Source organism: Actinomycetota bacterium, assembly GCA_018333515.1.
GTDB lineage: Bacteria > Actinomycetota > Aquicultoria > Aquicultorales > Aquicultoraceae > Aquicultor.
In genome coordinates this window covers 1-57,671 of record JAGXSZ010000012.1, presented here as the reverse complement: position 1 = coordinate 57,671, position 57,671 = coordinate 1, and the positions used below count along the sequence as shown (strand labels likewise).

Annotated in this window: 53 protein-coding genes and 1 pseudogene (1 of these 54 running past the window's edge); 37 read left to right on the top strand and 17 right to left on the bottom strand. The window is 55.7% G+C overall.

Features of this window, described 5'->3' with window-relative positions; genetic code table 11:
* A protein-coding gene (locus KGZ93_03130; protein ID MBS3908615.1) for an ATPase crosses the window boundary here: on the bottom strand, positions 1-544 show its 5' portion. It extends 233 nt beyond the left edge of the window; 544 of the gene's 777 nt are visible here — the first part of the coding sequence; the start codon lies at positions 542-544; its stop codon lies beyond the left edge, outside the window.
* A 322-nt stretch (positions 545-866) separates the two neighbouring features.
* Positions 867-1,049: a 4Fe-4S binding protein gene (locus KGZ93_03125; GenBank protein MBS3908614.1), complete on the bottom strand. Its 183-nt coding sequence runs from the start codon at positions 1,047-1,049 to the stop codon at positions 867-869.
* A gap of 268 nt (positions 1,050-1,317) precedes the next feature.
* Between KGZ93_03125 and dnaK the strand changes: the two genes are divergently transcribed.
* From dnaK to KGZ93_03055, 14 genes are all read left to right on the top strand, one after another.
* Positions 1,318-3,150, top strand: a complete 1,833-nt coding sequence (dnaK, locus tag KGZ93_03120) for a molecular chaperone DnaK (protein MBS3908613.1) — start codon at positions 1,318-1,320, stop codon at positions 3,148-3,150.
* A 43-nt stretch (positions 3,151-3,193) separates the two neighbouring features.
* Positions 3,194-3,772: a nucleotide exchange factor GrpE gene (gene grpE / locus KGZ93_03115; protein MBS3908612.1), complete on the top strand. Its 579-nt coding sequence runs from the start codon at positions 3,194-3,196 to the stop codon at positions 3,770-3,772.
* Between the two features lie 102 nt (positions 3,773-3,874).
* On the top strand, positions 3,875-4,993 hold the full coding sequence (gene dnaJ / locus KGZ93_03110) for a molecular chaperone DnaJ (GenBank protein ID MBS3908611.1): 1,119 nt from the start codon (positions 3,875-3,877) through the stop codon (positions 4,991-4,993).
* A 96-nt stretch (positions 4,994-5,089) separates the two neighbouring features.
* Complete coding sequence (locus tag KGZ93_03105) at positions 5,090-5,473, top strand: helix-turn-helix transcriptional regulator (protein ID MBS3908610.1); 384 nt, start codon at positions 5,090-5,092, stop codon at positions 5,471-5,473.
* A 24-nt stretch (positions 5,474-5,497) separates the two neighbouring features.
* Positions 5,498-8,089: an ATP-dependent chaperone ClpB gene (clpB, locus tag KGZ93_03100; protein ID MBS3908609.1), complete on the top strand. Its 2,592-nt coding sequence runs from the start codon at positions 5,498-5,500 to the stop codon at positions 8,087-8,089.
* 55 nt (positions 8,090-8,144) lie between these two features.
* The gene (locus KGZ93_03095) at positions 8,145-8,732 is read left to right on the top strand and encodes an RNA polymerase sigma factor (protein ID MBS3908608.1); all 588 of its coding nucleotides are present in this window, start codon (positions 8,145-8,147) and stop codon (positions 8,730-8,732) included.
* A gap of 58 nt (positions 8,733-8,790) precedes the next feature.
* On the top strand, positions 8,791-10,254 hold the full coding sequence (locus KGZ93_03090) for a hypothetical protein (GenBank protein ID MBS3908607.1): 1,464 nt from the start codon (positions 8,791-8,793) through the stop codon (positions 10,252-10,254).
* Between the two features lie 356 nt (positions 10,255-10,610).
* On the top strand, positions 10,611-11,567 hold the full coding sequence (locus KGZ93_03085) for a hypothetical protein (protein ID MBS3908606.1): 957 nt from the start codon (positions 10,611-10,613) through the stop codon (positions 11,565-11,567).
* Positions 11,568-12,683 (top strand): CoA protein activase, encoded by a 1,116-nt coding sequence (locus tag KGZ93_03080; GenBank protein MBS3908605.1) that lies wholly within the window; start codon positions 11,568-11,570, stop codon positions 12,681-12,683. It begins immediately after the preceding gene.
* Positions 12,684-12,778: 95 nt separating this feature from the next.
* Positions 12,779-13,795 carry a 2-hydroxyglutaryl-CoA dehydratase gene (locus tag KGZ93_03075; protein MBS3908604.1) on the top strand — a complete coding sequence of 339 codons (1,017 nt, stop codon included), beginning with the start codon at positions 12,779-12,781 and terminating at the stop codon, positions 13,793-13,795.
* A gap of 288 nt (positions 13,796-14,083) precedes the next feature.
* On the top strand, positions 14,084-14,923 hold the full coding sequence (locus KGZ93_03070) for a sulfide/dihydroorotate dehydrogenase-like FAD/NAD-binding protein (GenBank protein MBS3908603.1): 840 nt from the start codon (positions 14,084-14,086) through the stop codon (positions 14,921-14,923).
* A gap of 13 nt (positions 14,924-14,936) precedes the next feature.
* The gene (gltA, locus tag KGZ93_03065) at positions 14,937-16,376 is read left to right on the top strand and encodes an NADPH-dependent glutamate synthase (GenBank protein MBS3908602.1); all 1,440 of its coding nucleotides are present in this window, start codon (positions 14,937-14,939) and stop codon (positions 16,374-16,376) included.
* Positions 16,377-16,494: 118 nt separating this feature from the next.
* On the top strand, positions 16,495-16,788 hold the full coding sequence (locus tag KGZ93_03060; GenBank protein ID MBS3908601.1) for a YtxH domain-containing protein: 294 nt from the start codon (positions 16,495-16,497) through the stop codon (positions 16,786-16,788).
* A gap of 232 nt (positions 16,789-17,020) precedes the next feature.
* Complete coding sequence (locus KGZ93_03055; protein MBS3908600.1) at positions 17,021-17,221, top strand: helix-turn-helix transcriptional regulator; 201 nt, start codon at positions 17,021-17,023, stop codon at positions 17,219-17,221.
* 62 nt (positions 17,222-17,283) lie between these two features.
* On the opposite strand, the gene KGZ93_03050 is transcribed toward KGZ93_03055, so the two are convergent.
* The 4 genes from KGZ93_03050 to KGZ93_03035 all read right to left on the bottom strand — a co-directional run bounded on the left by KGZ93_03050 (position 17,284) and on the right by KGZ93_03035 (position 19,659).
* On the bottom strand, positions 17,284-17,646 hold the full coding sequence (locus KGZ93_03050; protein MBS3908599.1) for a hypothetical protein: 363 nt from the start codon (positions 17,644-17,646) through the stop codon (positions 17,284-17,286).
* Positions 17,643-17,906 carry a hypothetical protein gene (locus KGZ93_03045; GenBank protein ID MBS3908598.1) on the bottom strand — a complete coding sequence of 88 codons (264 nt, stop codon included), beginning with the start codon at positions 17,904-17,906 and terminating at the stop codon, positions 17,643-17,645. Before KGZ93_03045 ends, KGZ93_03050 begins: the two co-directional genes overlap by 4 nt.
* Positions 17,907-18,009: 103 nt before the next feature.
* Positions 18,010-19,371, bottom strand: coding sequence for a PFL family protein (locus KGZ93_03040; protein MBS3908597.1), 1,362 nt, complete (start codon positions 19,369-19,371; stop codon positions 18,010-18,012).
* A 12-nt stretch (positions 19,372-19,383) separates the two neighbouring features.
* Positions 19,384-19,659: an ACT domain-containing protein gene (locus KGZ93_03035; GenBank protein MBS3908596.1), complete on the bottom strand. Its 276-nt coding sequence runs from the start codon at positions 19,657-19,659 to the stop codon at positions 19,384-19,386.
* 222 nt (positions 19,660-19,881) lie between these two features.
* Here KGZ93_03035 and KGZ93_03030 point away from each other — a divergent pair, with 222 nt between their 5' ends.
* The 15 genes from KGZ93_03030 (at position 19,882) to KGZ93_02960 (ending at position 34,864) form a co-directional block, all read left to right on the top strand.
* Positions 19,882-20,115: a DUF951 domain-containing protein gene (locus KGZ93_03030; protein ID MBS3908595.1), complete on the top strand. Its 234-nt coding sequence runs from the start codon at positions 19,882-19,884 to the stop codon at positions 20,113-20,115.
* A gap of 567 nt (positions 20,116-20,682) precedes the next feature.
* Positions 20,683-22,281 carry a PQQ-binding-like beta-propeller repeat protein gene (locus KGZ93_03025; protein MBS3908594.1) on the top strand — a complete coding sequence of 533 codons (1,599 nt, stop codon included), beginning with the start codon at positions 20,683-20,685 and terminating at the stop codon, positions 22,279-22,281.
* A gap of 158 nt (positions 22,282-22,439) precedes the next feature.
* The gene (locus tag KGZ93_03020; GenBank protein ID MBS3908593.1) at positions 22,440-23,162 is read left to right on the top strand and encodes a hypothetical protein; all 723 of its coding nucleotides are present in this window, start codon (positions 22,440-22,442) and stop codon (positions 23,160-23,162) included.
* The gene (locus KGZ93_03015; GenBank protein MBS3908592.1) at positions 23,149-24,420 is read left to right on the top strand and encodes a hypothetical protein; all 1,272 of its coding nucleotides are present in this window, start codon (positions 23,149-23,151) and stop codon (positions 24,418-24,420) included. The genes KGZ93_03020 and KGZ93_03015 overlap by 14 nt, the downstream gene beginning before the upstream one ends.
* On the top strand, positions 24,407-25,066 hold the full coding sequence (locus tag KGZ93_03010) for a hypothetical protein (GenBank protein ID MBS3908591.1): 660 nt from the start codon (positions 24,407-24,409) through the stop codon (positions 25,064-25,066). Before KGZ93_03015 ends, KGZ93_03010 begins: the two co-directional genes overlap by 14 nt.
* A gap of 97 nt (positions 25,067-25,163) precedes the next feature.
* The gene (locus KGZ93_03005; protein ID MBS3908590.1) at positions 25,164-26,489 is read left to right on the top strand and encodes a M23 family metallopeptidase; all 1,326 of its coding nucleotides are present in this window, start codon (positions 25,164-25,166) and stop codon (positions 26,487-26,489) included.
* Positions 26,490-26,828: 339 nt separating this feature from the next.
* Complete coding sequence (locus KGZ93_03000; GenBank protein ID MBS3908589.1) at positions 26,829-27,116, top strand: 30S ribosomal protein S6; 288 nt, start codon at positions 26,829-26,831, stop codon at positions 27,114-27,116.
* An 8-nt stretch (positions 27,117-27,124) separates the two neighbouring features.
* Complete coding sequence (locus tag KGZ93_02995) at positions 27,125-27,544, top strand: single-stranded DNA-binding protein (protein MBS3908588.1); 420 nt, start codon at positions 27,125-27,127, stop codon at positions 27,542-27,544.
* Positions 27,545-27,559: 15 nt separating this feature from the next.
* Positions 27,560-27,790, top strand: a complete 231-nt coding sequence (gene rpsR, locus KGZ93_02990) for a 30S ribosomal protein S18 (protein ID MBS3908587.1) — start codon at positions 27,560-27,562, stop codon at positions 27,788-27,790.
* Positions 27,791-28,101: 311 nt separating this feature from the next.
* The gene (gene rplI, locus KGZ93_02985) at positions 28,102-28,557 is read left to right on the top strand and encodes a 50S ribosomal protein L9 (GenBank protein MBS3908586.1); all 456 of its coding nucleotides are present in this window, start codon (positions 28,102-28,104) and stop codon (positions 28,555-28,557) included.
* Positions 28,557-31,187, top strand: coding sequence for a replicative DNA helicase (locus KGZ93_02980; GenBank protein MBS3908585.1), 2,631 nt, complete (start codon positions 28,557-28,559; stop codon positions 31,185-31,187). The genes rplI and KGZ93_02980 overlap by 1 nt, the downstream gene beginning before the upstream one ends.
* A gap of 151 nt (positions 31,188-31,338) precedes the next feature.
* A complete protein-coding gene (locus KGZ93_02975; protein ID MBS3908584.1) occupies positions 31,339-31,527 on the top strand; it encodes a hypothetical protein in 189 nt (62 codons plus the stop codon).
* Positions 31,512-31,814 carry a type II toxin-antitoxin system RelE/ParE family toxin gene (locus KGZ93_02970; protein MBS3908583.1) on the top strand — a complete coding sequence of 101 codons (303 nt, stop codon included), beginning with the start codon at positions 31,512-31,514 and terminating at the stop codon, positions 31,812-31,814. Before KGZ93_02975 ends, KGZ93_02970 begins: the two co-directional genes overlap by 16 nt.
* A gap of 393 nt (positions 31,815-32,207) precedes the next feature.
* Positions 32,208-33,593: an NAD(P)/FAD-dependent oxidoreductase gene (locus KGZ93_02965; GenBank protein MBS3908582.1), complete on the top strand. Its 1,386-nt coding sequence runs from the start codon at positions 32,208-32,210 to the stop codon at positions 33,591-33,593.
* The gene (locus KGZ93_02960) at positions 33,593-34,864 is read left to right on the top strand and encodes an adenylosuccinate synthase (protein ID MBS3908581.1); all 1,272 of its coding nucleotides are present in this window, start codon (positions 33,593-33,595) and stop codon (positions 34,862-34,864) included. The genes KGZ93_02965 and KGZ93_02960 overlap by 1 nt, the downstream gene beginning before the upstream one ends.
* Positions 34,865-34,867: 3 nt before the next feature.
* Here the strand turns inward: KGZ93_02960 and KGZ93_02955 are convergent, their stop codons facing one another.
* From KGZ93_02955 to KGZ93_02930, 6 genes are all read right to left on the bottom strand, one after another.
* Complete coding sequence (locus KGZ93_02955) at positions 34,868-35,623, bottom strand: class E sortase (protein ID MBS3908580.1); 756 nt, start codon at positions 35,621-35,623, stop codon at positions 34,868-34,870.
* On the bottom strand, positions 35,599-35,748 hold the full coding sequence (locus tag KGZ93_02950; protein MBS3908579.1) for a hypothetical protein: 150 nt from the start codon (positions 35,746-35,748) through the stop codon (positions 35,599-35,601). Before KGZ93_02950 ends, KGZ93_02955 begins: the two co-directional genes overlap by 25 nt.
* Positions 35,749-35,750: 2 nt before the next feature.
* Positions 35,751-37,907, bottom strand: a complete 2,157-nt coding sequence (locus tag KGZ93_02945) for a DUF2079 domain-containing protein (GenBank protein ID MBS3908578.1) — start codon at positions 37,905-37,907, stop codon at positions 35,751-35,753.
* On the bottom strand, positions 37,908-39,947 hold the full coding sequence (locus KGZ93_02940) for a hypothetical protein (protein ID MBS3908577.1): 2,040 nt from the start codon (positions 39,945-39,947) through the stop codon (positions 37,908-37,910). It lies immediately after the preceding gene.
* A gap of 214 nt (positions 39,948-40,161) precedes the next feature.
* Positions 40,162-40,935 carry a glycosyltransferase family 2 protein gene (locus KGZ93_02935; GenBank protein ID MBS3908576.1) on the bottom strand — a complete coding sequence of 258 codons (774 nt, stop codon included), beginning with the start codon at positions 40,933-40,935 and terminating at the stop codon, positions 40,162-40,164.
* Positions 40,936-41,223: 288 nt separating this feature from the next.
* A complete protein-coding gene (locus KGZ93_02930; protein ID MBS3908575.1) occupies positions 41,224-41,784 on the bottom strand; it encodes a hypothetical protein in 561 nt (186 codons plus the stop codon).
* A 464-nt stretch (positions 41,785-42,248) separates the two neighbouring features.
* Between KGZ93_02930 and purD the strand changes: the two genes are divergently transcribed.
* From purD to purQ, 4 genes are all read left to right on the top strand, one after another.
* Positions 42,249-43,523, top strand: a complete 1,275-nt coding sequence (gene purD / locus KGZ93_02925; protein ID MBS3908574.1) for a phosphoribosylamine--glycine ligase — start codon at positions 42,249-42,251, stop codon at positions 43,521-43,523.
* 129 nt (positions 43,524-43,652) lie between these two features.
* Positions 43,653-44,954, top strand: a complete 1,302-nt coding sequence (locus tag KGZ93_02920) for an adenylosuccinate lyase (protein ID MBS3908573.1) — start codon at positions 43,653-43,655, stop codon at positions 44,952-44,954.
* A gap of 300 nt (positions 44,955-45,254) precedes the next feature.
* Positions 45,255-48,230 (top strand): phosphoribosylformylglycinamidine synthase subunit PurL, encoded by a 2,976-nt coding sequence (gene purL, locus KGZ93_02915; protein MBS3908572.1) that lies wholly within the window; start codon positions 45,255-45,257, stop codon positions 48,228-48,230.
* 5 nt (positions 48,231-48,235) lie between these two features.
* Entirely contained in the window at positions 48,236-49,030 is a 795-nt protein-coding gene (purQ, locus tag KGZ93_02910; GenBank protein ID MBS3908571.1) for a phosphoribosylformylglycinamidine synthase I, read from the top strand.
* Between the two features lie 164 nt (positions 49,031-49,194).
* On the opposite strand, the gene KGZ93_02905 is transcribed toward purQ, so the two are convergent.
* The 4 genes from KGZ93_02905 to KGZ93_02890 form a co-directional block, all read right to left on the bottom strand.
* A complete protein-coding gene (locus KGZ93_02905; GenBank protein ID MBS3908570.1) occupies positions 49,195-50,253 on the bottom strand; it encodes an ABC transporter ATP-binding protein in 1,059 nt (352 codons plus the stop codon).
* A 28-nt stretch (positions 50,254-50,281) separates the two neighbouring features.
* Positions 50,282-51,721 carry an iron ABC transporter permease gene (locus tag KGZ93_02900; GenBank protein ID MBS3908569.1) on the bottom strand — a complete coding sequence of 480 codons (1,440 nt, stop codon included), beginning with the start codon at positions 51,719-51,721 and terminating at the stop codon, positions 50,282-50,284.
* A gap of 228 nt (positions 51,722-51,949) precedes the next feature.
* Positions 51,950-53,359, bottom strand: a complete 1,410-nt coding sequence (locus KGZ93_02895) for an extracellular solute-binding protein (GenBank protein ID MBS3908568.1) — start codon at positions 53,357-53,359, stop codon at positions 51,950-51,952.
* Positions 53,360-54,152: 793 nt separating this feature from the next.
* On the bottom strand, positions 54,153-54,446 hold the full coding sequence (locus KGZ93_02890) for a DUF3179 domain-containing protein (GenBank protein ID MBS3908567.1): 294 nt from the start codon (positions 54,444-54,446) through the stop codon (positions 54,153-54,155).
* Positions 54,447-54,490: 44 nt separating this feature from the next.
* On the opposite strand from KGZ93_02890, the gene KGZ93_02885 reads away from it, so the two are divergent.
* From KGZ93_02885 to KGZ93_02875, 3 genes and pseudogenes are all read left to right on the top strand, one after another.
* On the top strand, positions 54,491-55,297 hold the full coding sequence (locus KGZ93_02885; GenBank protein MBS3908566.1) for a transcriptional regulator: 807 nt from the start codon (positions 54,491-54,493) through the stop codon (positions 55,295-55,297).
* A pseudogene (locus tag KGZ93_02880) lies at positions 55,294-55,909 on the top strand (nucleotidyl transferase AbiEii/AbiGii toxin family protein). Before KGZ93_02885 ends, KGZ93_02880 begins: the two are co-directional and overlap by 4 nt.
* Positions 55,910-56,112: 203 nt before the next feature.
* Positions 56,113-56,337: a phosphoribosylformylglycinamidine synthase subunit PurQ gene (locus KGZ93_02875; GenBank protein ID MBS3908565.1), complete on the top strand. Its 225-nt coding sequence runs from the start codon at positions 56,113-56,115 to the stop codon at positions 56,335-56,337.
* Between the two features lie 46 nt (positions 56,338-56,383).
* Here KGZ93_02875 and KGZ93_02870 read toward each other — a convergent pair whose 3' ends face one another.
* Positions 56,384-56,611: a helix-turn-helix transcriptional regulator gene (locus KGZ93_02870; protein MBS3908564.1), complete on the bottom strand. Its 228-nt coding sequence runs from the start codon at positions 56,609-56,611 to the stop codon at positions 56,384-56,386.
* A gap of 627 nt (positions 56,612-57,238) precedes the next feature.
* Here KGZ93_02870 and KGZ93_02865 point away from each other — a divergent pair.
* On the top strand, positions 57,239-57,671 hold a 433-nt coding region (locus KGZ93_02865), incomplete at its 3' end, for a hypothetical protein (GenBank protein ID MBS3908563.1).

Sequence of the window (57,671 nt, the reverse complement as noted above, 5' to 3'; positions counted from 1 at the left end):
TGTTGTCGACGACAAAACCTATGCTCGTCTCGAATGTGTTCTCGTGGCCGAAGAGGAGCGGGACTTCGCTCGTCAATACCGTCGTCAGCCCTAGTCGCTTTAGGCCGTTTATAAGGCTATTAAAGAGTTGCCTGAGTTCGATGGTATCGCGGCTTATCTGCTCCATCAGCGTGACCGAGTCGATGACTATGCGTTTAGCGCCGATTTCGGCGACCAATCTATCGACTAGGCCGTTTTCTTTCTCGAGTTCGCTTTTGAGAACCGCGGGTGACGTGAAGATTATTCTTAGCTTTCCGGCCGCCTCTTGCTCCTTCAAATCCCAGCCGAAATTCATGGCGTCGCGATAGATGATCTCCGGGAATTCCTCGAATGTTATAAATATACCCGCTTCGTCGAGCGCGGCCGCGCCCTGGTATATGAATTGCGTCGCAAAGGTCGTCTTCCCGGTACCCGGAGGGCCCGCAATGACGGTCGAGCTTCTCTCGTACAGCCCCCCATCGAGCAAATCATCCAACCCCGGAATACCGCTTAGTATTTTTTTCAATCAAAGCCCCCCATTCCTCTATCCGTGTTCGGCTTAAGCTTTGTGGCGCTGAAGCGTCATGTCGAGGGCGAAAAACGTCTCACGCAAAAGCGAAGCACAAACCGTCGCTTAATAATATTTTTACCAGATAAACGCGCCAAGAGCAAAACTTTGTTTTGTTCTTGGCGCGGCACCAGACCTTTTGTCGTCGATGTCGAGCGCGCTAACATAAAAGCGAAGACTCGACCGAGCGTGGGTAGCCGGTTTAGGGGGAGCCTATTTTCTTGTATACAAAAAAGACGCCAAACCCGCGTCCGGCGTTTTCAGGTCTTAGGATAATAGCTTAGTCCTCTATGGTGATGGCTTCCATCGCGCATTCTTCTTCGCAAGCCTTGCAGCCGTCGCAGCTATCCGCATCGGTAGCTTTTGCGATGTCGTCGACGAGTTCGAACACATCGTTCGGGCAGCTGTCTATGCAGGTTCCGCAGCCGGAGCACTCATCGACATCGATTAATGGTTTTGACATTATAATTCCTCCCTAATAAATAGGCCGTACGCTACACAATAAATCTTATACATGACTGCTAGCCGCTTGTAAAGTGATTTGACAAAGAGAATTTGGCGATTATTTACTGCGAACCGCCGAGTTGCGTCGCCGCAAGAATAAATCAAAAAATAATTAAAGGCCTCAAAGGTCAGCCGATAACTATAATAAGGTCGCCGTCATAAATCTTGACAATACCAGACTTAGATTTTATACTTATGACAAAAATATAGCGATAGGAGTGTTTTTTATGCCAAAAGCTTTAGGTATCGATCTTGGAACGACAAATTCATGTATGGCGATTCTCGAGGTTGGTGAGCCGAAGGTAATAGCCAACGCGGAAGGCGGGAGGGTCACGCCTTCGGTCATCGCGTTTTCCAAGACCGGCGAGGTGCTCACCGGCGAGGTTGCCAAACGCCAGGCGATTACAAATCCGGAGCGGACTATCGCATCGGTCAAGCGCCATATGGGCACCGACTGGAAGATAGATATCGACGGTAAGGATTATACGCCGCAGCAGATATCCGCCTTCATTTTGCGGAAATTCAAGAGGGACGCGGAGGCGTATCTCGGCGAGAAGATTACCCAGGCGGTCATCACGGTTCCCGCTTACTTCGAGGACGCGCAGCGCCAGGCGACGAAAGACGCCGGCAAGATAGCGGGTCTCGAGGTCTTACGTATTATCAACGAGCCGACGGCCGCCGCGCTCGCGTACGGTCTCGACAAAGAGCATGACCAGACGATTCTCATCTTCGACCTGGGTGGGGGTACCTTCGACGTCTCAATTCTCGACATCGGCGACGGTGTTTTCGAGGTGCGGGCGACCGCGGGCGACAACCATCTCGGCGGCGACGATTGGGACCAGAAGGTAATCGACTGGATGGCCGACGACTTCAAGTCGAAATACGGTATCGATTTACGCAACGACAAGATGGCGCTTCAGCGCCTCAAGGAGACGGCGGAGAAGGCGAAGATGGAGCTGTCCACGACGCTTTCGACCAACATAAATCTCCCGTTTATCACAGCCGACGCCGAAGGGCCGAAGCACCTCGAGATGTCGCTGACTCGCACTGAGTTCCAGCGGATGACGACCGACTATCTCGACCGGTGCCGTAAGCCGGTTCAGCAGGCGATGAAAGACGCCGGCGTAAGCGCCGACGACATCGATCACGTCATCCTCGTCGGCGGCTCCACCAGGATGCCGGCGGTACAGGAGATGGTAAAGGAGTATACCGGCAAAGACCCGCACATGGGCGTCAACCCGGACGAGGTAGTAGCGGCCGGCGCGGCCATCCAGGCCGGCGTGCTCATGGGAGAGGTAAAAGACATTCTTCTCCTCGACGTCACCCCGCTCTCGCTCGGAATCGAGACGCTCGGGGGCGTCTTCACGAAGCTTATCGAGAGAAACACGACGATTCCGACGCGAAAAAGCGAGATATTTACGACCGCCGCCGACGGACAGACGAGCGTTGAGATACACGTACTCCAGGGCGAGCGCGAGATGGCGGCCTACAATAAGACCTTAGGGCGGTTCCATCTGGTGGACATGCCGCCGGCGCCGCGAGGCGTGCCGCAGGTCGAGGTCGCTTTCGACATCGACGCCAACGGCATAGTCAACGTCTCGGCGAAAGATTTGGGCACCGGCAAAGAGCAGCGCATCACGGTTACCGGCGCCACCGCGCTCAACAAGGATGAGATAGACCGGATGGTCGACGAGTCCAAGTCGCACGCGGAAGAAGACCGCAAGCGCCGCGAAGAAGCCGAGGTGCGAAACAATGCGGATAACCTGGTATACACGACCGAGCGCACGCTCAAAGATGTGGGCGAGAAGCTGACCGACGCCGACAAAGAGGCGATCGAGAAAGCGGTAGCCGACGCGAAAGAGGCGCTTAAGGGCTCCGACGTCGAGCAGATAAAGAAGGCGCACGAAGTGTTGCTTGAGCAATCGTACAAAATCGGCCAGGCCGTATACGAGCAGCAACAGCAGGCGGCTCCGGGCGCGGGCGATGAAGCCGCGGGCGAGGCTGAGGACGTCGTCGATGCCGATTTCGAAGTAGTCGACGAAGAAGGCGAAGCGAAGTAAGACGGGGGAGGAAAATTCCTTCCCGGCGTTTGAGGTGATAGTTTTGACAGGGGATAAAAACCGGAATGGATTTGGCGACGACCCGGCGGAGCCGGTATCGGCAGAGGTCGACGCAGTGGACGGCGAAGAAGCCGGGCCGGAGGGCGCGCCGGGCGAGAGCTATGAGGATTTGAAAGAGCGCTTGAGTCGGAAAGAGGCGGACGCGGCGGAATACTTGGATATGGCCAAGCGGGTCCAGGCTGAGATGGACAATTATCGCAAGCGGATGCTGCGGGAGCAAGAACAGATTGTCCAGTATGCGACGCAGACCGTAATGCGGGAGCTGCTGCCGCTCATCGACAATATCGAGCGGGCGCTTCACGCGGCGGAAGCCGGAGCATCGAGCGCGAGCTTGACCGAAGGCTTTGAGCTTATCTATACGCAGCTCAACGCGTTGCTGGCGAAGGAGTGTGTCGAAGTCATCGACCCCTTGGGCCGGGAGTTCGACCCCGAGCGGCACGAGGCCGTCCTGCAGGTCGAAAGCGAAGGGCACGCCGAGAATACGGTGATTGAAGTTCTACAGAAGGGCTATGAGCTGAAGGGAAGGCTGTTGCGCCCGGCGATGGTAAAAGTCGCAAAGTAGAAAGCGGGTGCGGAACGAGGGTGCGGCTAGCACTCGTAGCTCAGGGCTTTAGCCCTGACAATCTGATAGCTAATTCCTGACAGCTGATAATGGTGATGGCGGATGAGTTCGAGCAGGACATATAAGGATTACTACGCGGTTCTCGGGGTGAGCAAGAATGCGACGCGGAAAGAGATAAAAGATGCGTACCGCAAGCTCGCGCGGAAATATCATCCCGACGCGAACAAGAGCGATTCGACGACGGAAGAGAAGTTCAAAGAAATAAGCGAGGCCTATGAGGTTCTTAAAGACGCGAAAAAGCGCAAGGAATACGACGAGATGGGGCGCTATTTCGGCGGCCCCGGCCCGGGTGGCGGACGGAGCACTGCCGGTGGCGCTGACCAGGGATTCTCGTTTAACGGCTTCGGCGACCTCTTCGACCTTTTCGGGGGCGGCGCGGGCGTCGGGCGCGGTGGAGCGAGGCCGCAGCAGACGCGGACCAAAGGCTCCGATATAACGTATAACGTAAGCCTCACCTTCGACGAGGCGCTTAAGGGTAAGACCGTTACGCTCTCGGTCGACAGGGAAGAGACCTGTTCGTCGTGTGGCGGGACAGGCGCGGCATCCGGCTCGGGGAGGGTTGCCTGCGCGGCGTGCGGCGGACGCGGCGTGGTCGCGGACGACCAGGGTATCTTCAGTATCAGTCGGGCGTGCCCGAATTGCGGCGGCCAGGGAAGCATAGTCGAGAGACCCTGCGCGGCTTGCCGGGGCAACGGCCGCATACGCGCACAGAAGAGTGAGACGATAAAGATCCCGGCCGGTGTCGCCGACGGCAGCAAGCTCAGGTTCAAAGGCAAAGGGCAAGCCGGCTTGAACGGCGGGCCCCACGGCGACCTCTATGTCGTCGCCAAGGTCGCCAAACACCCCTATTTCATCAGGAACGGCAGCGACATCCAGCTCGACCTCCCGATTACCTTTACCGAAGCGGCCCTCGGAGCTAGTATCGAGGCGCCCACCGTCGACGGTAGCGTCTCCTTGAAGATTCCCGCCGGTACCCAGGAGGGCCGGACCTTCCGCCTCCGCGGCAAAGGAGCGCCCAAGCTTAAAGGGACGGGCCGGGGCGATATGCTCGCCAAGGTCCGCATAACCGTGCCGACAGAACTCTCGGGAGCCGAAAAAGAGCTGCTCGTGAGGTTTGCCGATGCCCGCAAGGAAGACCCGAGGAAGAATTTTAAAGAGTAACGCGAATCGCGAGACCTAAGGGCCGTGCGATTGTTCAATGATATTTGGAGTGGGAAGTTAGGACGCACTGGAAACAACGTCCCCTAAGGAGAGAAGATGTACGACGAGCCGGTTTATATGATAAGCGTGGCGGCGAAACTCGCGGGGATGCACCCGCAGACGCTCCGCATTTACGAACGGAAGAAACTTATCGACCCGAAGCGTACCCAGGGTTCGACGAGGTTGTACTCGCAGCGCGATGTCGACCGCTTAAAGCTAATACAGATGCTCACCCAGGGACTCGGCGTAAACCTAGCCGGGGTCGTCAAGATATTCGAACTCCAAGACGAGATTGAAGAACTGCAGGGGCTTATGGAGGCGCTCGAGAAGCAGACCGCCAAGCTCCGGGGCGCGCTCGACGAAGAACTCGGCAAGATACGGCAGAGCGCCCTCGTGCCGATGCGCCGGGGCAAGATCGTGCTCCGCAAAGAGAAGTGCTAAGCGCATGCAAGAAGGTGAAAGAAGATGAGGTTGGATAAATTTACGATAAAATCCCAGGAGGCGCTCGGCGAAGCCCAGCGGCTGGCGGACAGTATGGGCCACCAGCAGGTCGAAGGCGAACATCTCTTGTTGGCCCTGGTCGGCCAGGCGGACGGCGTAGCGGCGCCGATATTGCGGAAACTCGCTCTCGACCCCGACACGATCAAAGAACGGATTCAAGCCGAACTCGACCGCCGGCCCAAGGTCTCGGGCGCGGGCGCGACCTATATAGCACCGGAGTTGAAGAGCACTATCGACGCGGCCTTCATCGAGGCCGAAGGGCTTAAAGACGAGTATGTCAGTACCGAGCACCTGCTTCTCGCGCTCGCCGCGGATAAGGGAACGGTCGGAAAGATGTTGAGTTCGCTCGGCGTTACCAAAGAAGCGGTTCTCAAGGTTCTCGTGGACGTGCGCGGAAGCCGGCGGGTGACCGACCAGAGCCCGGAGGAGAAATACCAGGCGCTCGAGAAGTATAGCCGGGATTTGACGAGGCTCGCCCGGCTCGGCAAACTCGACCCGGTCATCGGGCGCGACGACGAGATTCGCCGGGTCATACAGGTGCTTTCGCGACGGACCAAGAACAATCCCGTTCTCATCGGCGACCCCGGCGTAGGCAAGACCGCCATCGCCGAGGGGCTCGCGCAGCGCGTTGTCGGCGGGGACGTGCCCGAAGGCCTCAAAGATAAACGGGTGGTCTCGCTCGACCTCGGCGCCCTCATCGCCGGAGCCAAGTACCGGGGTGAGTTCGAGGACCGCCTAAAAGCGGTACTCAAGGAGGTCACCGACGCCGAAGGCGAGATAGTCCTCTTCATAGACGAGCTTCATACGCTGGTCGGGGCGGGCGCCGCCGAGGGCGCGGTCGATGCCGCCAACCTTTTGAAGCCGGCGCTCGCGCGCGGTGAGCTGCGGGCAATCGGCGCCACCACCATCGACGAATTCCGCAAGTATATTGAAAAAGACGCGGCGCTGGAGCGGCGTTTCCAGCCGATACTCGTCGGCGAGCCCTCGGTCGAGGATACCATCGCGATTTTGCGGGGCCTCAAAGAGCGCTACGAGATACACCACGGTGTGCGCATTACCGACTCGGCGCTTGTCGCGGCGGCGGTTATGTCGAACCGCTATATCACCGACCGCTTCTTGCCGGATAAGGCTATCGACCTCATCGATGAGGCCGCCTCCGGGTTGCGCATCGAGATAGACAGCCTGCCGACTGAGATAGACGAGACAGAGCGGCGCATCAAGAAGCTCGAGATAGAGCGACAGGCTTTGCGAAACGACAAGACCAAGGCCGCGTTAGCGCGGCTTGCCGGCATAGATAAAGGCCTCGCCGAACTCAAAGAGAAGACCTTTCATATGCGCGCGCACTGGCAGAACGAGAAGCAGGCGATCACCGAGATAAGCCGGCTCAAAGAGCTAATCGAGCAGGCAAAGACCGATGCGGCGGCGGCCGAGCGTGCGGGGGATTTAGCGCTTGCGGCAAAGCTTCAGTACGGCGACATCCTCTCGTTCGAAAAAGAATTGGAGGACAAGAACCGACGCCTTCTCGAACTGCAGAAAGACCAGAAGATGCTGAAAGAAGAGGTCGATGAGGAAGACATAGCCGAGGTCGTCTCGGAGTGGACGAATATCCCCGTTGCGAGGCTCATGGAGGGCGAAATAGAAAAACTGGTCGCCATGGAGGGCAAGCTCCACGAGCGTGTTATCGGCCAGGACGAGGCGGTCTCCGCCGTCGCCAACGCCATCCGCCGGGCGCGCGCCGGCCTGCAAGACCCCAATCGCCCGCTCGGCTCGTTTATCTTTCTCGGGCCGACCGGCGTCGGCAAGACCGAGCTGGCTCGCGCTTTAGCCGAGTTTCTCTTCGACGACGAGCGCTCGATGATCCGTATCGACATGAGCGAATACATGGAAAAACACACCGTATCGCGGCTAATCGGCGCGCCTCCCGGCTATGTCGGTTACGAGGAGGGCGGGCAGCTGACCGAAGCGGTTCGCCGGCGCCCCTATGCCGTACTCCTTCTCGATGAGATAGAAAAAGCGCATGGCGACGTCTTCAACGTACTCCTGCAGATACTCGACGACGGGCGTCTTACCGACGGCAAAGGCCGCACCGTCGATTTTAAGAACACCATAATCATAATGACATCGAACATCGGCAGCCAGCATATCCAGGAGATGACCGATATGGTCAAGATACGCGGCAAAGTCGATGATGAGATGCGTGCCCATTTCAGGCCCGAGTTCTTGAACCGCGTCGATGAGACGGTCATTTTCAACCGCCTGACCCTCGATGACATCAAGAAGATAATCGAGATACAAATCGGCCATCTGGAGCGACGCGTCGCCGAGCACGGGATAACGCTTCACCTTACCGATGAGGCCAAGGAGTATCTCGCGCACGAGGGCTTCGACCCGCTATACGGCGCGCGTCCGCTGAAGCGCGCCATCCAGCGCAAGCTGCAGGATAGCCTCGCGCTTAAAATCCTTGAGGGGCGCGTTAAAGAGGGCGATAGTGTAATTGTGGGTGTCAAAGACGGCATCATCGTCTTTGAGGCGACAAAAGCACAGACGCTTAGCTGAGAGCGGCCTACTTATTCATACTATGAGTCTTAGCGGGAAGGATTGCCGCAGGCCCGTGATATTCGCAGACGAGGCAGATTTTGCCGATGAAGAGGATTTAATAGAGCAAGCACAGAGCGACCCCGCGGCGTTCGGGCGGCTGTACGACGCGTATTATTCAAGCATTTTCAACTATATCCTTAGAATGACGGGAGATATAGAACTTGCGCAAGACATAACCGCCGAGACGTTTTATAAGGCGATGAAAGGCCTTAAGAGATTTGAATGGAGAGGCCTATCGTTTTCCGCATGGCTCTACAAAATCGCGACCAACGAAGCGAGAAGCTACTTCAGGAAGGGCACGTACAAGACGGCCTCGCTCGATTATTTGCTGGAGGCGGAGGGACTCGCGCTCGATTCCGGCTATGACCTGGAGGCGGAGTTTATCGAAGTCCAAGATGCCCTAAACCGCTACGAAGAGTTCCTTGCGTGTCGGAAAAAGATCAGCGAATTGCCGTTCAAATACCAAGAAGTCATCGTGCTCCGTTTCTTTGAAGCGAAACGGATTAAAGAAATCGGAAGCATTCTGGGAAAATCCGAAGGTACGGTAAAGTCGCTGCTCCATCGGGGCTTAGAAAGATTAAGAAAATCTATGGATAAGTAGGGATATTTTGCAACCTTTTGCGGAGTAAGGCGTTATACGTACAGGAAGGGCGATTTAAGTGGAAAAGAAAGACATTATCGAAAAACTGGAAAGCCTGGACCTTCCCGAACTCGATGCGCCGGCTCACAGGCAAAATCTGAGAAGGGCGTTACTCAGCTCGGGTTGTCTCCAGAAAAGACAAGGGGGTGCCCTATCGGCGCCCTTCAGGAGATTTAGGAGAGTGATAAGCATGAAATCCAAGTTGATAGTGATCGTACCCGCTCTCGTGTTGTTGTTTGCGGTCGCCGGGGTAATACCCTTCTTCACCGGCGAGCAGACGAGCGCGTATCTAACACTGCAGGTCAATCCGTCGTTGCAGCTCGCGCTCGACAAGAATAACACAGTAATCGGGATTGAGGGTCTCAATGAAGATGGAAGCAAGCTGCTGGCCAAGCTCGACGTGGCGGATGCGGATTTGAAAAAAGCGTTGGGCGGAATCATTGACGCGCTCGTTTCGGAGGGGTTTTTGGTGCGCGATGCGGAGGTAGTTATAGCCTTACGTCCTGCGAATGACCCTGAAGCGGATGGACTGAGTGATTTGGGCGATGTGGCCGATGTTGCGGGCGAGGCCGCGGAGGACGCGTTAGCCGCGAGCGGCATGGCTGCTAACGTGGTAAGTGTTGTCATCAGCAACGAGCTGTACGAGGCCGCGAGTGCGAAGGGGCTGCTTCCTGAAGATTATGCCGATTTAATCGAAGCGGGGATATCGCCCAAGAGCGTCGAGGCCTTGCTGGTTTTGATTGGCGAGAGCAAAAACGCGGGCGTCGAGCCGGAAAAGCTTCATGAGGAATTCGAGACGATAGTGGCCGCGGCGATCGATATGGCCGAGGCCGGGATTGCGGAGTCGGTTATTGTGGACGCATTGAAAGGCGCGCTCAAAGCCGACCCGGGCCTGGAGGAGTTAACCACCATAACGGCGGCGTTAATCGATATGCACGAAGCGGGGATATCTTCTGAGAATTATCCGGCGCTGCTCAATCTGGATAAGGAACTCGGTCTCGATAAAGAAAAGTTTTTAGAGGAGTTCAGTACGATCACCGCGGCGTTAATCGATATGCACGAAGCGGGGATAGCCGGAAATGTAGCTATGGCGACGCTTAGGGAAGCGATAAAAGCCGATATCGGCCTGGAAGAGCTGACCACCATAGTATCGGCGATGATAGACATAAAAGAAGACGGGCTCTCTGAGGCCGACGCGTTGGCAAAGCTTAAAGAGGCGATTAAAGCGGACCCGACACTCGATACGTTCGATGACGTAATCGAGGGTAAGGCGGACGACAGGCAAACCGGCGATTCTTCGAAGGATGAAGACGATGAGCCTGCGACCGACGGTAAAGACGTTAAGCGCGAGGATGCCGATGACGCGGAAGACGATAAAAGGTCTGGCGACAAGCCGACCCAGCCGACCCCGGCCGCTCCCGCAGTCGAAGACAATAACGAGGAAGTCGGCGATACCGAAATAGAAAATGAAGCCCGAGAGTAGTCGCGCGGCTAGATAGCGGGCGCAATAAAAGCCTTTGGCAATACCTGCTTGCGGCGACGGAATAATCAACGACAAACCCCGCGGATTAATCCGCGGGGTTTGTCGTTTAACAGGAAGTGACCGGCGCAAGTTTCGCGTCTATTATCCGGCCAATCAGCGGCTACTTTTCCAGATCGCTCAAAAACCGACCCTTGGATTCGTCATATTTTTGACTGCGGAGAAGTCAGGTTGCGGCATCGCGGAGGTCGGGAGAGAATTTGTCAGAACGAGCAGGAATCGGGTATATAGTGGTTGAATAATCGTAGTACAAAAAAATAAGAAATTTGTGATTTTGACGGTTGGAGGGTAATCAGCACATGGGTGCCACCGTGGGTATAGCGCAGGCGCTTCTCTATTACAAATATTACCCGCTTTGGTCCACTTTCCTGGAAGGGCTCGGGGCGGAGGTAGTGGTCTCCGGTTCGACCACGAAGAAGATGATAAATACCGGCACATCGCTCGGAGAAAACGAGCTGTGCCTGCCGGTCAAGGTCTTCTTCGGGCATCTCGTCGACTTGAAAGACAAGGCGGACGCGCTCTTTGTGCCGCGTGTCGTAAGCGTTGAGAAGCGGGCTTATACCTGCCCGAAGTTCTTGGGCCTGCCCGATTTGGCGCGCTCCGTCGACGGGTCGCTCCCGGACATCCTCGACCCGGTCTTCAATAGCAGGCTGAGCCGGCGCAAGCGTTACGAGGCTATCCTTGCTTTCGGGAAGACATTTACGCGCCGCAAGATGCGCATAATCAGGGCTTGGGGTTCGGGTATCGCGGCGCAGAAGGCCTATGAAAGGCGTCTCGAAGCCGGCCTGACGCCGGTGGAGGCGATGGCCGGAGAGGCGGCGGCGCCATCCGGGGGCAGCCTGCGTATCGGTATCGCCGGTCACCCTTATAACATCTACGACCCTTATACCAGTCTCAATCTCATCAAGAAACTGCGCCAGTGGGATGTCGATGTCGTCACGACCGATATGCTCTCGCCCGCTCTTCTCCACCGCGAGGCGGGCAAGTTGCCGAAACGGCTCTTCTGGTCATACGAGCGAGAGGTCGTCGGCTCGGTGTTTCATTGGCTCAACACCAAATCGGTCGACGGTATAATTTATGTGCTCTCGTTCGCCTGCGGGCCCGACTCGCTCATCCAGACGTTGCTCGAGAGCGAGGTGAGGCGCAAGGGCGGCATGCCGCTAATGTCGCTCGTCGTCGACGAGCACAGCGGCGAAGCCGGCATGATAACCAGGGTCGAGGCTTTTGTGGACATGCTCAGATGGAGGCGGCAATAGATGATAGTTACCTTTCCCCATATGGGAAAATTGGAGATGGTCCTCTCGGATGTCTTCGACCGCTCGGGACTCGATTATATCGTCCCCCCGAAGACGACGATTAAAACGTTGCAGTTGGGTGTGGGCTACGCGCCCGAGTTTGCCTGCCTGCCGCTTAAAATAACCATCGGCAATTTTATCGAAGCGCTGGGTGTGGGAGCGGACACGCTCTTGATGGCCGGCGGCATCGGGCCTTGCCGGTTCGGCTACTACGCCGAGATACAAAAGTGTGTCCTGCGCGACGCCGGCTTTAAGTTCGACATGGTCGTCTTAGAGCCGCCGCCTGCGGGCCTCAAACAATTCGTCGATACGCTCAAGGTTTTGGCGCCGGGCAAATCTATCTATGAGATTTGGCGTCTGATAAAGGTGTCGTTTCGCAAAGCGCGCATCTTGGACGAACTCGAGAAGTATGCGCTCAAGTACCGGGCGTACGAGGCCGCGCGCGGCGCCACGACCAAAGCATACAAGCAGGCGCTCGAGACGATGCGCCCCGCTATAAGCGAAGACGAGATAGAGGCGGCCAGGGCGGCGGCCTTCGCCATTCTGGAGGCCGTCGAAAAAGATATGGAGCGGCCGTGCGTGAAGATGGGCGTCATCGGCGAGTTTTATGTGCTCCTTGAGCCCTTCGTCAATTTCGACATCGAAGAGCACCTCGGGCACATGGGCATATCTCTGGAGCGGGCGGTCTACCTGACCGACTGGATAAGTCCCTCGAAGGAAAACCAGGTCTCGGGGATTAGCAACGACGAGGTGGCCCGCGCGGCGAAGCCGTACCTCAACCACTTTGTGGGCGGCGAAGGCCTGCCGAGCGTCGGGCATACCGTCATATTCGCGAAGGAGGGCTTCGACGGGGTACTCCACCTCTTCCCGTTTACCTGTATGCCCGACATCATAGCGAAATCGATTTTGCCGCGGATAAGCAAGGATTTCGACATCCCGACCCTCTCGCTCGTCATCGATGAGCAGACGGGTAAAGCCGGCGTGCTCACGCGCATCGAAGCCTTCATCGACCTTCTCGCAAGTAAGAAAGCATACAAAGAAAGAAAGTCGCTAGAAGCGGTCGGGAGCGTGCGGTAAGCGGGCAGTCAGGGCTAAAGTCCTGAGCCACGTTAGCAATAACACCTATAGCCGGCTACTGATATACTGATAACTTGATTCGGAGGATGTATGGCATGAGGGGTTTTTTGGGCGTAGACGTTGGTTCGGTCAGCACGAACCTGGTGGTATTGGACGAGCGGGGTGAGGTGGTAAGCCTCATCTATCGCCGGACGCAAGGGCGGCCGATAAACGCCGTGCAAGAGGGGATAAAAGAGCTTGAGAGCGATTTGGCGCACGCTGTCGAGATAGCCGGGGTCGGCACGACGGGGAGCGCCCGTTACTTAAGCGGCGTCATCATCGGCGCGGACATCATAAAGAACGAGATTACCGCGCACGCCATCGCCGCCTCCCATGTGGCGCCGCAGGTGCGCACGGTCCTTGAGATTGGCGGACAGGATTCGAAAATCATCTTGCTCCGCGACGGAATCGTCGTCGATTTCGCGATGAACACCGTCTGCGCGGCGGGGACAGGCTCGTTCCTGGACCACCAGTCGGCGCGCCTCGGCATCCCTATCGAAGAGTTCGGAGGGCACGCGCTCAAAGCGGCCGTCCCGTGCCAGATAGCCGGGCGTTGCTCGGTCTTCGCCGAGTCGGATATGATTCACAAGCAGCAGATAGGCTATCGCATGGAGGATATCGTCTACGGTCTCTGCCAGGCGCTGGTCCGCAATTACCTCAACAACCTCGCTAAAGGCAAGGAGTTGGCCGCGCCCATCGTCTTTCAGGGCGGGGTCGCGGCGAACGCCGGCATGAAGCGCGCGTTCGAAGAGGCGCTCCAGATGGAGGTCGTCATTCCCGAGCACCACCACGTGATGGGCGCTATAGGGGCGGCGTTGTTGGCCAAAGCCGCCGTGCGTGACGGCGCGACCAACTTCAACGGGTTCTCGGTTTCGGCCGCCGAGTATCAGACGCGCAGTTTTCACTGCAAGGGCTGCGAGAATAATTGCGAAATCGTTAAGATACAGGCCGAAGGCAAGACGCTCGCCTGCTGGGGCGGACGGTGCGGCAAATGGGAACTGGAGGGCACGGAAAACGCCAAGCCGTTGGTGCACCCATCGTCCGACAAACAAGCGAAGGTTGCTTCGGGGTAGGGTGCCGGTCGCGTAAAAGTCCCGTCGGCAAGGGTAAAATAGCCTACCGGTAACAGAAAATCGTCGATAGGGTTTCGCCGGAGGCGCGGACCCTTTTTAGTCTTCGCTCGAACTTCCGTGATATTGCTGCGACTATGGTGTTGAGCTTTGCGAACACCGATTAAGAAGCTTGACAAAATCTTGACAACTTTTACCGGCAAAGCTAAGATGTAAGGTACTTTTGCTATAGCAGTTACAAGCGTTACAGAGTTTCTGTGTTTTTTTTGCATCATTGGAGAGGAGAGCAAATTGGCTAAGATTCTAGAAAAACAAGTTCTGCGATCCGACCTGGTCACCGCTAAGATTTCGGCACCGGAGATCGCCAAATCGGCCAAGGCGGGCCAGTTCGTGGTCATCCGCGTGGATGACCACGGAGAACGGATTCCGCTTTCACTCGCGGCCATCAATCCCGAAGAAGGAACCCTTGGGCTTATCGTTATGACGGTCGGCGTTACCTCTTCGAAATTTGCCGCACTAAATGTCGGCGACGAGGTTCTCGACGTGGCGGGCCCGATGGGTCATTCCACCCCCATCGAGAATTATGGGCGCGTAGCCCTGGTCGGCGGCGGTTTCGGTGCGGCGCCGATGTATCCTATCGGCAAAGCGCTTAAAACGGCCGGGAACACGGTAACATCGATAATCGGCGCGCGCTCGGCCGACCTTCTTATTTACGAGAAAGAACTCGGCGAGTTTAGCGACCGGGTTTTAGTCAGCACCGACGACGGCAGCAAGGGCCACAAAGGCCTCGTCACCGAAGTCCTTAAAGATGAGATAGAGAAGAACGGCGTCGATTGGGTCATGGCCATCGGCCCGGCCATCATGATGAAGTTCGTCTCCCTTACGACACAGCCCTACAACGTCAAGACATTCGTCAGCCTCAACCCGATTATGGTCGACGGCACCGGCATGTGCGGCGCCTGCCGCGTATCGGTCGGCGGCAAGACGATGTTCGGCTGCACCGATGGACCGGATTTCGACGGCCACCAGGTCGATTGGGATCTATTGATGTCCAGACAGCGCACCTATCTCAATGAGGAAAAGGTCGCTATGGAGAACTACCAGTGCAATTGTGTCCCGAGTGTGAAGTAAGGAGAGGCAGGAAATGGCGGAGATTAAGATACCGGAATATACAAAAGAAGAATTGAAAGAGCTGCGCAAGTCGCGCACAGGTATGCCTGAGCAGGATGCGAAAGCGCGCGGCGGAAACTTTGAAGAAGTCACCCTGGGCTATAGCGCCGAAGACGCGATGCGCGAGGCGAACCGCTGTCTGTTCTGCGCGAAGCAGCCGTGTGTCGCCGGCTGCCCGGTCGAGGTGCCGATATCGGAGTTTATCAAAAAGGTCAAGGAAGGCGATTTTATCGGCGCGGCCAAGGAGATCAAGACGAAAAATCCGCTTCCGGCGGTCTGCGGCAGGGTTTGCCCGCAGGAGAGCCAGTGCGAGGCGCTTTGCACGCTGATAAAGAAGAACGAAGCGGTCGCCATCGGTCGCCTCGAGCGCTTCGTCGCCGATTACGAGCGCGAGCATGGCGGAAGCAACAACGGCGAAGTGGTAGCACCTAAGCCTTCCGGTTTCAAGGTCGCGGTCGTCGGCTCCGGCCCGGCCGGCCTCGTCGTCGCGGCCGACCTCGCGAAGATGGGCCACAAGGTCACCATCCTTGAGGCGCTCCACAAAGCCGGCGGCGTGCTCGTCTACGGTATCCCGGAGTTCAGGCTTCCGAAAGCAATCGTTCAATCCGAGGTCGACGGTATCAAGGCGCTTGGGGTAGACCTAAAGGTCAACGCGGTCGTCGGCAAGATGAGCACCATCGATGAGCTGCTCGCCGACTTCGACGCGGTCTTTATCGGCTCCGGCGCGGGCCTGCCGATGTTTATGAATATCCCCGGCGAGAACCTAAACGGTGTTTACTCGGCAAATGAGTTCTTGACCAGGACCAACCTGATGAAAGCTTACCTCTTCCCGGAGTACGATACGCCCATCCAGAAAGGCCGGCACGTCGCGGTCGTCGGCGGCGGAAATGTCGCCATGGATGCGGCGAGAACCGCTCTGCGCCTCGGCGCCGAGAAGGTATACCTCGTATATCGACGCTCGATGGAGGAGCTTCCCGCGCGCGCCGAAGAGGTCCACCACGCGATAGAGGAGGGTATCGACTTTAGGCTTCTCAACAACCCGACCGAAATTGTCGGCGAAGGCGGCTGGGTTCGCGGCATGAAGTGCGTCAAGATGGAACTCGGTGAGCCGGATGAGTCCGGCAGGCGTCGCCCGGTCGAGATCCCCGGTTCGGAGTATATCCTCGAGGTCGATACCGTCGTCATGTCTATCGGCACCAAATCGAATCCGATTATCCCGGATTCGACCCCCGACCTGGAACTCAACAAGTGGGGCTATATCACAGCGGATGAGAACGGCGCGACCTCGAAGCCGGGCGTTTACGCGGGCGGCGATATCGTCACCGGCGCGGCGACGGTCATCCTCGCAGCCGGCGCGGGTCGCACAGCGGCAAACGCCATCCACGAGTATTTGACGAGCAAGGTCAAGAAGTAAAAGGCCTGTTTAGAAAAGCATAAAGCGCAAAGAGCCCGCCGCCGGGCTCTTTCGTTTATCCGGCCCCGGTATTGGGAAGATACCATCTGTATTGGCTTCATGAAAGGGGGAAGACCGCATGGCACAATTACGGCTCTTGAGAAGGTCGCCTATGAACGCCGGGGAGCAACTCCGGGAGCGCGCCCAGGAGCTGCTGGGCTTGGCGCGCGACAGGAATCTTCTGATGTTCGCGCTCGTCTCCGTCTCATCCTTTACGATGGGAGTGCTCTTTGGCATGATGACGGCTCCATCGAGCGGCTCCGAGATGCGAGGCCGCATCGGCGAGCGGGCATCCGGGGCGATGGAGAGCGTCCGGTCGATAGCACGGAAGAAGGGCGAGGAAATCGCCGAGGAGGCCGAGCGCATAGCATAGCGCCCGCGAATCCAACGAACAACGGCGCCAACGACACAGCTATATAGCGATTTGTACTGAGAAGCTGCGGGAGCTTGAGCCGCAGCTTTTCTTATATATAACTCAGCCAACATACGACGAAAAGCTTGTGCAATTCCGGCAACTACTGCTATAATTATGTTTCAAACCCTGAAGGCTTAATGCCCTATCCTTTGAGCGATATACATAATGACGGTCGAGAGGGGCTACGATTATGGCGAATCGCATAACCGGGCGTGAAAAGCAAATCCTAGGATTGATCTGCGAAGGCCTGACAAACAAAGAAATCGCGCACGAACTCGACCGAAGCATACACACAATAAACAACCATCTGAAGAAGGTTTTTGCCAAGCTCGACGTGAAGGATCGCTTTGAGGCGATTGCGTTGGCAAAGAAAAACGGCTTCTTTGATTAATGTGAGTATTAAGCCGGAAGAGCAACAACCAGCCACGTGACCGAAGCGCCCTCTTCTTTTCGCTAAATCTTAACCATGAGAGCGATTTCATTTAATGCGTCAATAAGGCTTATGGGCTCTGCTGATTCCACCTCAATGGATACATGTTTGTGAGATGGAAATGTTGGCAGGTGGCGATAGTGGGGCACATTATCCCAGCGAACGATGAGCTTATTCTTTGCATCCATGTAATGGAAACGATAGCGGCGCCTGTCTAATAGCAGCATTTCTGAAAAATCAAGGACCGATCCATCGATAAAACTCAGTCTTCCCTTGATGGACTCAATTCCTAAAAGCTCATCTTCTTCAAAATCAATTTCAACGGTTGAGATTATCGGGGCAATCTCCGACAATTTTTCCTGGACTTGAAGAAAGTAGGCTCTCATAGACTAATTTTCTCTACTTCTTTAAGCTCCTGTTTCGTTAAATTGGCTGCGTCGGCGAGGTATTCCCACTCAAGAAGGTACGCCTCATCTCCAAGTTCGCCTGCATTGTATTTCTTCAGGAATTCACGGGTAGACATGTTATACTTTTCTTCAAATCTCTTTAAGCGTTCTTTATATTGCTTCAGTTTGAAGTTTAAAGTCTTCTTTTTCATTTCAAGTCCTGATTTTATGATTGGAATTTCTTCTTTTCTGATCTGCATGAAACAATTCACCCCACCAAAGATTGACCGACTATTCTATTATGATACACCAGCAGTGTGCTATTTCGAATAGTTTAACGACGGTATGGGCGCACTCGCTGTCTTAATTATTAAGACTAGTCAGCGGAGCCGGAATCCGACCCCCGCGCCGCACAAACCCCGCCGAGGAGAACTCGCTTACCCGCATGACCGGGGCGCTGCCCAGAAGGCCGCCGTAGTCTACCGTTTCGCCCGCCGCTTTGCCCGGTGCCGGGATGATGCGTACCCCCGCCGCCTTGTGGTTTACGACCGCTATCGCCATCTGGTCGGCGATGATGCCGGCAATCGTCTCGACCGGCGTGTCGCCGGGGATGACGACCATATCCAAGCCGACCGAGCAGACCGCTGTCATCGCCTCGAGTTTCTCGATATTCAAAGCGCCGACCGCAACCGCTTCGGCCATCGCCAAATCCTCGCTGACCGGGATGAACGCGCCCGATAGCCCGCCCGTCGACGAGGTCGCCATCGCCCCGCCTTTTTTGACGGCGTCGTTTAAGAGCGCGAGCGCGGCTGTCGTTCCGGGTGCGCCGCAGCGCTCGACGCCCATCGCCTCGATTATTTGCGCGACGCTGTCGCCAGGCGTCGGGGTAGGGGCGAGCGAGAGGTCGACCACGCCTTGCGTCGCGCCGAGGAGCGCCGCCGATTCGCGCCCGATAAGCTCTCCCATCCGGGTTATTTTAAAGGCGGTCTGTTTGATAAGCTCGGCCACCTTCATGAGGTCGACGTCGGGGTACTTGGCGAGCATCGCCCGCACCACACCGGGGCCGCTGATGCCGACATTTATCACCCGGTCGGGCTCGCCGAAGCCGTGGTAAGCGCCGGCCATGAAGGGGTTGTCCTCGGGGATGTTCGCGAAGACGACCAGCTTGCCGCAGCCGATACCGTCGCGCTCGCGGGTCAGCTCCGCCGTCTCTTTGATGACTACGGACATCTTCAAGACCGCGTCCATGTTGATGCCGGCCTTGCTGGAGGCGACATTAATCGACGAGCAGAGGCGCTCGGTCGTCGAGAGCGCTTTCGGGATGGAGGCGATGAGGCGCGTGTCGCCCGGTGTCTCTCCTTTGTGGACGAGCGCGGTGAAGCCGCCTATAAAATCGACGCCTATCTCCCTGGCCGCCCTATCCAAGACTTTAGCTATGGGGGTGTAGTCTTCGAGGTCGCTCGATTCGGCTATCGCCGATATCGCCGAGACCGAGACCCGCTTGTTGACGATGGGTATGCCGTATTTATTCTGCAGCGATTTCGCGACCGCTACAAGGTTTCCGGCGGAGGAGATGATTTTGTCGAATATATTCTTCAGGAGCCTGTCGCCGTCGGGGTCGCAGCAGTCGCGCAAGCTGATACCCATGGTAACGGTCCTAATATCGAGCGTCTGCTCTTGTATCATCTCAATTGTTTCGCGTATTTCCTCAGGATGAATCAACATCCGCGCCGCCCCCTAAACCCTGTGCATGAATCGGAAGATATCTTCGTGCCGGACGGTTATCTTCAGCCCGAGTTCGTCGCCGACCGCGCTCAGTTTATCCTGCAGGTCGCCGATGGATATCTCGTTTTCATCGATCGTGACCAGCATTATCATCGTAAAGAAGTCTTGCATGATGGTCTGGCTGATATCGTCGATGTTGACGTTGTTCTCGGCGAGCACCCGGCTGACGCCCGCGACTATGCCTACGCGGTCTTGTCCCAACACCGTAACGATAGCCCTGCTCTTCATCCTTGCCTCCCTAAGATAGCCGGCGGCGCATATATTCATTCGGCTGCTGTTGTTGTTGCGGTGATGCCGGACCGTCGCAAACGCAGCGATCCGTGATGCCGCTCGGTATAAGCTACTTTAAACCAAACCTACCTTTATGACAATGGCAAAAGGCGAAGGCAGAGGCGCGACAAAACTTCATTTTACTCCCGCCGCGTTGTATGATAATTCTCGGGGAATACAATGGTTGAGATAGTCAGGATAAACGTCGGCGACATAGTTACGCTCAAGAAACAGCACCCCTGCGGGGTCAACGAGTGGGAGATTACCAGGCTCGGTATGGATATCGGGCTTACCTGCCGTGGCTGCGGGCGCAAAGTGCGCCTGATCAGGTACGATTTCGACCGCCGGTTTCGCGGTTTTATCGAGCGCGCGCAAACGCAAGATACCGCCGACCCGGGGTCCGTCGAGGGGTAGTGTTAGCCCTGCGGCTCGCCGTATAGCTGCGCGGGCAAAGGTTTTCACGTCCGATCGTTTCCAACATGAGTGTTCGCGAGCGTATTCCGGGGCGAACTGTTCTCGCTAAGATTGCCCCTTAACCAACCTATAAAAATCACATTCTATGCAACTGGCTAATTTTTGCGCGAAGGTGCCCTGCACTTTTCCGCCGCACATCGTCCCGGCGACCCGCCAGCATTCACGGCCATTAGCCGGATAGGCGGGACAATCGTTCGATAAGTTCCGTCCGCACTTTTTCATCTCCCAGCAGTTCACTCGGCTCACTCCTTCAATTACTACCAATAATTCGGGGGTTTGGATACTCAGGACTCCTATCGGTTGCTACAAATAATACCTTTAACCTATTTGAGCGGGGATAATGCTTTTGTGAAACCGCTAAACGTCATATGAAATTATTAGTATAAATGGTTTAAGGGGGCATTTTGCTGCGGGGACGCCCGCCCGTCGGTGAGGATACCCGCGATTTTCGCGCGGGATAAAAATTTTTCTCGACTTAGAAGGAATCGCGTCTGCTTTGGCGTATTTATGCAAAAGAACATTGGTGCAAAAGATTTACTATTGAAAGGGGCGCTCCTGTTGAAGAAGTTTCCGGCTTTGGCCATATCAGCACTGATCGTCCTCGCGGCAGGCGTACCAGACGCTCTTGCCGCGAGCTGGCCGATGTTTCAGTATGACGCGCAGCGCAGCGGCTCGAACGCAAGCGCGCGAATCAGGCCGCCGTTAAAGTCGACATGGGTCAAAGGGCCGCAAACTTCGCCCGGCGAAAGGCGAACCAGACCGGTCATAGCCGACGGGGTTGTCTATGCGGGACAGCGATGGAGCACCTACGACCTTATTCCGCGGACGATAAACCACGGACAACTCCAGGCGATATCGATGGAGAACGGAAAACCGCTCTGGACCGCACCAGACGTATTTGTCGCCGGCACCCCGGCGCTCGCAAACGGGATGGTCTATGCCGGAACCGATGATGGGCGCTTGCTTGCGCTAGGCGCCGCCGACGGCGTTGTTCGCTGGTCGGTCGATGTGGGCGGCAGACCGAATTCACCCGCGATATACGGGCATCGCTTGTATGTGACGACAGCGAACGGAAGGCTGTGCGCCCTAGACGGCGCGACCGGCGCCGGCATCTGGAGTATCGAGCGCTCCAAGGTGTTGTCGGCCCCCGCGCTTCTCGACGGCATGGTGGTAGTCGGCGGCTCCGAACTCGCGGCATTCGACGCGCGCGACGGGCGCTTCGAGTGGTCGTTCGGCGATGGCGGCTCATACTCCATGCCGACCCTGAGCGCGACGTCGGTCTATGTTTCGACTCCGTATACGCTCTACCGGATAGACCGCGAAAAAGGCACCGTGGTCTGGAGCCGCTTTACCGGTGATAACTATGGGGCGACGGCATCGATTACGCTTGACGGCTCGACGCTTTACTGGGGCACGGTTACCGCCATAGACGCGGAAAACGGCCAGACGAAGTGGACTTTTAACTCGAAGAACAGTGTTGTCGGGGCATCGGTCGCGCCGGCGAACGGCTTCGTCTTCGTCGGCTCCAGCCACCATCATAAACAGGCCCTCGACCATTCGGATGGCCGCCTTTACGTGTTAAACGCCGCGACCGGCGAGCTGGTTTGGGAGTATTTGGCCGGGTTGCGCTACGGCGATTGGTACGGTATCGACCCGTCGCCGGCGATTGCCGGGGACTCGGTCGTGCTCAATCTGAGCACCATGCAGCTCGCATGTTTTACCGAGACTCAACCCGAACCGTTGCCGCTGCCGGTGACGGCGAGCACGGGCGTTATTAATCCATACGATTGCGAAGCCGGACAAGCGACCATCGCGTTTATGCTCGATGCTCCGGCGACGGTTACGGTCGACGTCCTCGATTCACACGGCAAGCCGGTCCGCCGTCTGGTCGATAACGTTCAATATGACGCCGGCGAACATAAAGTTACGTGGTACGGTATTATCGACTTTCCCGAAATGGTCGACGCGGGTCTCGCGGCCGCTTTCGGGGATAAGGGTGTTCTTATAGCACCCGATGGCGATTATGCGTTGCAGGTCTTGGCGCAAACCGGCGACGGCCGGAAGTACCGGGGCGGCGCGGCGGTGCGGGCGGCGTCCGATATTTAGCGAAAAAGCGGGCTTATGTATAGCCAAACGTGAGTCGGCGCTTGGCGAAAAAGCGGGTTTATGTTTAGCCAAAGGTGAACTAGTGTTTAATAAAAAAGCGGGTTTATGTATCGCCGAAGGCGAATAGGCGTTTAGTGAGGAGATGGGGTTGGTGACGGATGATATTTAGGAAGGACGAGAGAGCATTTAATAAAGCGACAGGGGTTGTCTTTTTGGTTCTGCTGGCGGCGCTTTTGCTCGTTGCCGGCTGCGGCCGAAAACAGGATGTCAGTTTCGGCTATAGCTTTACGATCTCTCCGAAGAAGGGCGAAGTCTTAAAGGACGTAACGGTCTACCTGCCGTTCCCGACCAAAGAGGGCAAGCCGACGCAGGAGATATTCGACGCGTTGACGCGGGATTATGAGGAGTATCGGGTCAAAGAGTTTCCAGACTCCAAGATATCTCTCGTCGATACCGAACATGGCATGATGCTAAAGGTCTATGTGCCGGAGCTTCGGAAGCAAAGCTATCATCTTGGCGGCGGCTACGGTTACGAGGAACCGTATTCCGAGAAGCAGATTGCGCCGCATTTCATGTTGAGCCCAAGAAAAAACGTTCGAGAGCTGCCCGGCGGATATGGCCACATAAGCGATACCTATGTTTACGCGGACTTTAAGGGCGGTGAAGAGCTTGGTTTAGCTCTCGAGTACTCTATCAAGATAATGTCCTCCCCGCTCTTTCCGCTCGATTATGTTCCGGAGGATGGGTGTACCACATATTTGGGTTTCGAAGAGCCTCCAACGGAATCCGGCAGTCGCGTAAAATACGTCAACCGGCGGGGATGGTCTAAGATGCCTTTGTCCAACACCAGCTATGATGGAGAATGGTATGAAAAAGAATAGGACGAGAGGTTTTGCGTGCCCGGTCTTAGCCCTGGCTTTGGCACTAGTCCTTTGCTTGAACGGAACGGCGGCGGCCTGGAGCGGGATTACGCATTATCATATCAACCGCTCGGTCGGTATCGAGCCGGCGGCGGCTTTCGGGATGAGCGGAACCGGCCCGGACATGATTATCGAATGGACCGGGCGCGGCCCTTCTATCCCGGATGAAAAGGGGAGACGTCAGAATTGGTCGGATTATTTCCATTCTCCCAATCCAAAGATAACCGGCCAATCGAGACCCGTCGCGGATAAACCCAACTTCGGTTATCTCATGCTCAAAGTCTCAGGAAAAAACGGCTCCGTCTCCGACGAAGAGCGGGCGCGGGCGCTCGGCTGGGGCGGTCACATCGCGGCCGACTGGGTCGCGCACAGCGACAACCTATTCCCGATTTGCCCGAAAGGCACTCGCGGTGAGAAAAAGCACTTTATCGGAGAGTGCCTCTACGATATATACTCGTTTATCACGCGTGGGCCCATGTATCAACCGCTATCGGTCTCGTTTGTCTTCGACGACCGTCAGATATACAAGGCGCTCTTTAATTACAGGCTTATAGCTATCCACGAAAGCACTATAGATGATGATGACGAAGATAAACCAAGCGATAGGGAATTAAAGCAAAAAACTCTTAAAACAACCCTCCCCAAATCCTTCATACGCGGTCGCATGCTGCGCTGGTCTTTGAAGATGGCGCTCGTTCAATTCGCGTACGCGAAAAGCCCGGTAGCAACAGACCCGGCCAAACGGCTGAAATTTCTGACAGCCATGCGGAAAAAGCAGGCGGAGAGTAATCTGGCCCTGTCCGAAACGGCGGTCTATGCCTGGACGAATGTGCCGACGCCACGGGGCGGCATACCCGATTTTGCCCGCCAGGTCGTGCCGTATTACAAGAAGCCCCTCATGGCCGTGCCGGCGGGGCTATCCTTGAGCGGAGCCGCCTTCAAGGCCGCAACGATTAATCCGGATGAAGATTGGGCTAGCCGTCAAACCAACAGTATCTCCGCCGGCGAAGAAGACGCGCTTCTCTGGGATGCGATTATCGACAGCGCCCGCGCGAAGGGTCTCATAGCGATAGTCGAGACGGAGACGCTGGAAGGTCGCTATAGCGTAAACGTCTCGGTCATCGATGAGCGAGGACTTATGGATGAGGTTGTCGGGACGATTGAGCGCATACGAAGAGCCCCTCGGGCTGTTCTGGAAAAGACTCTTGATAGAGGGTGAAACCGACCCGGAGCGTCTCGCCGACCTTTCCGGACCGACTATTACCGATCTTTTCCCTATAGCGGGTTCTTTTATCAATTCGTCGGTGCCGGAGGTGCGCGTAAAAATCGTAGAAGACCCGTTTGGCACCGGTGTCGACACAGAGAGCGTCACGTTTACCATAGACGGCGCAGAAGCGGCACCGCGCTTCGTCGACGGCTTTGCCGCTTACCGACCGCAAACTATTCTTGCCGACGGCGTACATCGGGTTGTAGTCTCAGCGCGTGACCTTGCCGGCAACAAGGGCGGCACGTCATGGACTTTTACCGTCGATACCGTTGGCCCGAAGCTCTGTTATAGTGTCAAGAACCGCGTTATAAACAGTAGCAGGCCGCGCGCAGAAGTGCTGGTCTTGCCCGATGAGCCGGTCAGATACGTCGTGAGAGTCCATCCCATAGTCGGAGGCTATCCCGTTTACGGCACCGTCCTTTATGAGAGCGAGTTGCCAACGGTCGGCGCCGGGCAGAGGCGAATTCTTTGGAGCGGCGTGGGCACCGTCGGTAATAGGGTCGCGGCGGGCGATTATATTATGCGCATTATCGCGTATGACCGAGCGGGGAACAGCAGGGCGTTTAGGGTAAACGTCAAAGTCGAGAAGAGCGGCTAAAAAGGCTTGCACAGCCGAGAACGTCATGATAGTATCTAAAACATAAAAGCACTAAAACATATTAGCGCTAACACATATATAATGGAGGGGCGCCGTTGTGAATCGAAAATATGCTTTTTTTGGCTACGCGTTATTGCTGTTGTTTACTTTGCCGACCCCGGCAGCGTTGGCGGGCGTTTACCTCTCGTGGCCGACCGACGGGGCGATCATAACTCCCTTCAGCCCCGGCGAGCATCGCGGAATAGATATCGCGGCGGCGGTCGGCAGCCGGATAGCGGCTGCGGAAGAGGGGGTCGTTTATTGGGTCGGCCGGACTCCGCGCGGCGAGCCGTGCGTCTCAATCGACCACCCCGACGGGCATTCGACCTCTTACTTTCCCGTCGAAGCGGGCGTGGCGAAGGGCCAAAACGTAGCCAAGGGTGCCGTCATCGGAGCCTTGAGCGCCGATGGAGACCCCTCGAGCGAGGAGCCCCATCTTCACTTCGGGCTTTTCGAGACGGCAACCCGTGACGACAAGCGCTATTTGAACCCGCAGGATTATTTGACGGCTCGCATTGCCGAGCCGGCGTCGGATATCCAACCCGTGCCGGCTGCGGGGCAGACCGGTCCCCGGGCCGGCGCTGAAGCGCCGCGCACCACCGAGGCTCCGGTCGAGCAAAGCGCCGTCGTCCAAACGGTGGCGGCAGCGGTGGGTTTGCCCGCGGCGGCCACCGCGACCACGTCGGGCGCGGCGCCCCAGGGTGTTACGTCCCAAACCGGCATGCCCGAGCAGCAATTTAGCCGGGCGCCGCAAACAGGTACGCCCGGCCAGCCACAAATCGAAGCGCCGTCGACCACTATCCGGTTGGCGGAACTACCGTCGAACATCGCTGCTTTAGCGTCGGCAAAGACCCAGGCTGCGCAAGAAGTAATCAATGGCGGCACTCGAGTGCTTCCTTCCGTTCCCGCAGTACAAAAAAGCGCAAGCGTCTCTTACGCCGGCAAGCTCGAACAAGCCGCATCGGACGGGTCTACATCCAGTTACCGGGGGTCGGTTGTGCCGCAAAACATACCCCAAGCATTGCCGAATATAGTGCTGTCCGGCTCAACTCGGGTCGGCCGGGCGGCTGTTAAATCTCAACGTGTATCAGAGCTGCAAACAGTAAGCACTAGAGCGGGTCCAAATCCGTTCAGCGCAAAAGAGGCGGACCTGCGGGCTGCGCGTCCACCAGCTCCGGCGACCGCCGGACGGGCGAGCGAAACCGCACCCGCCTCGACCGTGTCGAAGCGCGCCGTATTCAAGTCGAAACTCCTCCCCGACTTGGTCTTAGCCTTCGCGCTGACCTTTACCGCCATAGCGAGTTTCCGTTTCGCCCGGCGTGTTAAGAAACCGGCGCTGTCAGCTTTGACGGAGGCGCCTGCGATAAGCGCATTCGCGGCTTAATGTAAGGCTCTGCCCTGGATTCCGCAAAGACGCGCGTAGTGAGAAAATCGCCAATGTCGGCGATTTGACGAATCCTTCCGCGGGAGTCTGGGAGGGCATATGGAAGTTCGCCCATTCTAGCGATTAATTGTGGCGCTCGACAGTGGTTTATATATAGGCCGGCGTGGTGGAAACAGCGAAAAGCATGCTTCGTGGTCGCATGGTTTGCGTTCGAGAAAATATGCTCGAAAATATGCTCGGGTAGCATCTTGCTAAACCCCCATGTAGCTGCTATAATTGTTAGGTTCCATACTCCTGCTTCAGCTCAACTGAAGCCGTTAGCCCGAGGGAGGTGAAAAAGTGAGGAACTACGAATGCATGGTCATTCTCGAGCCCGCTTTGGAAACAGATGCGCTCGATGCTTTGATCGCCAAGTTTTCCGATGTCGCTGTAAAAAACGGCGGTAAAATCGAGAATGTAAACAAATGGGGAAAACGCCGCCTTGCCCATCAAATTGGTCAAAACACCGACGGCTTTTATGCCGTCTTCGACCTTCTAGGTGAAAATCAAACCATTAGCGAGCTAGACCGTATCCTTAAGATAACAGATGGAGTCATTCGTCATATGATTATCCGTCAAGGAAAGTAGGGGGAAACATGGCTAGTTTGAACAAAGTATTTCTTATAGGGAATCTGACAAGAGACCCTGAACTAAGGTTTACGCCGAGCGGGACGGCTGTCGCCAACATCGGCATAGCCGTAAACAACAGGTACCAGGATAATAGCGGTAATTGGGTCGATGAGCCGAATTACTTTACTGTTGTCGCATGGGGACGGCAAGCCGAACTCTGCAACGAGCACCTGCGTAAAGGCTCACCGGTACTTGTGGAGGGCAGGCTGCGGTGGCGCTCTTGGGAGGCGCCGGACGGCCAGAAGCGCTCCGTGGTGGAGGTTGTCGCCAACCGGGTACAGTTTCTCAACAAGGCCGCCGGTCGCGGCGAGGAATCAATGGCCGAAAGCGCCGAGGCCGACCTCCAAGCGCTCGGCGAAGGCGATTTCGACGATATCCCATTTTAATAGGAGAGGATTTGCATGGCAGATTACGTTAGAAAACCCAGGCGGAAGTACTGCGGTTTCTGTAAGGATAAAATCGATTATATCGATTTCAAAGACACGAACCTGTTGCGGCGCTTCATGAGCGACCGCGGCAAAATCAGGCCGCGCAGGGTGACCGGCACCTGTGCTCAGCACCAGCGCGACTTGTCGATTGCGATAAAGAGGGCGCGCGAAATGGCGCTCATTCCCTATTCCCAGAAGCAGTAGTAGACGCGGCAAAGAACGGGGCTCAAGCATAGAGCCCCGTTTGGCGACTCGGTCGCTTGCAGATTTTGCATGTCTTTCCGTTGCGCAAGCAAATGCCGTCGGCACGCGGGATAAAATCGACGAGAGGGTATACTTATGCTAAGATTATAGATTCAAGAATGCTTGAATTATCGGGGAGTCGGAACTAAAAACCGCACGTAGTCAACGTGTTTCAGTAGTAGCACGTACATGGTTGGGTGTGCGGTCCCGGTGCCGGCTTCGATTTAAAAATATCGCTTAAGAATTATTTTAAATGTATGTTGGAGGAGAAGATGAAGGTAATCCTTAAAGAGACCGTGGGCGGTCTCGGCAGAATCGGCGAGGTGGTCGAAGTTGCCAGAGGCTATGCCCAGAATTACCTCGTTCCCAGGGGAATGGCCGTCGTGGCTACGCCCGGAACGCTAAAGGACTGGGAGCACAAGAAGGCGACGACCTCTAAGAGGCAAGCCCATGAGCTTTCGGAAGCGCAAGAACTTGCGGATAGCATCAAGGATAAAGAGGTCACAGTCGAAGCGAAAGCGGGCGAGGGCGGCAAGCTCTATGGCTCGATTACCGCGAAAGAGGTCGCGGAGGCTATTACGGCGCAGCTTAAAATCGAGGTCGATAGAAAGAAAGTCGATATCGCCGGCGCAATCAAAGAACTCGGCTTGCATCCGGTAACGGTAAAGATCTATCCGGGCGTCGAGGCCGTCGTATCGATAAATGTAGTCTCAGCCAAAGAGGGGTAATGAAAGCGGCAGATAGACCGCATCATCTTGCGCAGTTCGACAGGGTTCCGCCCCATAATCTCGAGGCGGAACAATCGTTGCTCGGCGCGATGCTTATCTCAAGCGATGCCATCGCCGAAATATTCGAGGACATCAAAGCCGATGACTTCTATTCCGAAGCCCACCGGCGCGTCTTTGAGACGGCGGTCGATCTCTACGCCAAAGGAGACCCTGTCGACCCGATAACCCTGGCGGAATCGCTATCGTCGAAGGGCTATCTCGAGTCGTGCGGGGGAAAATCATATATTCACACGCTCGTAAGCTTAGTGCCGAGCGCGGCGAACGCCAAGTATTATGCTAAGATAGTCGAGCGCAACGCAACACTGCGCTCGCTTATCAAAGTATCGACCGAGATAGCGGCGCTCGGCTATGAAGGCCCCGAAGACGTCGACGGCTTGATAGACCGGGCCGAAAGCCTGATTTTCGCCATCGCCCACAAGCGCATGGCCGAGAAGTTTATCGCCATCAAAGACCTTCTCAAAGAAGGCTTTGAGGTCGTCGAGCAGCTTTTCGAAAAGAAAGAACAAATCACCGGCACCCCGACGGGCTTCGCCGACCTAGACCAGCTTCTCGCCGGCATTCACCCCGGCGACCTTATCATCGTAGCGGCGCGCCCCGCAATGGGCAAGACCGCGTTCGCGCTCAATCTCGCCGCGAACATGGGCCTCGACAACCTGCCCGTAGCCGTATTCAGCCTTGAGATGAGCAGGCAGCAGCTAGTCCAGCGTATGATGTGTTCTGAGGCGCGCATCGATAGCCACCGCTTGAGGACCGGCCAGCTCAGGGATGAGGACTGGTCGAAGCTCTCGGGAGCGGTCGGGCGGCTGGCGGAGACGCCCATCTACATCGACGACACCCCAAGCATCGGTATTATGGAGGTCAGGGCCAAGGCCCGGCGCCTTTTTGCGCGCCATTCGCCGGGGGCTATCGTCGTCGACTACTTACAGCTTATGCAGTCGTACCGCCGGGTTGAAAACCGCCAGCAAGAGATTGCCGAGATTTCTCGTGGTTTGAAGATACTCGCCAAGGAACTCGGCGTCCCCGTCATCGCGCTCTCGCAGCTCTCAAGAGCCGTCGAGCACCGCAGCGACAAACGCCCACAACTCTCCGACCTGCGCGAATGCGTTACCGGAGATACGCTAGTTGTTCTTACCGACGGACGCCGCGTCCCGATACGAGACCTGGTCGGCACAGAACCAGACGTGCTCGCTATCTCACCGGATGGCGACATCATCTCGGCAAGAAGCGATAAGGTATGGTCGGTTGGTGTGAGGCCTGTTTTTAAGGTGAAGTTGGCAAGCGGAAGGGAGATTCGTGCTACGGAAAAACATCGCCTGCTTGGTTTGGAAGGTTGGAAACGCATAGGTGAATTGTCCGTAGGCGATAGATTAGCCATAGCTCGCGAGATTCCGGAGCCTGTTGACACGGTTGAGTGGCCGGATGAACGCATAGCGCTGTTAGGTCAGCTGATTGGTGATGGTAGCTATCTTTCGGGTCAGCCGATGAGATATGCGACCGCGTCGGAAGATAATAGCCGTTTAGTAAAGTTTACGGCTGAGGAAGAATTTGGAGCCGAAGTCAAAAGATATAAAGGTCGAGGGCAATGGCATCAGCTTCTAATAAGCGGCAACGGCAATCGTTGGGCACCCGCCGGTGTTAACGCATGGTTGAGGGAACTCGGGGTATTTAACCAACGGTCGCACGAGAAGCGCATCCCACAGGAGGCGTTCAAACTATCCAATCGGCAAGTCGGCCTGTTGCTCAGACATCTTTGGGCGACGGATGGCGCAATACATGTTAGAAAGACCAATCAGAGAGGCAGCGCTAGCGTTTTCTTTAGCACCTCTAGCAGGCTTCTAGCAGAAGATGTCGCATTCCTCCTGCTGAGATTAGGAATTGTTGCAAGGATACGGAAAGCCCAGCAAGGAACATCACGCCCCTGGTACAACGTTTGTGTATCGGGTGTCGATGACCAGCTGTGCTTCTTGGAGAACGTGGGAGCTTTTGGACCACGGGTAGGGCCGGCGGATAAGCTGTTCCAGTATTTGCGCTACAAAACTCCAAATACGAACGTAGATACATTGCCGATGGAGATTTTTGCCCATGTTAAGCAAGGAATGGCGGATCAAGGAATAAGCGGTTGTGCAATGGCACGAATGCGTGGCTTAACCCATGGAGGAAGCGTCTATTTCGATTATGCTCCTTCCAGAGCCATAATAGCTCAGTATTCTGAACTTCTCGATGATGATTGGCTTCGGACACATGCAACCAGCGATCTTTTCTGGGACACTGTCGTTCGCGTCGAGCCGGATGGAGAAGAGGAAACATACGATTTGACCGTACCAGGACCATCAAATTGGCTGGTAGATGGGGTTGTTAGTCACAACAGCGGAGCTATTGAACAGGACGCAGACATCGTGATGTTTATCCACCGCAACATCTACGGCAACCCCGACGATATCGACGCCATGGAAGAACGGGGCACCGCAGAGATTGTCGTCGCCAAGCACAGGAACGGTCCCGTAGGCGTCGTGCGCCTCGCGTTCCTCGAACACTACACCAAATTCGCCGACCTCGCGAAGAACAGCTAAGCGAGCATTTCCTTTTCAAAGATTGACGGTCAAGCACACGATCGATACTCCAGCATCTCTGAAAAAGAGTATTGCGATTATACCGAGATTCTTATATGCCGCAGGCACACTTTTGATGTGGTATAATTCATACTTAGGAGGAGGATGAATTATGCACGCAGTAAAAAAAGAAGTCAGCGATCTTTTATCTCGCTTGCCGGATGACTGCACGATTGAAGACGTCCAATATCATCTTTACGTTTTGCAGAAGATCGAGCGTGGTCTTGATGATGCTAAAGAAGGTCGCACCCATACACAGCAGGAAGTCGAAGCGCGGATGTCGGAATGGCTCGAGAAGTAGTCTGGTCAGCAGAAGCTGTTGCTGATATCGAAGCACTCGCTAACTATATCGCGAGGGATTCTGCCGCATATGCCACCTCATTTGTTCAAGAGATATTAGATTCCAGTAAAACGCTCAGTTCGTTTTCTAAGAGAGGGCGCATCGTTCCCGAACTCGATGATTCTAGCGTTCGTGAGCTTTTAATAAGAGATTACAGGATCATCTACCACGTTGAGAAATCCCGTATTATAATATTAGGCCTCATCCACGGCAGCCGAGATCTAAACAAACCATGGAAGAGTAAATAAAAATGCAATGCTCACCTTTCGCTATCTTCGCCAATAATATCCCAAACGCGATTTCCCAATCCAAGCGCGCGTCCTTTCATGATGCGGCGGCGAAAGCGGTGCGGCCGACCTTAGGCTAAACCGCCACAGCCAAGCTGGGCTTTTGAGTCCGGTTTTCTTGACTTTGACTGGCCGTTTAGCTATGCTGGTTACGCGCTTGTTCACAAGTATCGTGGCTGGTGCGAGGCTTGATTTTATCCGAAAGCGACTTTGGGATAGGTCGAGAGGTGGCTGTGTCTAAAGGCGCAGGCACAATAATGGACCGGTAGGACTCAGATAGACGGCGGGATTTTAGCGTTGAGGCTTCGGGTGGCCTTCTGTTTGAGTTTTTTTGTGCGCGTAAGGGTGTGAGCGATGGCGGATTATGATGTCATCATAGTCGGCAGTGGGCCGGCCGGTATCTTTGCAGCTCTAGAGCTTGCCAAGGAAGGCGAACCCAGAGTTCTGATACTCGAGAAGGGTCCCGACGTCGAAAAGCGGGACTGCTTAGAACGGTCTACCGGGAAATGCGCCCATTGTAAACCTTGTCGTATCACCTCGGGTTGGGGCGGCGCCGGAGCGTTCAGCGACGGCAAGCTGACTCTCTCAACCGAGATTGGGGGATGGCTCGGAGATTACGTCGGCGACGACGAACTCGCGCGTCTTATCGACTATGCGGACCACGTCTATCGCGAATTCGGCGCTACGAGCGAGGTCCACGGGACCAACGACGAGAATATCAGGCAGTTGCAAAGCCGGGCGCTCCTGGCCGATATGCGGCTCATTGCGATGAAAGTCCGCCACATGGGGACCGACCGTTCTTACGATATCATCAAGTTGATGAGGGACCGGCTCGATGCGCACGTTGACATAAGGACCGGAACACCGGTCGAGAACCTGCTGACCGAGGATGGGCGCGTAACCGGTGTTCGAACCGCCGACGGTGAGGAGATAACGGGCCGCTATGTAATAGCCGCACCCGGCAGGGAGGGCGCCGACTGGCTCAGCGCCGAAGCGAGAAGGCTCGGTTTATCGGTTGTGAACAATGCCGTTGACATAGGGGTTCGCGTCGAGGTTCCCGCCGCGGTCATGGAGCCCCTGACCAAAGAACTCTACGAGCCGAAGCTCATTTACAACACGAAGTCGTTCGAGGACCGGGTGCGCACGTTCTGCGTCTGCCCGTATGGCGTGGTAGCCTCCGAGGCCGTCGATGGCGTGATAACCGTAAACGGCCATAGCTATGCCGAAAAAAAGACGGAGAACACCAATTTCGCGCTCCTGGTCAGCACGATGTTTACGGAACCGTTCAAAGAGCCGATAGCCTACGCGAAGTATATAGCGCGGCTCGCCAACCTTCTCGGAGACGGTATCTTGGTCCAACGCCTCGGCGACCTGAAGGACGGGCGTCGTTCGACCCCCGAGAGGATCGCCAGGGGCACGGTGCGTCCGACCTATGGCGATGCGACACCGGGTGACTTGAGTTTTGTGCTGCCTTATAGGTATTTGTCCGACATAATGGAGATGCTCGAAGCGCTCGATGAGCTGGCGCCGGGCGTAAATTCCAGGAACGCACTCCTCTACGGGGTAGAGGTAAAGTTTTACTCATCGCGGCTGCGGCTTACGTCCGCGCTCGAGACGGAGATAGAAAATCTTTATGCGATAGGCGACGGGGCTGGCGTGACCAGGGGTTTGATTCAGTCCTCGGCCAGCGGAATCGTCGCGGCTCGCGCAATACTTGACTCGTTAGCTGGGAGGAAATAATGCCTGCGACAATTCTCATGGGGACACAGTGGGGAGATGAAGGAAAAGGAAAGGTCACCGATTGGCTGGCCAACGAGATGGACCTCGTAGTACGCTATCAGGGAGGTCACAACGCCGGCCATACCGTCATCGCCGACGGTCACGAACTCAAGCTCCATCTTTTGCCCTCGGGCATTCTTCACTCCAACATTATTTGCGTTATAGCATCGGGCTTGGTCATCGACCCCAAAGCGCTCATCAAGGAACTCGATGAGGTCGCGGAGTTGGGAATCGATCGTCCCAACCTGGTGCTAAGCGCGAATGCCCATCTTATAATGCCCTACCACCGGTTGCTCGACCAGGCGTCCGAGCTAAAACTCGGCTCGTATAAAATCGGCACGACCGGCTTGGGCATCGGTCCGGCCTATACCGACAAAGCGTCGCGCGTCGGTCTGCGGGTACAAGACCTGCTCGATATGAAGATATTCCGCGAGAAGCTCGAGGTCGCGCTGACCTTTAAGAACCAGGTGCTTACGAAAATCTACGACACGGAACCTCTCGATGTCGACGAAATCGTCGATGAGTACAAGGGATACGCCGAGCGGCTCAACGGCATCATCGGCGATGCGAGCCGCATCATAAACGACTCGCTCGACGAGGGCAAGAACGTCTTACTAGAGGGCGCGCAGGGGATGATGCTCGATCTCGATTACGGAACCTATCCTTTTGTGACCTCGTCTTCGCCTATAGCGGGCGGGGCGTGCGTCGGCGCGGGTGTAAGCCCGCTCAGGGTCAAACGCATCATCGGAATCGCCAAGGCCTACACGACGCGCGTCGGCGCGGGCCCCTTCCCGACGGAACTCGAGGATGATACCGGAGAGTTGATGCGCAAGGTGGGCGTCGAGTTCGGCACGACGACGGGTCGCGCGCGGCGCTGCGGCTGGTTCGACGCAGTCATTCTTAAATACACCGCCAAAATCAACGGGTTGACCGAAATCGCCTTGACCAAACTCGATGTGCTCTCGCCCTTTGAGACCTTAAAGATTTGCGTAGGCTATGAATACGAGGGCAAGGTATATGACTATATGCCCTACCATCAGACGGTCTTCCACGGCGCGAAGCCTATCTATGAAGAGGTCGAGGGCTGGAATACGGATATCAGCGGTATCGTCACGTACGACGCGCTTCCCAAAGCGGCCCGCGCTTATGTCGACCGGCTTCAGGAGCTTATCGGGGCGCCCATAACGATGATTTCGGTCGGGCCGAGCCGCGAACAGACCATATTGCGATAATCGCTACTCACCGTCGCGCATCTTCGCCACGATGATAAGCCTGGTCTTTGCGGAAAACCGGGGATTGCAGGTGGTAAGGGTCAAAGTCCGGTCTTCGGTCGGCTCGATGACGCTGATTTCGGTCGGCTTAACGACTTTGGTCTCGACCACATAGTAGGCGTGCTGCTCGGTGGCGTCGCTGACGAGGATCAGATCGCCTTTGACAAGCTCATCCAGGTAGAAAAAGGGCCTGCTATAGGTGACGCGGTGCCCGGAGATGACCATGTTGCCGTGCTCACCGGGGTGGGCGGTCTCCTCCATATGACCCGGCCCCAGCTTTAAGGCCTCCGCGCCGACGCCTTCGACGACGATGGCGTCGAGGTCGATTTTGGGGATGACGATGCGGGCAAACGGCTCCTTCTCCTTGAATTTTTGACGCGCTTTGGTCGTGGGCGGCGCGGCTTTCTCTTCGGCAACGGTCTCCGCCGACCGGGATTTCTTCGCTTCGCCGATCGCCTCTTGCGACTCCTCTGTTTCGTCCAGGGTCGCCGCCGCGCGCTCGATCGTCGGCGAATCCTCTATCGACGACAAGAGAGCGGGTGCGCACTCCTGCTCCTCGGAGACGCCGGCAGCGGCCTTATCCCAATCGTTCTGGAGTTGCCGCTGTTTATAGCCCGTATATACATCCGTGAAGGCGATTTGCAGCAGGATATAGGCGCCGACCGCTATGAGCGAGAGTCCCACTATCCTATAAATCATCGCCCTTTTGCCGGCAGCCATTCTTTCAACCTCAAATCTATCCTATGCGTCTTACGTCCAGCGCTTAACACGAACTCGACGCCGGGTACGCAACGCTTCCCGCAGCTCCGCGCCGGCAGCGTCTTGAACTCGTCGCCGAGCTTCATGCCTAATCCCGTTTTAAAACCAAAATATCATTTCTACTAAAGACCTGCGTAAATGCGGTGTTGCGCAGCGTGCTTACGATTTTCCGCTGGTCGGAACCGAGCTGGGAAAAATCTACGATAACAAAGTCTATAGTATTCTTATCGGCCGGGTTTTCGCCGTTTACGCCCCAGTTGACCGCGGCGTAAGGATTCGGGAACTCATATATCTTTTCGCGGTGCGTCAGGTGCGGCACGAAGACGTAGGACGCGCTGACCACGGCGTCATCCGGTATTAATGCGACGGCCCTCTCCATAGAAGCGCGTCTCGCCTCGTCGATGACGACGAAAGCCCGCTGGTGTCGGCTCGATATCGGCGATGGGCTCCAGAAGAAGTTCGACGTCAGCGCCACCGCGACGAGCAGGGCGGCCACAACGACCGCTTCTCTCTTCTTAAGCGCGAGTTTTTCGATGGCGAGAATCGCCCCGGCGAAGACGAACGGGATGATGGTCGCGGTGTAGTGATACTCGATATTGTGCATATAGCCCTGCCGGCTTACGGCGTTGGAGAAGAGCGCGGGGAGCGATATGAGCAAGACCTCGATACTGGCTAGCGGTGAAAACGCGACCGGTGCCAGCAGTTGTGTGAAATATATGAGATTGCTCTCTTGTATTATGATGGGCAAGATGAGGCCGGGTTTGGTCAGGGTATTGATGGCGACCTCTCCCAGCGTCGAGCCGAGCCTGGAAAAATTTTGGGCATAGAAGAGGCTTGTCCCGTTAAACGCGGGAAGAATGTATTTTATACCGACCACAAACCAGGCGAGTGACGCCAGGGAGGTTGCAAACCCGACCGTGCGGTTGTCGGTGACCGCGAGGTATAGTCCCATCATAATCATTACGAGCGCGACATCTTCCTTTGCGAGCACCGCGACGAGAGCGCTGACCGCGAAGAGTGTATAACGCCGTTTTTTAGCGAGGTAAAATGCGAAGAGCAAGGCGGGTGTCGCCAGCGCGTCCGGGTGGAACTGGTCGTGATTGAGCCATTGGAGCGCCGGATAGAGCAGGTACGATGCCGCCATGGCCAATGACAGGATCCCGTTCTTAAGCCGCTCCTTTGCCAGCAGGTAGACCGGGAGCGCGCCGATAGCCAGTACCATGGTCTGTAAAACCAGCAAGAGACGGACGTCGGGCCAGATTTTATAGAGCGGGGCTACCAGCAGCAGGTTGAATGAGAGGTGCTCGCCGAAGAGGTGAAGGCCGCGCACGGTGATGAACGGTTCCTTGAGCCGGCTAAGGAGCCAGATTCCCTGGTCGAATATGCCGAGGTCGAATCCGTAGGTGCTGAAGTTGTTGTGCATGCGAACCGTCAAGAACGAAAAGGTGGCTATGTATAAGAGCATCATTGCGCCGAGCGCCGCGTATTCATAGGTCTGCTTCGCATACCTGGACGGGCGTTCGTTTGGGAGACTCTCCGCTTCAACGCCGCCCGCATCGCCGGGCTCGTCTTTTTTCTCATCGGAATCGAGCGCTCCTGAGGCGAGTCGCCCGATGACGGCCGCGGGAGCTTTAAAGATGAGCGAGAAGAAGGTCGCTATACGGCCCGCGCCGATAAGGTTTACCGGCTCGATCCGCGCTAGGCTAATGTCGGGCCCGGCATCGATGAAGGCGAGCGAATAAGCGTCTATTTGCAGCTCTAGCCTGCGCCAGCGCATAGCGTCCAGGGTCGGCTCGGGGTATTCGGGCGCCAGCACCAGCACGCGCTGGTTCTGATTGAAGAGCCCTCTGTCGAGGACGTTACCCTGCGCATAGAATTCGGCATGTGATTTAGCCAGCTCGCTGCCGAGCCGGCTCTTTTGGGCAAGGTATTTCGCGTATACCGCGTCCAACTCGACGAAGGAAGTATACCGCAGGTTCCATGCGAGCGCGGATGCGGCCTCTATCGCTTGTGGCGATGTCGTGGAGTCGGCGATGAGCAGCACCACGAGTGAGCCTTGCCGGTCTAGGGCGATGAGGCCTGTCGCGCCCTCCGGAGCCCCCCAGCCGTCGATGACGAGGAGCCGCTCCGGGAGGAGCCCATCTCCTTCTACCAGCTTCTCTATGACCAGCTCCTTGAGCTGCTCCGGCCAACCGGACGCTGCGACTTTCTCAAATTCGCCGTCGAGGACGCGATATAGCGACACCTAGATATTGCTCCTTTCCGCTTCGCCTTGGAGTTCGGCGCCGGCAAGCCCGTCACCGAGGCGGACCGAAGCGCTCGCCCGCACCGCGAAACGCCGCCAGGCAAACCGCAAGCCGTAAGCGAGGACCGCGCACCAGCCGAGCGCCCCGAACCACGCCGCGAAGACATCTACAAAGGTGCTTCCATAGTAGAGGCGGACATTCTTTTGCTTCGGAATCACCATCATCAGTGAAGGCGACGCCAAATACGGCCCGTCGGCGCCGGAAACCTTCCAGTTCGGAAAGTATGAAATCTTTATCCAATGGGGCACACCGATGGCGGTTGTCGAGAAAGTAAGCTCGTCGTCTTTGATTTGTACGTTGCTGACCCGCCCACCGGTATCAATGCGTTTGCTTACCATCTTGTCCGTCGCGGCTCCGACCATTTTATACTTGCCTTTAAGCTCTTTGGCGTGGTCCAGCTCGATGAGCGGTGTATCCAGCAGCTCAGGTCGCGCGTACCACTCGAGCGCGGTCTGGCGCCAGTTGGTCGTCTCCGCCAAAAGCGGTTGGTATTCGGGAATCGTTACATACCCCTCGGTCTCGGTTTCGTAGAGGGCGAACTCCATATCGGTGCCTTTTACTTTGAATTTCTTTAATAGCTCCAGGTCGTCGATTTTGTCGGCTTCGCTCTTTACCTCGTCCGATATGGCCAGGAAATAGGGGATGTTGTAGACCTTAAGGTGTCTGATGCCGTCGGCCACGTTGAGCGGCGGGTAATTGACGCCTAAAATTGCGTGGCTCGGCTCTTTAGACAGCTCGGATTGGTTGACGAAGTGAAAAGGCGCCGTAAGCGAGGCCTCCATGAGCGTTCCCTCCATTGTCGGGTGGTTCGCGAAATAGGGCAAGAGTTCGAAAGCGCGCGGGGTGCCGAATCTGTCTATGGCATTGGCGTGCTCTATCATCACCCGGCCCGGAGGCAGGCCTTTGATATATTCGTTTATCTCGTTGTAGCTCGACCACTGCGCTTTCCCTTCATAGCCGGAGTAGTTCCACTCAATCCAGTCGTCGGCAACCCGGTTGCCGACGCCGAATACCGCAACAGCCGCGATAGCCGCCGCGAGCGCGCCGAGGATATAGTCGGAGTGGCGTTTAGGTATGAGGACATAATCATATAAGAGTTGGGCGAGGACTTTGCGCAAGAACCAGAGCCCATAGGCGGCCCAGACGAACGAGAAGAAATAGAAGAAGGGGAGGAGCCGCCCGTTCCAGATGCGCCCCGCTGGAAGCAGGAAGAAGAGCGACGCTGAGACGATGAGACTCCAGAGCAAAAAGTAGACGCGCTCATCTCGTTTGGCGAGGGCGCCGACGACCCCGATTATGGTCAGCGGGAAGAAAAGACGCAATGGCTCCGGGATGAGTTCGTTTAGCCCGCTCAATTGGTCCCACTGCATGTGTGCCGTATACTGGAGTTTCGCCACAAACGGGAGGCCCCAGAACGAACTCAAGACAAAACCGAGCCCGAAGACGCCGGCTAAGATGCCGAAACGCTTCAAGTTCAACCTGCTGAAGATATAATACGTCGACATGATGACTATCATAATCGTCGTGACCAGGTGCGAGAGGGTGATGATGCCGAGGAGGACGCCGGTCGAGACCCGAAAGCGCTGCTCCTTTACGTCGCGGTAGAGGAGCGCGAAGAAGAGAATGGTCAGCGAGAAACTGAGGCTGTAGCCGAATTCCCCCGCGAGCGTACTCAAAATATTGGCTCCGTAGATAGAATAGCTCTCCATAAAGAGGAACGGGAGGCTGAATGCCGCGGCCATAATAGGCAGCGGGAACCTGAACCCCAACACCCGAAAGGCCCCGTATGTCATCGCCGGCAAGAGGAATACCCCGAGAATCGTGCCGAGCTTGAACGCGACCTCGTATTGCATGAATACGTTGAGCAGCGCGATTATCATAAACGGGAAGGGGAAATAGAAATGGAGCATGGGGAAGCCGGCATACCAGCCGGGCGACCAACCCGTTATCTTGCCTTGCGGCAACAGGTGGTTTATCAAGTAGTCGGCGACGTAATGATGCGCGCCGGTGTCGCCGCCCGCGGTCGTTGTCGGCGAAAGGATAAGCTCCGGCCTGAAAAAGGAGAGCAGTGTCAGGTAGATGACCGCGAAACTTATCGCGGTGACATAGAGCGACGCCTTCGATTTCGTATCTTTCCGCGTAAAGGTATCGATAATTGCCCCCTCTTATATAGAGAAGTCTGGTAAACGCGCTCTACGCGCGGCGTTCGCGCCGGCTCTCGATAGTAAAGAAATAGCGCAATCTAAGCAGGCCGAAGACGGTTCGCGGAATCCTTTTGAGAATACTGGAGCGGGCGGCGCGCTTTTCCTCTATAACGATGGGCATCTCTTTTATCTTGAGTCCGCTCCGCTCGGCGCGCAATACGAGTTCCGTATCGAAAAGGTCCTTCGACATGCGGCTTTGGAGCGCCAGCGCCTCGATTTTCCTGCGACGGAAAGCCTTCATCCCGTGCGTGTCGCTCAGCTTTGTGTTAAATAGCAGCTTAAGGATCAGGCTGAAGCCTCGTGTTATGGTCTGGCGCGCCAGTCCCCGTTTATCCTCGGTCCCGGGCGCGAGTTTAGAGGCGAGCACTACATCGTAATTTTCGAGCAGAGCAAGAGCCTCATTCATAAATCGCACACTAAAGTAATCGATGTCGAAGACGATGATGTGCGGCCCGTTCGCGGCGAGGACACCCAGCTTCATGGCGCCCCCGTAATCCGGCGAATCCGTGGTCAGCAGGCGGGTGTGCGGTGTCTCGTCGGCTAGCGAAAACGCCAGCTCGCGGGTCTTATCGGTGCTGCCGTTTTCGCACAGAATCAGCTCGTATGCTACGCCTGTCTTCTCCAAGCCGGCCTGGAGTTCCGCCAGCGCCCCGGCCAAGAACGACTCTTCGTTATGGATCGGGATGATTATCGATGCGACCGGCTGGGCTAAAGCGCGGCCTCCCGCATCTGCGAACTCATTCGCCCGGACAACATTTTCCATAAGAGCGTTGACACATCCTTCTCGTTCGGCGGTGACTCGCGCTTTCGGCGCCGGCGCATTATAGCACTATGCGCTACCTGTTAGCGCCACCGTCTTCTATCCGCAAAATCGAACCCCGCATTAGGGGCCGGACTTACGGCTTTCGATGTTAGAAATATTCCCATATCGGAAAGATGTCTAACATGGTAGGCGCCCGGTGACTAAGCCGGCAATATTACGTATTCTTCAATGTTTATTATAAGTTGCGGCGCGCGTTAAGCAAACCGTACCTTGCGTATTGCGCAAGCGCTAGGCGTGAGGGATGGCCTTCGTGTAGGTGGTCCTGCCGATGATAATCAACAGAATCGCGATGGCGAAGTAGGGCTTTAGGTCCATAACGGTGAGCGGCAGGTTCTCTTTGGAAGCGACGGCGGGGTTGCCGACGCGCGCTCCTTTGACGACAACGGTATTGTTGTGGCTGGTCACGGTAGCGACTGAGCTTTGTGTTGTCACGGCGGCGTCCTTAGTCGTCGAAACCGGCGCGGATGAGTTCTTTGCCGTATTGCCGGTCGTGGCGGTCTTGGCGGCGGCTTTTGCGGGTTTAGGCGTGGCGGGAACGGTCGTGGCAGGAGAGACCACCGTGCCGTCGCGCAGGATTTTGGTGCTGCTCGTGGCCGGGGGCTTGACGGTCGCCCGAGTCGCGGCACCGGGCTCGGTCACGATAACCTTACCGTCTTTGAGGAGTCCGATATTTTCGAATTCCGGCGGCGTACCGGCGGCCGTCTCGGTGTCGGCGTACACCGCGAGCGGCGCCAGAAGCAGCGTGAACAAGATTACCGGCAACAGTACGAGCGTTGCTTTAATTCTCAAAGTCTCAACCTCACGTTTTTTAATCGATAATGCCACTATCGCATCTACCATACAAAAATTCTACCCTTATTGAGCGTTTTTTTAATCATGCAAGCGGTCGAAAAGGGTCATCCTCTAGGCGGATAGAAGCGCTCATCCCGGATTTATGCTTCTTGCAGCTAAAACCGGTTTTGCGTAGAATTGGTAGAGTGTACAAAGCCTGAGACCGGAAATTCTGATGCGCATGCTCCACGCGCGAACAAGAATTTATAATCGAACCAGATGACCCAGCTTTTTATGTATTCAAGTTTTTGTATTCGCGGACCGCGCATAAAGTATATGGGTATCGCTGTGGTGATGCTTTGGTGTGGAGCATTTCGAATAATACCGGTGGCGAGGATTGAGGCACGTAAACCGTTTTGGAAGAATGAATGCATGAATGATCGATTGAATCGATGTCGCAGATAGACGATAGGGGGCAAGCATTGAAAGTACTGGTGATTGGGAGCGGGGGGCGCGAGCATGCCCTGGTATGGAAGATAAAACAGAGCCCGATGGTGGACGAGGTCTTCTGCGTGCCGGGAAACGGCGGAATCGCGCGCGAGGCAACGGACGTTCCAATCGACCCATCCGATTTCAATGCGCTCGCCGATTTCGCTCAAGCCCAGGCGATAGGCTTGACGGTCGTCGGCCCCGAGGTTCCGCTTGTCGCCGGGATAACCGATGTCTTTGCCGCCCGCGGGCTCAAAGTATTCGGGCCGAGCGCGAAAGCGGCTCAGCTCGAGGGGAGCAAGATCTTCGCCAAGGACATCATGGAAAAATACGGCGTGCCGACCGCCGCCGCCAAGCTCTTTACGGACTATGGCGAAGCCGCCGCGTATCTCGCAACGCTCGACGCCCCCTATGTCGTCAAAGCCGACGGTCTGGCCGCGGGCAAAGGGGTCTTTATAGCGAAGACGCTGGCGGAGGCTGAGGACGCGGTTAGGAGCTGCCTGGTCAAGGGGCAATTCGGAGCGGCGGGCGACCAAGTGGTCATCGAAGAATACATGGAGGGGTCGGAGCTTTCGGTGCTTGCATTTAGTGATGGAAAAAACGTGATGCCGATGGTCCCGGCGCAGGATTACAAGCGCGCTTACGATGGCGACGAGGGCTTAAATACCGGAGGCATGGGCTCGTACTCGCCAGTCCCGATCGTTACCGCTGAACTCTATGAGGATATCGTGGAGTTGGTTTTGAAGCCGATGATAGCGGGCTTGTCCGCCGAGGGCATCGAATACCGGGGTGTTATCTACGCCGGCTTGATGCTAACAAAGACCGGGCCGAGGGTTCTCGAGTTCAACGCGCGCTTCGGCGACCCCGAGACGCAGGCGATTCTGCCGCGCCTCGAAAGCGACATCATCGAGCCGATGCTCGCGGTCGCCGAGGGCGATATCTCTCGCGTCAAGCTGAAATGGAAGGACGAGGTCTGCGCGACCGTAGTCCTGGCCTCCGGCGGTTATCCGAGCGATTATGAGACCGGTTTTGAGATAACCGGCCTCGATGAGGCATCGGCGATGGAGGGCGTCGCCGTCTTCCACGCGGGGACTAAGCTGAGCGAGGGCAAAATTGTGACTGCCGGGGGCAGGGTGCTCAATGTGAGCGCGCTGGGGACGGACTTCGCGCAGGCGCGCGAGCGCGCGTACGCGGCGATTGAGAAGATCAATTTTGAGGGCATGCATTACCGCAAAGACATCGCGCTCCGCGCTGTCGATATGGGATAGAGTTGAGCAGAGATGTTTGCCGCGTGCTCTTCCAGGCGCGGCGTCTATATAGATATCAGTTCATTGCGGGCCTTCTCGCCCGCGATGGGTTTCCATACGATTAACCGACGGCAAAGGAGTGGTTTGTAAATGATAGAGAGATATTCGCGGCCGCGGATGAGAGCCATATGGGAATTAAGGAATAAGTTCGACAAATGGCTGGAGATTGAGATTCTCGCCACCGAAGCCCATGTGAAGCTGGGCGTAGTCCCGGAGGACGCCCTCCGGGAGATAAAGGATAAGGCGGCTTTCTCGGTCGAGCGCATCGGGGTAATCGAGGCGGAGACCCACCACGACGTCATCGCGTTTCTAACCAACGTCGCCGAAAACGTCGGCCCGGCGTCGCGCTACGTCCACTACGGGCTGACCTCATCCGACGTCGTCGATACCGGCCTGGCGGTCCAGATGAAAGAGGCCGTCGACATTCTCATCGAGGATGTGCGCGAAATCGTCAACCTTTTAAAAGCCAAGGCTTTAGAGTATAAAGACCTGGTATGCGTGGGGCGCACCCACGGCATCCAGGCCGAGCCGATGACCTTCGGCCTCAAATTCGCCAACTGGGCGTTTGAGATGCACCGCAACCTCAACCGCCTGGAGCGCGCCAAAGCGGCCATCTCGGTCGGGAAACTCTCCGGGGCGGTCGGCACCTACTCTAATATCGACCCGTGGGTCGAGGAGTTTGTCTGCGAGCGGCTCGGCCTCACCCCGGCGCCCGTCTCCACCCAGGTGCTCCAGCGCGACCGGCACGCCGAATACATGACAGCGCTCGCAATTTGCGCGGCGACCATCGAAAAAATTGCCGTCGAGGTGCGCGCCCTGCAGAAGACGGAGACGCGCGAGGTCGAGGAACCCTTTGCCAAAGGCCAGAAGGGCTCCTCGGCTATGCCGCACAAGCGCAACCCGATTATCGCCGAGCGCCTGGCCGGCCAGGCGCGCGTCTTGCGCGCAAACGCGCTGGTGGCGCTGGAGAACGTGGCGCTCTGGCACGAGCGCGACATCTCGCATTCATCGGTCGAGCGCATCATCATCCCCGACAGCACCATGCTCCTCGACTATATGCTCGGCAAGCTCAAATGGCTCATCGAAGGCCTTCTCGTCTACCCGGAAAACATGCGGAAGAATCTCGACATAACGGGCGGGCTCATCTACTCATCCCGCGTCCTGCTCGCGCTCGTCGACAAGGGTATAACGCGCGAGGAGGCCTACCAGTTGGTCCAGCGCAACGCCATGGCGACGTGGCGGGGCGAGGGCGAACTTAAGGGTTTGCTCAAAGCCGATGCGGAGGTCGCGAAGCTCATCCCCGACGAGGAACTCGACGAGCTTTTCAGCACCGATTATTTCTTGCGCAATGTGGAGACCGTCTTCAAGCGCTTGGAGAGGCTCGACGATTAGTCGAGCGTGCTGCGCACGCGAAGCAATAATAAAAAATAAAGACCTGACCCCAGGCTTGAGTAAGCCGCATTTCATTTGTAAAAGCGCCGGCTTGTCAGTAAACTTGCACAAAAACTTGTGTATAATATTGAGTTGCGTAACAGGCCGGGACGATACCGAGTTTTAGGAGGGCACGTGATAGCCAAATCTCAGCAAATAATAGATAGGTCGAGGCGGGCGGCGGGTTCACCTGCGGCACGCATGCGGCCGGCATGCATAGCGGGCGTGAGAGCGGCCGCAAAGGCAGGTGTCAGTAGCTAAATGTGGCGGGTAGAAGTCGCACTTAAGCCCGGCATCACCGATGCCCTCGGGAACTCGGTCAAGAAACAGATAATCGAGGATTTGCGAATCGACGTCGAGTCGGTTCAGACTATAGATGTATATACTATCAGCGCGCGCCTCTCACGCGAGCAGGCGGAAGCGGTCGCGCGGGATTTGCTTACCGACCCCATCACCCAGACCTACCATATCAACGAAAACACCGGCAAGCCCTTTACGGTCGCTATCGAAGTCGGCTACAAACCCGGCGTCACCGACAACGTCGGCGCGACCGCGGTCGAAGGAATCGAGGACTTGCTATCAATAGAATATCCCGAAGGGGAAGCGGTCCATACCTCTAAGCTCTATTTACTCAACGGGAACCTTACCGAGGACGACGCCAGGCGCATCTGTCTCGGGTTGCTCGCAAACTCGCTCATCGAGCACTTCCAGATTTGGGGTGCCGGCGCGGATATCCAGGCGACCGCCGAGTATGTCGCGGGCCCCGCGCAACCGGCGGAGTTCAAACCCGTCGTCGCCGAGGTCGACCTCGATGTCTCCGACGAGGAACTCATCGAGATAAGCCGCCAAGGCGTTCTCTCTCTCAACCTCGAGGAGATGCGCCTCATTCGCGATTATTTCAAAGACGACGCATTGACCGCCGAGCGCGAACGCGTCGGGTTGAGCGCCCGCCCGACCGATGTCGAACTCGAGATGCTCGCCCAGACCTGGAGCGAGCACTGCAAGCATAAGATATTCAACGCCAACATAGAATACACCGAGGAGGGCTCGACCGAGCGCATCGCGAGCCTCTTCAAGCAATACATTCGCCGGGCGACCGAAGAGATAGCGCGCACCAAAAAGGATTGGCTGGTCTCGGTCTTCGTCGATAACGCCGGTGTCGTCACCTTCGATGACGATTACAATATGGTCTTTAAAGTCGAGACGCACAACCATCCGTCGGCGCTCGACCCGTACGGCGGCGCCATCACCGGTATCGTCGGGGTCAATCGCGACCCGATGGGGACCGGCATCGGCTCGGAGCTGATATTCAACACCGACGTCTTCTGTTTCGGGCCGCCGGACTTCCCGTACGAGAAGCTCCCGCCGAGCGTCCTCCACCCGAAGCGCATCTTCAAAGGCGTGCGCAAGGGGGTTGAAGACGGCGGTAACAAAATCGGCATCCCCACCGTCAACGGGGCTATCCTCTTCGATGAGGCATATGTATACAACCCGCTGGTCTATTGCGGTACCGGCGGCTTCATGAAGAAGGTCATCAACGGCAAGCCGTCGCACGAAAAACATGTCGAGCCGGGCGACCTCATCGTGATGGTCGGCGGACGCATCGGCAAGGACGGTATCCACGGGGCGACCTTCTCATCGGTCGCGCTCGACGAGGGGACTTCATCGGCGGCGGTGCAGATAGGCGCGCCAATCGTCCAGCGCAAGATGCAGGACGCGCTCAAAGAGGCGCGGGAACTCGGGCTCTACCGGGCGATTACCGACAACGGGGCCGGCGGGCTCTCGTCATCGGTCGGCGAGATGAGCGAGTTCAGCGGCGGTTGCGAGGTCGACCTCGAGAAAGCGCCGCTCAAGTACGCGGGCCTTCATCCCTGGGAATTGTGGGTCTCCGAGTCGCAAGAGCGGATGACGCTGGCGGTCCCGCCCGAGGATATCGACGCGTTTCTCAAGTTGTGCGAGCGCCGTGATGTCGAGGCGACGGTAATCGGCACCTTTACCGATTCGGGAAAAATCCACGTAAAATACGACGGCAAGACCGTTCTATATCTAAACAGCGAATTCGTCCACGAGGGGCTGCCGGGCCTGCAACTTACCGCGGCATGGCGCCCGCAGGCCGAAGCCGAGCCGGCGCTCAAGGGCGGCGATTCCGCCTCGCTCACCGGGGCGCTCAAAAAGATCCTGGGCAGCTACAATGTCTGCTCCAAGGAGTGGGTGATTCGCCAGTACGACCACGAGGTTCAAGGCGGTAGCGTCGTCAAGCCGCTGGTCGGTATCGCCAATGACGGCCCCTCCGACGCGGCTGTCATCCGCCCGCGCATCGACTCGACGCGCGGCATCGCGGTGGCCAACGGCATCAACCCCAAGTACGGCGAGATCGACACCTACGCGATGGCGGCCTCCGCAATCGACGAGGCGGTTCGAAATATCGTCGCGGTGGGGGGCGACCCCGACCGGGTGGCGATTTTAGATAACTTCTGCTGGGGCAACCCGATTCTTTCGGATACCAACCCCGATGGCGACCACAAGCTCGCGCAACTGGTGCGGGCGAATAAGGCCTGCTACGACACTGCGGTCGGCCTGGGGACGCCGTTCATATCGGGCAAAGACAGCTTTCACAACGAATATAAACTGGGGGATAAGACCATCGCCATCCCGCCGACCTTATTGATTTCGGCCATCGGCATCGTCCCCGATGTCGAGCGCGCGGTCACGATGGACGCGAAAGCCCCCGGCGATGTGGTTTACGTGCTCGGATTAACCAAGGACGAACTGGGCGGCTCGCACTACTATATGCTAAACGGCCATAAAGGGCGAAACGTGCCCGCGGTCGATACCGCGAGCGCGCTCGCGCTCTACCGGGCGCTCCACAGCGCGATGCGGGAAGGGCTGGTGGCTTCGTGCCACGATTGCTCCGAGGGCGGCATCGCCGCAGCGGCGGCCGAGTCGGCGTTCGCGGGCGGCCTGGGAATGCGCATCGATATCTCGCAGGCGCCGGCCTTAGGCGAGCTCCCCGATGAAGTACTGCTATTCTCCGAGTCGAACAGCCGCTTTGTGGTGACGGTTTCGCAAGACAACCGGGCGGCTTTTGAGGCGGCCCTAGCCGGCAACGCGCCGACGGCGGTCGGGGAGGTCACCGGCGACAGCAAGATAACAATAACGGGCGCGGACGGCGCCACCCTAATAGATGCAGGCAATGACGAGCTAAAAGAGGCGTGGCAAGCGCCTCTCAGGTGGTGATACAAATGAGTGAAAAACCTAGAGTACTCGTTCTTCTGGCGGCGGGCATCAACCGCGATGGCGACGCGCGGAACGCGTTTATGCTGGCGGGAGGCGACGCCGAGCGCGTCCACATAAACGACCTCGTCGACGGCAGGAAGAAGCTCAAAGATTACCAGATATTGATGTTGCCGGGCGGCTTCTCGTTCGGCGACGATATCGCTTCGGGAAAGGTCTTGGCGAATAAGCTAAAATACAAGCTCAAGAACGACCTGCTGGAGTTCGTCGGGGACGGCAAGCTCGTTCTCGGCGTCTGCAACGGGTTTCAGGTGATGGTCAAGCTCGGGATTCTTCCCGGTTTCGACGGCGACTACATGCGCCAGGACGTCACGCTAACCCACAACGACTCCGGCAAGTTCGAGGACCGCTGGGTCCATCTCAAGGCCAACCCGCAATCGAAATGCGTCTTCACGCGCGGTATCGAGAAGGTCATCTACGTGCCTATCTGCCACGGTGAGGGCAAGTTCATCCCCAAAGACGACGCGGCGCTCGCGCGTCTGCGGCAAAACGGGCAGGTGGCCGTCGAGTATGTCGACGAGCACGGCGCGCATGGCGGCTATCCAATCAACCCCAACGGCTCGGTCGAGCACATCGCCGGCATCTGTGATGAGACGGGGCGCGTCTTCGGCATGATGCCGCACCCCGAGAACTATGTCATGCGCACCCAGCACCCGCGCTGGACCCGCGAGCGGCTCTCAGACGAAGGGGACGGCCTGGCGATATTCAAAAACGCGGTCGATTATGTGCAAAGAGAGCTGTAAGAGCTACATGCTAGCTACAGCGACAAGCTACTGGGTTATGGTGCTTGATGATTTTATTTTCAAGCTACAATCGTCGCAGAATTATTCGCATCAGACGTAATGCGCACTACTGTCCGGTAAAAATTTAGGCTTAGAAAAACGCCGGTTGTCCTACAGTAGTACGCTTAACAAGTAAAAAGTACGATATGAGCCGCATCAACCATAATCCGCACCTTAGCTCCGGTAGGAATAGCTTTAGTGGAGGGTTTAAGAGAATGAAGCACCTTCCCGCTATTAAGCTGCAGTACATACAGTATGGACGCCCCCAGAAAACGAGCCTCCATGATGGTAGCGTTACCGCCCACATCCTCCACGAAGTCAACGTCATCCGGTCGAATCATTAACTCTACGACTTTGTTTTCAGCTAGTTGTTCTCCGTTTAGCGGAAAGGACCCGATATCGGAGATTACCACTCCCCCCTCTACCGAACCAGCCACGAAATCTGCTTTACCCACAAAATCGGCCACAAAACGAGTACTGGGCTGATGATAGATTTCCGCCGGGGTGCCTATCTGTTCCAATCCGCCATTATTAAGTACCCCCACCCGATCCGACAGGGAAAAAGCCTCTTCCTGGTCATGGGTGACCAAAATGGTGGTCGCACCTCTTTCCTTAAGAATTTGCCTTGTTTCATTACGCAATTCTTCCCGCAGGTCGGCATCGAGATTGGAAAAGGGCTCATCCAAAAGGATTACTTTGGGCAACGGGGCAAGGGATCTGGCCAACGCCACCCTCTGAGACTGTCCGCCGGATAACTCATGAGGATAACGCTTTCCAAGACCTACCAACCCCACCACTGTCAACATTTCCTCAATTTTTTTGCGAACCTTTTCCTTAGATAGGCCATCTAAACCGAAGGCTATGTTTTGTTCCACCGTCATATGGGGAAATAAAGCATAATCCTGAAAAACTACACCAATACCCCGTTTCTCCGGCCCTACCCAAACCTGCCCCCTTGCCACTACTTCCTGACCGATAGTAACGGTCCCGTCGTCAGGACGATCTAGTCCCGCAATCAATCTAAGGGTGGTAGTCTTACCACACCCAGAGGGGCCAAGCAAGGAGAAGAACTCCCCTTCCTTGATGCTGAATGTAACATTGTTGACGGCCTTAACGTCTCCGAAAAACCGTGATACATTATGTAATTCCACCCGTGGAGTACCATTATTCTCAACAACCACCATCTATCCTCCTGTACAAAAGTAAGTCATCTTATTTACCGGCTGTGATCCGTGTCAGATAAATTACTGGTATCAAGCCCACCAGCACGATAGTTAGGGCAGGTATAGCAGTACTGGCCCACATGGATTCCGCGGCCATTTGCCAGACCCAAACCGCCAGGGTGTCATATCCAAAGGGTCGCAGCATAACGGTAATAGGTAATTCCTTCATTACGTCCACAAAAACCAAGGCCGCCCCGGCGAAAATTCCAGGTGCCGCCAAGGGCAAGTGAATCCGCCACATAATCCGCCACTTACCGGCCCGCAAAATCCGGGCAGCCAAGGTAAGATTAGGGGTCAACTTCTCCATACTCACATCTATACTGTTATATGCAACAGCCATATAGCGCACCACATAACCATAGACCAGCCCGGCGATTGAGCCGGTTATCAACAGCCCAAAACCCGCATCCCAATATTTCTCCAGCAAGCGATTAAGCCCATGATCCAGAGTGGTTACTGTTATTATAATCCCTACCGCAATGACGGCCCCCGGCATCGCATAACCTATGGTGGATATCCGAGCCAGGAATTTAGCCAATTTTCCGCCACCGATACGCACACCGCTGGCCATTATTAAAGCGCCGATCACGGCAAATAAGGCTGCCAAACCGGCCAGTAAGAGACTATTTAAAATCAAGCCCATATAAACCTCTAAGGTTCCTTCAGGCATGGCGGTAATTTCTTCCGATGCCCACAACACCAGTTGTATTATGGGTAGACCAAAAGCCATAGCCACCACCAATGTACATAAAGCTGTCGCCGCCCATTTTCGCCATCCAACCAGTTGGGTTCGGGGTATCCCCGGCGATTTACCTCCCGTCTGGTAATAGCGCGACCGTCCCCTTAGTGCCAGTTCAAACAAGATTAATGCCAAGGCCACCATAGCCAATAACCCCGCCAATTCCCGGGCCGTTCCCAGATCCATCATGCCAACCCAGACCTTCATCACTCCCTCTGAAAGGGTAGGAAAGTTGAAATACCGCACTGTGGCAAAATCAGCCAAAGCCTCCATTAGCGCCAAGGACACCCCCCCGGCTATAGCAGGCCTAATAAGAGGGATGCCAATCCGTAGAAAGAATTTACCTAGTCCAAAGCCCGCAACCCGGGCCGCTTCGTAAGCAGTGGAGGACAGCCCCTGAAATCCTGCTTTGGCCAACATGTAGACATAGGGATAAAGGGCCAAGGTCATCACTAAAACGGCTCCCGCCCCTGAGCGGATCTCCGGGAACCAGTCTGAGCTACCCAGCCACTGACGCAAAAAGGTCTGCACCGGACCGGCATAATCGAAAGTGGACATATAAATAAAGCCCATGATATAAGTGGGAATTACTAAAGGTAAAAGTAACAACCATTCAAATACAGATTGGCCGGGGAAGCGATACGCCACCACCAGCCATGCCATACTAGTGCCTATAACAAAAGTTCCCACCCCTACTCCTATTAAGAGCAGAGCTGTATTGCGTACCATTTCAGGTAAGAGATTTTCCCAAAGGTGTTGCCATATGTCCCATGTAGGTGTTAGAAGAGCGGAAGTAACAACTAAAATGGGTGCAATTATCAAAGCGGCAATCAGAAAGGGAAGGGCAGGGAGGCTTAGTAGCCTCCCCAGCCCTGGTAGAAATTTATTGACTACCGATGTATAAATTCTCATCTAATTTTATTTATAGCCGACTTTTTCTAATAATTTAACAGCATCTGCTTGTAGGCGACCAAACTCACTTTTATCTACACTATCCTCTTTGAAACCGCCAAACTTTGCAATGATAGAATGGGGAGCAAGCTTAGGATTAGTTGGATACTCATGATTAGTATCAGCAAATAATTTTTGTCCCTTAGCACCACTTAACCATTCTAATAAACGGATGGCATTTTCCTTATTATCAGCATGGGTTGTCACACCGGCGCCACTGATATTGGCATGAACTCCTTTTCTGTCTTGCTCAGCCCATAGTACTTTGATTGGGAAGGAAGGATCCTTTTCCAGCAAGCGACCTAAGTAATAGTGGTTAGTGATAGCAACATCTCCGCCACCAGCTGCCAGGGTCTCTAAGATACGGCTGTCACTGTCAATGAATTTTGGTTCATTTGCCATCCAGCCTTTAACGATCTTTTCAGCCCTTTCAGGTCCGTAAGTAGCAATTAAATTTGCCACTAAAGATTGGGTATAAACATGGGTGCCTGGACGCAAAATTAGCCTGCCCTTCCACTCAGGATTAGCTAGATCTTCGTAAGTGGATAACTCTGATGCTTTAACTTTTTTAGGGTTATACATGATAGTCCGAACCCGCTTGGTTAAACCAAACCAACGGTCTTTGTCATCTCGTAGGTTTTCAGGGATATTCTTTTTAAGGACTGAACTGTTAACCGATTGTAATAGACCATCCTGAGCGGCTAACCAAAGGTTACCGGCATCTACGGTCATATAAATGTCAGCAGGGGTGTTTTTGCCTTCAGCCTTAATCCGCTCCCGCAACAAAGCATCGGGACCAGAGGTGAAGCGTACTCTGATGCCCGTTTCTTTAGTGAACTCGGCAAATACCGGTTCTACTCCATAATGGCGGGAGGTATAGATATTAACTACTCCCCCCGGGGTGCCCTTTTTACTAATGGTCATGGTTTTAGTGGCGCCGCTCCAATGTACTTGATAACCAAAACCTTCACTGATAAAACGCAGGGGTACTAGGGTGTGGCCACGTACTATTATAGGGGCAACCGTTAAAGCGGTTTTCTTTCCACTTATGTAAGCAACTTTGCTTCCAACGGTCATTTTTAATACAACGCTATCTTTGGTCGCCGTTATGGTACGGGTCTTTTTATCCCAGGTAGCTTTACCGCCCAGGTTTTCCGTAGCACCCCGTAAGGGAACCATCATGGTGCCTCGAATTACTCTGGGAGCTACATCAAATTTTACAGTCTTTCCGTCGATACTCACTTTAGTGTTTGCTTTGGCATCAGCTGTAGCTTGCCCCGGAACCATGGGGAAAGCACCCAATATAAAACCAAAAACCAACAACACCGCCATTAATTTTTTTACGCTGCCCTTACTTTCGAACAATGCTGCCTTCACTCTTTCTCCACCTCTCTAAATTGTTTGAATTAATGTTTAAGAAATTCATCCTCCAAGTTGTAAATCGTTATCACCCCCTCGGATAATCGAAATGACATTGATAATTATTGTCAACACTATGAGAACGAGACGCAATCTCAATTACTTAGAGTATAGCCTTTTTCTCCGGGAAGTCAATAGTAAGACCGGTAATTATGGTAGCTATTCGCGACTTTAAGCCCGCTAACGTTCTCGCCAGGTGCTTCTCTAGGCTGAAATGGTCTTTTAAGAGTTTGTTTACTGCGTTTCTTGTTCCAGCTCCACCAAGTATGGGAATTATGTGGTGGCAGGAGAGCCGGTATGGTTATATATCCGTCGCTATGCCAACGGTAGGATCAAGTACTCGCTCTGCGATGCTCCTGGTAACACCCCGGTAGAAGTGTTGCACCGCGTGGCTACCATGCGTTGGCCAATTGAACAGTGCTTTGAAGAATGCAAAAGCCATTTGGGCATGGGACACTACGAAACCCGTTCCTGCAAAGCTTGGCACAGGCATATGCTGTTCGTGATGATGGCTCGCCTTTTCACCTTGATTTTACGTATCCGGTTTAAAAAAAACGGTGACGTTGACTATGCCGCAGGCCAAACGTTTGGTTGCAGCATCTCTAACGGGGGACAAGCGAATATATCGCAGGACACTTGATGAAATAATGTACCATCTCAAACGGAACATGATAGCGTATCTTTCTCATCGGAAAAGAGCTATGGAAAGATTTGCGTTGGTAGAGTTATGAATAGATCTTTCGCTGTAGTGCTAATTACGGAAAAAACCGGTATCGCGGGACAAAACCAGCGTGTCCGGATGTTCGCTTTTCCACTTCTCCCAGGTGATCCGCACGACGGGAAATTCCTCCAGAGCTATACCCCTTGCGGGTCCAGTGATCGCCCGGCCCATAATTTGCGGCCGGTAGGAATCGCTTTTGCGGTCATATATAATCAGATTTGAGTTTACCGGTTTTCCAGGCACTCCGAACTGCGCGGAAACTTGCCCTTGTTGGGTAGTCAAGAAACCCAAGCTTAGCGCTTGACTTTTGAACTCAATACCCATAATATTACTATGGGTAACGCGAAACTAAGTCAAGGATGCCGACGATGAAACATGATGAGTTTTTCCGAAAGCACCCGGTTTTCACCGGAGGGGAGTTGGCCAAGCATCTGTCGTCCCATGGTGAAGTCGGCGGGCGGGCGCAGGAGGCGCTCCTGGCGTACCACCAGAAGGCCGGACGGGTCGTCCGGGCGCGGCGCGGGTTGTATGCCGTAATCCCGGCAGGAGCCGACACCGATTCGTTTTCGGTCGACCCATTTCTCGTAGCCGCGAAGCTGACCGTGGATGCGATCCTGTCGCATCATACGGCGCTTGAATTTCACGGGAGGGCTTACTCGGTACAGGAATACTTCACCTATTCGGCGTCTCGCCCGCTCGGCCCCCTGACGTTCCGCTCCCATGTTTTCCGGGGGACGAAGTTTCCCCAGGCTCTTCTCCGTGTGGGGAAGGAGCATTTCGGCGTTTCGACCGCGGAGCGCGCCGGTCAGGAGCTGAGGGTTACGAGTCTGGAACGGACCTTGGTCGATGTCCTGAATCGTCCCGACCTCTCGGGAAGCTGGGAGGAAATCTGGCGGTCGCTGGAATCCGTCGAATTCTTCGATCTCGACAAGATCGTGGAGTACGCGCTCCTGCTCGGAAATGCGACCACCGGGGCGAAGGTGGGGTTCTTTCTCGACCAGCACCGTGAAACTTTGATGGTGGAGGACCGTCATCTCAAGGCGCTTCACGACCTGCTCCCGCGACAACCGCATTATCTGGACCGCGCCAAGCGGACATCCGGTCGCCTCGTGTCGGAATGGAACTTGGTGGTTCCCAAGGAAGTGCTCGAACGGGTGTGGGGGGAGGTACTATGAAAATCTCCCCCGAGAAGCTGGCTGCCGAAGCGGGAGCGACGGGTTTCAGACCGGATGTGCTCGAGAAGGTCGCCCACCTGCTTGGGTTGCTGGACGCCTTGCGAAGTCACCCATTTCTCAAAGAGAAGCTGGTACTCAAGGGCGGCACGGCCCTGAACCTTTTCATCTTCGATGTGCCCCGGCTCTCCGTCGACATCGATCTGAACTACGTGGGAGCCGAAGATCGTGATGGCATGCTCGCCGAGCGTCCTAAGGTCGAGCAGGCTGTTCAAGCGGTCTTTGCTCGGGAGGGCTTCACCGTCAGGCGGATGCCTGAAGAACACGCTGGACTTGGCCAAGCAGTTGGTTCCCACGCTGCGCGTCAATGCGGCCGAGGTCCAAGCGGAGTTAGCCGAATACGGGGCGCGCCTTGTAAGGGAATGCCGCGAAGGTCTATCCGCGGTCCTGCCCTTCACGGACTCCGAGCGGGCGTTTTTGGATCTGCTGCTGGACCGAGGGGCTATCGACCCGACGATTTTGACCGGCGATGCATCCCTTCAGCGACGCATACAAGGCCAGCCGCTTCTCGAATGGAAGGCTCTCAATGTGCGGCGTCACAAAGGATTGTCTTGACCACAATGTCGCGGCCTTGAAACTCGCGGGCGAGCAAAGTGCCGGGCAGAGGCGGCCTCGGATCGCGCAACGGGGATATGCGGCCGTCGCCGTTCTCGCTTTGACCTCGGCGGAACCCGAAGCGACCGGATCACGCAGAGCCCGCGTTCTCAAGTCGGCGTCATTGGCCAGTTCCTACTCCCCCCGGTTTCGACGGCGAGTATATGCGCCAGGACGTCACGCTAACCCACAACGACTCCGGCAAGTTCGAGGACCGCTGGGTCCATCTCAAGGCCAACCCGCTCTCGAACTGCGTCTTCATACGCGGTATCGAGAACTATGTCGTGCGCACCCAGCACCCGCGCTGGACGCGTGAGCGGCTTGCGGACGAGGGCGATGGCCTGGCGATATTCAAAAACGCGGTCGATTATGTGATGAAAGAGCTGTAGGCGGGCGCGAAGCGTTGCGGTGGGGATAGGTAAGATTGACCATAATCTAGACGATTGGTTCGCCTTGCCCGTCGGCGGCAATGATTCCCTCATCTTTGGCGGCATCAACCGCCGCGAAGCGATCGCCAACATCGAGCTTTCGAAAGATCTTCCGGCAATGGTTGTCTATGGTGTGTTTGCTTAGATTGAGGCGAGCCGCAATCTCTTTATTGGCGAGGCCTTGGCTGATAAGCCTTAGAACCTGCCTCTCACGGCCGGTTACTCGATGCTCCATCGTTCACCCTCCAACCTTTAAAACCACACTATAGACATGTGTTAGCATGATACTACGACACACTATAGCAACGACTAGCTAGCCTGTCAATCCAGTTTGACTGGATATCGACAGCTGGTTCTTGTTTCGAAGCCATACAGTTAGCATTACCGCCGACTGTTCAAAAAAGCTCCGCCCAGCCGGCTCAGTGGCGACCTGGCGTTATTAAACAGAGCACCTCCTCGCAATAGCTATTATTAGTTATATTTGGTTATTGCCCGTCGAAAGCATGCCTAGTACCCTATAGGTAGTTAGCAATACTGATAACGTAGAACGAATGTTGGCAATATATGTGAACTGCATGCGATAGGGCGGTACGCGTAGGCCCACAGCACTATGGTATTTTGGGTGGGAACATAAGAACAACTCCAATGAAAGTCGACTACATTGTTCATATACCGAGATAATGCGATTGAGCAGCTGCTATTTAACCACATATATATTCTCGACGGTTTAAGGATAAGGGGGATATCAAGTCATCCTATATAGTCTAGGGAAAAGAGAGTGAGGTGAAAAGAGAATTTCGGTGATGGTATCCCAAACTCTGATCAAGTAATGCTGTGACGATTAGTAGAAGGAGTCCAAAATATGATTTCTTATAAGAGAAGACCTACAGGCATACTAGCAGCGCTGGTTATTATGCTATTGCTTTTTAGTATACCCATGATAGCTGCTTTTGCCGCCGCTAACACTACGTCTAGTAACCAAAAGGCAAGTCTAGCCCCGGATGTTGTCAAAGAGCTGCAGGCACAATTAGGCGATTATCTTAAAAAAGATACGGATCTTAGGCACTGGAAGCTACTTGATACGAAGATATCCCTTGTCTCTCAAGAAAGTTCTGGCGCAGAGGTCTCAGCAGTATTTCATACCGAGAGAGAATATCGTTTAAATTATGCTAAAGCCGATGATGCACCTGCTCTTAAAGGGCGCTCTGCCTTCATGAAGAATAACGCGAAGAAGCTTTCGCAAAAGCAATTAGAGGCAGCCAACAAAGATATCGAGATTTGGCGCCAGGAATTAA

Bases quoted from the DNA above. Each gene is read 5' to 3' on its own strand.
- dnaJ (MBS3908611.1), top strand. From the start codon at position 3,875: ATGAGTTCGAGCAGGACATATAAGGATTACTACGCGGTTCTCGGGGTG.
- rplI (MBS3908586.1), top strand. From the start codon at position 28,102: ATGAAGGTAATCCTTAAAGAGACCGTGGGCGGTCTCGGCAGAATCGGC.
- KGZ93_03075 (MBS3908604.1), top strand. From the start codon at position 12,779: ATGAGGGGTTTTTTGGGCGTAGACGTTGGTTCGGTCAGCACGAACCTG.
- KGZ93_02995 (MBS3908588.1), top strand. From the start codon at position 27,125: ATGGCTAGTTTGAACAAAGTATTTCTTATAGGGAATCTGACAAGAGAC.
- KGZ93_02980 (MBS3908585.1), top strand. From the start codon at position 28,557: ATGAAAGCGGCAGATAGACCGCATCATCTTGCGCAGTTCGACAGGGTT.
- KGZ93_03040 (MBS3908597.1), bottom strand. From the start codon at position 19,371: ATGTTGATTCATCCTGAGGAAATACGCGAAACAATTGAGATGATACAA.
- KGZ93_02975 (MBS3908584.1), top strand. From the start codon at position 31,339: ATGCACGCAGTAAAAAAAGAAGTCAGCGATCTTTTATCTCGCTTGCCG.
- KGZ93_03060 (MBS3908601.1), top strand. From the start codon at position 16,495: ATGGCACAATTACGGCTCTTGAGAAGGTCGCCTATGAACGCCGGGGAG.
- KGZ93_02970 (MBS3908583.1), top strand. From the start codon at position 31,512: ATGGCTCGAGAAGTAGTCTGGTCAGCAGAAGCTGTTGCTGATATCGAA.
- KGZ93_02905 (MBS3908570.1), bottom strand. From the start codon at position 50,253: ATGGTGGTTGTTGAGAATAATGGTACTCCACGGGTGGAATTACATAAT.
- KGZ93_03045 (MBS3908598.1), bottom strand. From the start codon at position 17,906: ATGCAGATCAGAAAAGAAGAAATTCCAATCATAAAATCAGGACTTGAA.
- KGZ93_02950 (MBS3908579.1), bottom strand. From the start codon at position 35,748: ATGAAGCTCGGCGACGAGTTCAAGACGCTGCCGGCGCGGAGCTGCGGG.
- KGZ93_03085 (MBS3908606.1), top strand. From the start codon at position 10,611: ATGGGTGCCACCGTGGGTATAGCGCAGGCGCTTCTCTATTACAAATAT.
- KGZ93_03105 (MBS3908610.1), top strand. From the start codon at position 5,090: ATGTACGACGAGCCGGTTTATATGATAAGCGTGGCGGCGAAACTCGCG.
- KGZ93_03035 (MBS3908596.1), bottom strand. From the start codon at position 19,659: ATGAAGAGCAGGGCTATCGTTACGGTGTTGGGACAAGACCGCGTAGGC.
- purQ (MBS3908571.1), top strand. From the start codon at position 48,236: ATGAGTGAAAAACCTAGAGTACTCGTTCTTCTGGCGGCGGGCATCAAC.
- KGZ93_03015 (MBS3908592.1), top strand. From the start codon at position 23,149: ATGAAAAAGAATAGGACGAGAGGTTTTGCGTGCCCGGTCTTAGCCCTG.
- KGZ93_02885 (MBS3908566.1), top strand. From the start codon at position 54,491: ATGAAACATGATGAGTTTTTCCGAAAGCACCCGGTTTTCACCGGAGGG.
- clpB (MBS3908609.1), top strand. From the start codon at position 5,498: ATGAGGTTGGATAAATTTACGATAAAATCCCAGGAGGCGCTCGGCGAA.
- KGZ93_03125 (MBS3908614.1), bottom strand. From the start codon at position 1,049: ATGTCAAAACCATTAATCGATGTCGATGAGTGCTCCGGCTGCGGAACC.
- KGZ93_03080 (MBS3908605.1), top strand. From the start codon at position 11,568: ATGATAGTTACCTTTCCCCATATGGGAAAATTGGAGATGGTCCTCTCG.
- purL (MBS3908572.1), top strand. From the start codon at position 45,255: ATGTGGCGGGTAGAAGTCGCACTTAAGCCCGGCATCACCGATGCCCTC.
- rpsR (MBS3908587.1), top strand. From the start codon at position 27,560: ATGGCAGATTACGTTAGAAAACCCAGGCGGAAGTACTGCGGTTTCTGT.
- KGZ93_02890 (MBS3908567.1), bottom strand. From the start codon at position 54,446: ATGGGTATTGAGTTCAAAAGTCAAGCGCTAAGCTTGGGTTTCTTGACT.
- KGZ93_02935 (MBS3908576.1), bottom strand. From the start codon at position 40,935: ATGGAAAATGTTGTCCGGGCGAATGAGTTCGCAGATGCGGGAGGCCGC.
- dnaK (MBS3908613.1), top strand. From the start codon at position 1,318: ATGCCAAAAGCTTTAGGTATCGATCTTGGAACGACAAATTCATGTATG.
- KGZ93_02920 (MBS3908573.1), top strand. From the start codon at position 43,653: ATGATAGAGAGATATTCGCGGCCGCGGATGAGAGCCATATGGGAATTA.
- KGZ93_02875 (MBS3908565.1), top strand. From the start codon at position 56,113: ATGCGCCAGGACGTCACGCTAACCCACAACGACTCCGGCAAGTTCGAG.
- KGZ93_02965 (MBS3908582.1), top strand. From the start codon at position 32,208: ATGGCGGATTATGATGTCATCATAGTCGGCAGTGGGCCGGCCGGTATC.
- gltA (MBS3908602.1), top strand. From the start codon at position 14,937: ATGGCGGAGATTAAGATACCGGAATATACAAAAGAAGAATTGAAAGAG.
- KGZ93_03025 (MBS3908594.1), top strand. From the start codon at position 20,683: ATGCAAAAGAACATTGGTGCAAAAGATTTACTATTGAAAGGGGCGCTC.
- KGZ93_02955 (MBS3908580.1), bottom strand. From the start codon at position 35,623: ATGGCTGCCGGCAAAAGGGCGATGATTTATAGGATAGTGGGACTCTCG.
- KGZ93_03050 (MBS3908599.1), bottom strand. From the start codon at position 17,646: ATGAGAGCCTACTTTCTTCAAGTCCAGGAAAAATTGTCGGAGATTGCC.
- KGZ93_02870 (MBS3908564.1), bottom strand. From the start codon at position 56,611: ATGGAGCATCGAGTAACCGGCCGTGAGAGGCAGGTTCTAAGGCTTATC.
- KGZ93_02960 (MBS3908581.1), top strand. From the start codon at position 33,593: ATGCCTGCGACAATTCTCATGGGGACACAGTGGGGAGATGAAGGAAAA.
- KGZ93_03030 (MBS3908595.1), top strand. From the start codon at position 19,882: ATGGTTGAGATAGTCAGGATAAACGTCGGCGACATAGTTACGCTCAAG.
- KGZ93_03055 (MBS3908600.1), top strand. From the start codon at position 17,021: ATGGCGAATCGCATAACCGGGCGTGAAAAGCAAATCCTAGGATTGATC.
- KGZ93_03020 (MBS3908593.1), top strand. From the start codon at position 22,440: ATGATATTTAGGAAGGACGAGAGAGCATTTAATAAAGCGACAGGGGTT.